General features: G+C 65.8%; 49 protein-coding genes and 1 tRNA gene (1 of these 50 cut by a window edge). 22 read left to right on the forward strand and 28 right to left on the reverse strand.

Features of this window, described 5'->3' with window-relative positions:
- Positions 1–68: 68 nt before the first annotated feature.
- On the reverse strand, positions 69–2,171 hold the full coding sequence (recG, locus tag HL666_RS18280) for an ATP-dependent DNA helicase RecG (RefSeq protein WP_172182834.1): 2,103 nt from the start codon (positions 2,169–2,171) through the stop codon (positions 69–71).
- A 198-nt stretch (positions 2,172–2,369) separates the two neighbouring features.
- Between recG and HL666_RS18285 the strand changes: the two genes are divergently transcribed.
- The 3 genes from HL666_RS18285 to HL666_RS18295 all read left to right on the forward strand — a co-directional run bounded on the left by HL666_RS18285 (position 2,370) and on the right by HL666_RS18295 (position 7,382).
- Entirely contained in the window at positions 2,370–2,657 is a 288-nt protein-coding gene (locus HL666_RS18285; RefSeq protein ID WP_172108982.1) for a succinate dehydrogenase assembly factor 2, read from the forward strand.
- Entirely contained in the window at positions 2,657–6,172 is a 3,516-nt protein-coding gene (gene mfd, locus HL666_RS18290; RefSeq protein ID WP_172182836.1) for a transcription-repair coupling factor, read from the forward strand. The genes HL666_RS18285 and mfd overlap by 1 nt, the downstream gene beginning before the upstream one ends.
- A 499-nt stretch (positions 6,173–6,671) precedes the next feature.
- Positions 6,672–7,382, forward strand: a complete 711-nt coding sequence (locus HL666_RS18295) for a hypothetical protein (RefSeq protein ID WP_172182838.1) — start codon at positions 6,672–6,674, stop codon at positions 7,380–7,382.
- Between the two features lie 42 nt (positions 7,383–7,424).
- Here the strand turns inward: HL666_RS18295 and HL666_RS18300 are convergent, their stop codons facing one another.
- From HL666_RS18300 to HL666_RS18310, 3 genes are all read right to left on the reverse strand, one after another.
- Positions 7,425–8,657: a GGDEF domain-containing protein gene (locus HL666_RS18300; protein ID WP_172182840.1), complete on the reverse strand. Its 1,233-nt coding sequence runs from the start codon at positions 8,655–8,657 to the stop codon at positions 7,425–7,427.
- Positions 8,658–8,770: 113 nt separating this feature from the next.
- Positions 8,771–10,279 carry an AMP-binding protein gene (locus HL666_RS18305; RefSeq protein WP_172182842.1) on the reverse strand — a complete coding sequence of 503 codons (1,509 nt, stop codon included), beginning with the start codon at positions 10,277–10,279 and terminating at the stop codon, positions 8,771–8,773.
- A gap of 51 nt (positions 10,280–10,330) precedes the next feature.
- Complete coding sequence (locus HL666_RS18310) at positions 10,331–12,157, reverse strand: extracellular solute-binding protein (protein ID WP_172183244.1); 1,827 nt, start codon at positions 12,155–12,157, stop codon at positions 10,331–10,333.
- Positions 12,158–12,418: 261 nt separating this feature from the next.
- On the opposite strand from HL666_RS18310, the gene HL666_RS18315 reads away from it, so the two are divergent.
- Positions 12,419–13,198: an invasion associated locus B family protein gene (locus HL666_RS18315; protein ID WP_172108972.1), complete on the forward strand. Its 780-nt coding sequence runs from the start codon at positions 12,419–12,421 to the stop codon at positions 13,196–13,198.
- Between the two features lie 143 nt (positions 13,199–13,341).
- On the opposite strand, the gene hspQ is transcribed toward HL666_RS18315, so the two are convergent.
- Complete coding sequence (gene hspQ, locus HL666_RS18320) at positions 13,342–13,674, reverse strand: heat shock protein HspQ (protein WP_172108970.1); 333 nt, start codon at positions 13,672–13,674, stop codon at positions 13,342–13,344.
- A gap of 130 nt (positions 13,675–13,804) precedes the next feature.
- Between hspQ and HL666_RS18325 the strand changes: the two genes are divergently transcribed.
- Positions 13,805–14,758 carry an AEC family transporter gene (locus HL666_RS18325; protein ID WP_172108968.1) on the forward strand — a complete coding sequence of 318 codons (954 nt, stop codon included), beginning with the start codon at positions 13,805–13,807 and terminating at the stop codon, positions 14,756–14,758.
- A gap of 7 nt (positions 14,759–14,765) precedes the next feature.
- Here HL666_RS18325 and HL666_RS18330 read toward each other — a convergent pair whose 3' ends face one another.
- Positions 14,766–15,965 carry a UbiH/UbiF family hydroxylase gene (locus HL666_RS18330; protein ID WP_172182844.1) on the reverse strand — a complete coding sequence of 400 codons (1,200 nt, stop codon included), beginning with the start codon at positions 15,963–15,965 and terminating at the stop codon, positions 14,766–14,768.
- A gap of 117 nt (positions 15,966–16,082) precedes the next feature.
- On the opposite strand from HL666_RS18330, the gene pcsA reads away from it, so the two are divergent.
- The 3 genes from pcsA (at position 16,083) to HL666_RS18345 (ending at position 18,686) form a co-directional block, all read left to right on the forward strand.
- Positions 16,083–16,817, forward strand: coding sequence for a phosphatidylcholine synthase (gene pcsA, locus HL666_RS18335; RefSeq protein WP_172108964.1), 735 nt, complete (start codon positions 16,083–16,085; stop codon positions 16,815–16,817).
- Complete coding sequence (locus tag HL666_RS18340; RefSeq protein ID WP_172108962.1) at positions 16,814–17,542, forward strand: TerC family protein; 729 nt, start codon at positions 16,814–16,816, stop codon at positions 17,540–17,542. Before pcsA ends, HL666_RS18340 begins: the two co-directional genes overlap by 4 nt.
- A gap of 169 nt (positions 17,543–17,711) precedes the next feature.
- A complete protein-coding gene (locus HL666_RS18345) occupies positions 17,712–18,686 on the forward strand; it encodes a quinone oxidoreductase family protein (protein ID WP_172182847.1) in 975 nt (324 codons plus the stop codon).
- Positions 18,687–18,693: 7 nt separating this feature from the next.
- Here the strand turns inward: HL666_RS18345 and HL666_RS18350 are convergent, their stop codons facing one another.
- Both HL666_RS18350 and HL666_RS18355 read right to left on the reverse strand, forming a co-directional pair.
- Positions 18,694–19,446 carry a YkgJ family cysteine cluster protein gene (locus HL666_RS18350; RefSeq protein WP_172182849.1) on the reverse strand — a complete coding sequence of 251 codons (753 nt, stop codon included), beginning with the start codon at positions 19,444–19,446 and terminating at the stop codon, positions 18,694–18,696.
- A 119-nt stretch (positions 19,447–19,565) separates the two neighbouring features.
- Complete coding sequence (locus HL666_RS18355; RefSeq protein WP_172182851.1) at positions 19,566–19,847, reverse strand: hypothetical protein; 282 nt, start codon at positions 19,845–19,847, stop codon at positions 19,566–19,568.
- Positions 19,848–20,092: 245 nt separating this feature from the next.
- Here HL666_RS18355 and HL666_RS18360 point away from each other — a divergent pair, with 245 nt between their 5' ends.
- Complete coding sequence (locus tag HL666_RS18360; protein WP_172182853.1) at positions 20,093–21,079, forward strand: LLM class flavin-dependent oxidoreductase; 987 nt, start codon at positions 20,093–20,095, stop codon at positions 21,077–21,079.
- A gap of 32 nt (positions 21,080–21,111) precedes the next feature.
- Here the strand turns inward: HL666_RS18360 and HL666_RS18365 are convergent, their stop codons facing one another.
- A complete protein-coding gene (locus HL666_RS18365; RefSeq protein ID WP_172108947.1) occupies positions 21,112–22,308 on the reverse strand; it encodes an acetylornithine transaminase in 1,197 nt (398 codons plus the stop codon).
- Between the two features lie 393 nt (positions 22,309–22,701).
- On the opposite strand from HL666_RS18365, the gene HL666_RS18370 reads away from it, so the two are divergent.
- The gene (locus HL666_RS18370; RefSeq protein ID WP_172132107.1) at positions 22,702–23,823 is read left to right on the forward strand and encodes a DUF2336 domain-containing protein; all 1,122 of its coding nucleotides are present in this window, start codon (positions 22,702–22,704) and stop codon (positions 23,821–23,823) included.
- A 13-nt stretch (positions 23,824–23,836) separates the two neighbouring features.
- Here HL666_RS18370 and rimO read toward each other — a convergent pair whose 3' ends face one another.
- Entirely contained in the window at positions 23,837–25,162 is a 1,326-nt protein-coding gene (gene rimO / locus HL666_RS18375) for a 30S ribosomal protein S12 methylthiotransferase RimO (RefSeq protein WP_172182855.1), read from the reverse strand.
- A gap of 113 nt (positions 25,163–25,275) precedes the next feature.
- Here rimO and HL666_RS18380 point away from each other — a divergent pair, with 113 nt between their 5' ends.
- The 5 genes from HL666_RS18380 to HL666_RS18400 all read left to right on the forward strand — a co-directional run bounded on the left by HL666_RS18380 (position 25,276) and on the right by HL666_RS18400 (position 31,087).
- Positions 25,276–25,866: an ANTAR domain-containing response regulator gene (locus HL666_RS18380; protein ID WP_008965342.1), complete on the forward strand. Its 591-nt coding sequence runs from the start codon at positions 25,276–25,278 to the stop codon at positions 25,864–25,866.
- Positions 25,863–27,017 (forward strand): CmpA/NrtA family ABC transporter substrate-binding protein, encoded by a 1,155-nt coding sequence (locus tag HL666_RS18385; protein ID WP_172108943.1) that lies wholly within the window; start codon positions 25,863–25,865, stop codon positions 27,015–27,017. Before HL666_RS18380 ends, HL666_RS18385 begins: the two co-directional genes overlap by 4 nt.
- Positions 27,018–27,364: 347 nt before the next feature.
- Positions 27,365–29,155 carry a NirA family protein gene (locus tag HL666_RS18390; protein WP_172182857.1) on the forward strand — a complete coding sequence of 597 codons (1,791 nt, stop codon included), beginning with the start codon at positions 27,365–27,367 and terminating at the stop codon, positions 29,153–29,155.
- Positions 29,152–30,765 carry a sulfite reductase subunit alpha gene (locus HL666_RS18395; RefSeq protein ID WP_172182859.1) on the forward strand — a complete coding sequence of 538 codons (1,614 nt, stop codon included), beginning with the start codon at positions 29,152–29,154 and terminating at the stop codon, positions 30,763–30,765. The genes HL666_RS18390 and HL666_RS18395 overlap by 4 nt, the downstream gene beginning before the upstream one ends.
- A gap of 172 nt (positions 30,766–30,937) precedes the next feature.
- Positions 30,938–31,087 carry a hypothetical protein gene (locus HL666_RS18400; RefSeq protein WP_172108937.1) on the forward strand — a complete coding sequence of 50 codons (150 nt, stop codon included), beginning with the start codon at positions 30,938–30,940 and terminating at the stop codon, positions 31,085–31,087.
- A gap of 14 nt (positions 31,088–31,101) precedes the next feature.
- Here the strand turns inward: HL666_RS18400 and HL666_RS18405 are convergent, their stop codons facing one another.
- From HL666_RS18405 to pxpB, 3 genes are read right to left on the reverse strand one after another with little or no spacing between them, the layout of a single operon-like run.
- Positions 31,102–31,875, reverse strand: a complete 774-nt coding sequence (locus HL666_RS18405; RefSeq protein ID WP_172182861.1) for a LamB/YcsF family protein — start codon at positions 31,873–31,875, stop codon at positions 31,102–31,104.
- A gap of 32 nt (positions 31,876–31,907) precedes the next feature.
- Entirely contained in the window at positions 31,908–32,942 is a 1,035-nt protein-coding gene (locus HL666_RS18410; RefSeq protein WP_172182863.1) for a 5-oxoprolinase subunit C family protein, read from the reverse strand.
- Positions 32,939–33,670, reverse strand: coding sequence for a 5-oxoprolinase subunit PxpB (gene pxpB, locus HL666_RS18415; RefSeq protein ID WP_172108931.1), 732 nt, complete (start codon positions 33,668–33,670; stop codon positions 32,939–32,941). The genes HL666_RS18410 and pxpB overlap by 4 nt, the downstream gene beginning before the upstream one ends.
- 245 nt (positions 33,671–33,915) lie before the next feature.
- Between pxpB and HL666_RS18420 the strand changes: the two genes are divergently transcribed.
- Together HL666_RS18420 and HL666_RS18425 are read left to right on the forward strand one after the other, a co-directional pair.
- Entirely contained in the window at positions 33,916–34,614 is a 699-nt protein-coding gene (locus tag HL666_RS18420) for a ribonuclease activity regulator RraA (RefSeq protein WP_172182865.1), read from the forward strand.
- Positions 34,615–34,650: 36 nt separating this feature from the next.
- Positions 34,651–35,055, forward strand: a complete 405-nt coding sequence (locus HL666_RS18425) for a (R)-mandelonitrile lyase (protein ID WP_172131836.1) — start codon at positions 34,651–34,653, stop codon at positions 35,053–35,055.
- A 68-nt stretch (positions 35,056–35,123) separates the two neighbouring features.
- Here the strand turns inward: HL666_RS18425 and HL666_RS18430 are convergent, their stop codons facing one another.
- Positions 35,124–35,999, reverse strand: a complete 876-nt coding sequence (locus HL666_RS18430) for a DUF2147 domain-containing protein (RefSeq protein ID WP_172182867.1) — start codon at positions 35,997–35,999, stop codon at positions 35,124–35,126.
- Between the two features lie 91 nt (positions 36,000–36,090).
- Entirely contained in the window at positions 36,091–36,567 is a 477-nt protein-coding gene (locus tag HL666_RS18435) for an Lrp/AsnC family transcriptional regulator (RefSeq protein ID WP_172131834.1), read from the reverse strand.
- Positions 36,568–36,713: 146 nt separating this feature from the next.
- Between HL666_RS18435 and HL666_RS18440 the strand changes: the two genes are divergently transcribed.
- Entirely contained in the window at positions 36,714–37,733 is a 1,020-nt protein-coding gene (locus tag HL666_RS18440) for a 1-aminocyclopropane-1-carboxylate deaminase (RefSeq protein ID WP_172108925.1), read from the forward strand.
- 919 nt (positions 37,734–38,652) lie between these two features.
- Here HL666_RS18440 and HL666_RS18445 read toward each other — a convergent pair.
- The 10 genes from HL666_RS18445 to HL666_RS18490 form a co-directional block, all read right to left on the reverse strand.
- Complete coding sequence (locus HL666_RS18445; protein ID WP_172108923.1) at positions 38,653–39,003, reverse strand: hypothetical protein; 351 nt, start codon at positions 39,001–39,003, stop codon at positions 38,653–38,655.
- Between the two features lie 138 nt (positions 39,004–39,141).
- Entirely contained in the window at positions 39,142–39,639 is a 498-nt protein-coding gene (locus HL666_RS18450; protein ID WP_172108921.1) for a GNAT family N-acetyltransferase, read from the reverse strand.
- A 50-nt stretch (positions 39,640–39,689) separates the two neighbouring features.
- Positions 39,690–40,460 carry a hypothetical protein gene (locus tag HL666_RS18455; protein ID WP_172108919.1) on the reverse strand — a complete coding sequence of 257 codons (771 nt, stop codon included), beginning with the start codon at positions 40,458–40,460 and terminating at the stop codon, positions 39,690–39,692.
- Between the two features lie 230 nt (positions 40,461–40,690).
- Entirely contained in the window at positions 40,691–41,482 is a 792-nt protein-coding gene (locus HL666_RS18460) for a transporter substrate-binding domain-containing protein (RefSeq protein ID WP_172182869.1), read from the reverse strand.
- A gap of 255 nt (positions 41,483–41,737) precedes the next feature.
- On the reverse strand, positions 41,738–42,133 hold the full coding sequence (locus HL666_RS18465; RefSeq protein WP_172109793.1) for a hypothetical protein: 396 nt from the start codon (positions 42,131–42,133) through the stop codon (positions 41,738–41,740).
- A gap of 194 nt (positions 42,134–42,327) precedes the next feature.
- On the reverse strand, positions 42,328–43,326 hold the full coding sequence (locus HL666_RS18470; protein ID WP_172108915.1) for a hydroxyacid dehydrogenase: 999 nt from the start codon (positions 43,324–43,326) through the stop codon (positions 42,328–42,330).
- Between the two features lie 35 nt (positions 43,327–43,361).
- Positions 43,362–44,462: an ABC transporter ATP-binding protein gene (locus HL666_RS18475; RefSeq protein WP_172108913.1), complete on the reverse strand. Its 1,101-nt coding sequence runs from the start codon at positions 44,460–44,462 to the stop codon at positions 43,362–43,364.
- 18 nt (positions 44,463–44,480) lie between these two features.
- A complete protein-coding gene (locus HL666_RS18480; protein ID WP_172108912.1) occupies positions 44,481–45,392 on the reverse strand; it encodes a carbohydrate ABC transporter permease in 912 nt (303 codons plus the stop codon).
- Positions 45,392–46,330 (reverse strand): carbohydrate ABC transporter permease, encoded by a 939-nt coding sequence (locus HL666_RS18485; protein WP_172182871.1) that lies wholly within the window; start codon positions 46,328–46,330, stop codon positions 45,392–45,394. Before HL666_RS18485 ends, HL666_RS18480 begins: the two co-directional genes overlap by 1 nt.
- 118 nt (positions 46,331–46,448) lie before the next feature.
- Positions 46,449–47,789 (reverse strand): ABC transporter substrate-binding protein, encoded by a 1,341-nt coding sequence (locus tag HL666_RS18490; protein ID WP_172108908.1) that lies wholly within the window; start codon positions 47,787–47,789, stop codon positions 46,449–46,451.
- 483 nt (positions 47,790–48,272) lie between these two features.
- Here HL666_RS18490 and HL666_RS18495 point away from each other — a divergent pair, with 483 nt between their 5' ends.
- Entirely contained in the window at positions 48,273–48,917 is a 645-nt protein-coding gene (locus tag HL666_RS18495) for a Spy/CpxP family protein refolding chaperone (RefSeq protein WP_246739066.1), read from the forward strand.
- Between the two features lie 35 nt (positions 48,918–48,952).
- Here the strand turns inward: HL666_RS18495 and HL666_RS18500 are convergent, their stop codons facing one another.
- Positions 48,953–49,543 (reverse strand): LmrA/YxaF family transcription factor, encoded by a 591-nt coding sequence (locus HL666_RS18500; RefSeq protein WP_311975911.1) that lies wholly within the window; start codon positions 49,541–49,543, stop codon positions 48,953–48,955.
- A 120-nt stretch (positions 49,544–49,663) separates the two neighbouring features.
- Between HL666_RS18500 and HL666_RS18505 the strand changes: the two genes are divergently transcribed.
- Both HL666_RS18505 and HL666_RS18510 read left to right on the forward strand, forming a co-directional pair.
- A complete protein-coding gene (locus tag HL666_RS18505) occupies positions 49,664–50,395 on the forward strand; it encodes an NIPSNAP family protein (protein ID WP_172182875.1) in 732 nt (243 codons plus the stop codon).
- A 352-nt stretch (positions 50,396–50,747) separates the two neighbouring features.
- Positions 50,748–52,034 carry a hypothetical protein gene (locus HL666_RS18510; RefSeq protein ID WP_246741566.1) on the forward strand — a complete coding sequence of 429 codons (1,287 nt, stop codon included), beginning with the start codon at positions 50,748–50,750 and terminating at the stop codon, positions 52,032–52,034.
- 373 nt (positions 52,035–52,407) lie between these two features.
- Here HL666_RS18510 and HL666_RS18515 read toward each other — a convergent pair.
- A tRNA-Ser gene (locus HL666_RS18515) sits at positions 52,408–52,497 on the reverse strand.
- 857 nt (positions 52,498–53,354) lie between these two features.
- On the opposite strand from HL666_RS18515, the gene HL666_RS18520 reads away from it, so the two are divergent.
- Complete coding sequence (locus HL666_RS18520; protein ID WP_172182877.1) at positions 53,355–54,284, forward strand: septal ring lytic transglycosylase RlpA family protein; 930 nt, start codon at positions 53,355–53,357, stop codon at positions 54,282–54,284.
- 97 nt (positions 54,285–54,381) lie between these two features.
- On the opposite strand, the gene HL666_RS18525 is transcribed toward HL666_RS18520, so the two are convergent.
- Positions 54,382–57,094, reverse strand: the 3' portion of a protein-coding gene (locus HL666_RS18525) for a putative Ig domain-containing protein (RefSeq protein WP_246741567.1). Its footprint extends 1,412 nt past the window's final position; only the last 2,713 of its 4,125 coding nucleotides appear in the window; its start codon lies off the right edge, out of view — the gene reads right to left on this strand; it ends in the stop codon at positions 54,382–54,384.

Raw genomic sequence — 57,094 nt, forward strand, 5'->3', positions numbered from 1 at the left:
ACTTTCTCGCGGCAGTCGCACTCGGCTCAACCCGCCTCTGGGCCAAGGCTTATGAGTCCACGCCCTAATCATCCCGCCGTCAGCAGCGGGATCGCCTCGTCGCGTTCGTAGAGATACAGCAGGCAGCGCAGCGCGTCGCTGCGCGGGCCCTTCAGCTTGGGATCTTCTTTCAGGATGCGCAGCGCCTCGTCGCGGGCCTGGGTGATCAACTGGGCATGCACCTCGGGGCGGGCGATCCGATAGCCGGGCAGGCCGCTCTGGCGGATGCCGAGCACGTCGCCTTCGCCGCGCAGCTTGAGGTCCTCCTCGGCGATGCGGAAGCCGTCGGTGGTCTCGCGGATGACGGCGAGCCGCGCCTTCGACATCGGCCCCAGCGGCTCGTGATAGAGCAGGATGCAGGTCGAGGCCTCCGCGCCGCGGCCGATGCGGCCGCGCAGCTGGTGCAGCTGGGCCAGGCCGAAGCGCTCGGCGTTCTCGATCACCATGATGCTCGCCGCGGGCACGTCGACGCCGACCTCGACGACCGTCGTGGCCACGAGCAGCCGCAGCTCATGCGCCGCGAAGCGGTTCATGACCTCGTCCTTCTCGCTGCCTTTCATCTTGCCGTGGACCAGGCCGACGCGCTCGCCGAAGCGCTCGCGCAGGCTCTCGTAGCGGTCGGTGGCGTTGGTCAGATGATCAATGCCCTCGGCCTCGGATTCCTCGACCAGCGGGCAGATCCAGTACACCAGCTTGCCGGCGTCGAGCGCGCGGCCGACGGCGTCGATGACCTCTGTGCGGCGAGTGTCGGCGACGGCGCGGGTGTCGATCGGCTGGCGGCCGGCAGGCTTCTCGCGCAGCTCGGAAATGTCCATGTCGCCGAAATAGGTCAGCACCAGCGTCCGCGGGATCGGCGTTGCCGACAGCACCAGCACGTCGACGGCCTCGCCTTTCGACGTCAGCGCCAGCCGTTCGCGCACGCCGAAGCGGTGCTGCTCGTCGACGATGGCAAGCGCCAGCGACGTGAAGACGACGTCGTCCTGGATCAGCGCGTGCGTGCCGATCAGCAGGTCGATCTCGCGGGCTTCGAGCCGGGCGAGGATGTCGCGGCGTTCCTTGCCCTTCTCGCGTCCCGTGAGAATGGCGATGGTCATGCCGGCGCGCTCGGCCAGCGGCGTGATGGTCTTGGCGTGCTGGCGCGCCAAAATCTCGGTCGGCGCCATCAGCGCGGCCTGCTTGCCGGCTTCGGCCACGGCGGCCGCCGCGAGCAGCGCCACGACCGTCTTGCCGGAGCCGACGTCGCCCTGCAGCAGCCTGAGCATGCGCACCGGCTTTTCGAGATCGGCCGCAATGGCGTCCATCGCCAGGCCTTGCGAGTTCGTCAACGCATAGGGCAGGGCGTCGATGATCCTGCGGCGCAGGTGGCCGTCCCCGGCATGGCGGTTGCCCGCGGGGCGGCGCAATTGCGCCCGCACCAGCGCCAGCGCCAATTGGCCGGCGAGCAGCTCGTCGAAGGCGAGCCGCGACCAGAACGGATTTTCGGGCAGGATGTCCGTCAGCTCCTGCGGAACATGCACCCGATGCAGCGCGTCCTTCAGCGACGGGAAGCGGCAGCGCCGGAGCACCTCGGGGCTGATCCATTCCGGCAAATCGGGCAGCTTCGTCAGCGCCAATGCGATCGCGCGCCGCAGGGAGCCCAGGGCGAGGCCTTCGGTCAGCGGATAGACCGGGTCGATCCCGGACAGCTTGGCAAACCCCGCTTCATCGAGGATGCGGTCGGGATGCACGATCTGCGGAATGCCGTCATACAGCTGCACCGTGCCGGAGACGTAGCGCTTGGCGCCCACCGGCAGGATCTTCTCGATGTAGTCGCCCTTGGGACGGAAGAAGGTGAGGACGACGTCGCCGGTCTCGTCGCTGGCATAGACCAGATAGGGCGCGCGGGCGTTGCGCGACGGGCGGTGGCGGTCGACCGTCACCTCCAGCGTCACCACGGTTCCGACCTCGGCGTCGCGCACCTTCGGCCGGTTGCGGCGGTCGATGACGCTGGCCGGCAGGTGCAGCAAGAGGTCGACGACGCGCGGCGTCTCGCTGCAGCTGAGCAGATAGCGCAGCAGCTTGTCCTGCTTCGGCCCGACTCCCGACAGGGTGGTGACCGGCGCGAACAGGGGATTGAGGACGCTTGGGCGCATGGACCGAACACTTAAAGCCGTTTGACGGTCGGAATAGCCGTGAATTCCGAGACATCCACCTCTTTTTTCGCCGGTTTCCGGCGAAGCCGGCATGCCGGTTCTGCGGCGGGGAGGGCTGACATAAGCCCCGCGCACCGCTATATCGAGCCGCGCCCGGCACAGTCCGGGCTTTCGGCGTTGTACTGCAGGGATACCGCGATGACAGGGACCACCCGATCGAGCCAAGGCCTCGACGACCGCCGCAAGCGGCTCTTGTTCCGTTGCTGGCATCGCGGCACCCGTGAGATGGATCTGATCCTCGGGCGCTTTGCGGACGCCGAGATCGGCACGCTCAGCGAGAGCGAACTGGCCGAACTGGAGCAGCTCCTGGAGGTCCCAGACCCGGATTTCTATGCTGCCATCACCGGCGCCCGGCCGTTGCCGCCGGAGCAGACGCCGGCACTGTTCGCGCGCATCAAGGCGTTCCGCGCGGTGGACGCCGACTGATGAAGAGCCCGGTCAAGTCGCCTGCCGAGCACCTCGCGCCGGGGCGCGCGCTTACGCTCGCCAATGTCGCCGAGGGCGCCGAAGGCCTCGTCGTCTCCGATCTGGCGCGTGCGATCGCCGCCCGGCCGAAGCCGCCGGCGGTCAGCCTTGCCGTGGTCTGCCGCGACGGCAATCGGATGCAGCAGCTGGCGCGGGCGCTCGATTTCTTCGCGCCGGATCTGCCGGTGATGCAGTTCCCAGCTTGGGACTGCCAGCCCTATGACCGCGTCTCGCCGCATGGCGGCATCCTGGCCCAGCGCGTGACCACGCTCGCCCGGCTGTCGCGCCTCGCCGGCAGCGACAAGCCGCTGATCGTGCTGACCACGGTCAATGCCATCGTTCAGCGCGTGCCGTCGCGTGACACCATGGCGGGGCAGGCGCTGTCAGTCGCGCCGGGCCATGTCGTGCCGATGGATTCCGTCGTCGCGTGGCTGGAGCACAATGGCTATGTCCGGGCCTCCACCGTGCGCGAGAGCGGCGAATATGCCGTGCGCGGCGGCATCCTCGATCTGTTTCCCGCCGGGCTCGATCAGCCCGTCCGGTTCGACTATTTCGGCGACAGCCTGGAATCGATCCGCACCTTCGACGCCGAGACGCAGCGCACCCTGCTCGACATGCGTTCGCTCGATCTCGTGCCGGTCTCGGAATTCCAGCTGGTCACCGACACCATCCGCCGTTTCCGCATGGGCTATGTCGCCGAGTTCGGCGCGCCGGAACGTGACGACGCGCTGTATGAGGCGGTCAGCGAAGGCCGCCGCTATCCCGGCATGGAGCACTGGCTGCCGCTGTTCCACGACAGGATGGAGACATTGTTCGACTATCTGCCGAACACGCCCATCGTGATCGAGCCGCAGGGCGAGGACGCCGCGCGCGAGCGCTTCAAGCAGATCATCGACTATTACGACGCGCGCCGCGAGGCGATGGAGCATCCCGGCGGCGGCGCGATCTACAAGCCGCTGACGGTCGACCGTCTCTATCTGACGTCGACGGAGTGGGCTGAGAGGCTCGCCGCCGTGCCACTGGCGCGGGTGACGCCGTTCGCCGTGCCCGAGGGCGCCGGTGTCGTCGACATCGGCGCGCGGGCCGGCCGCAACTTCGCGCCCGAGCGCAACGACGCCTCGGTCAACGTGTTCGAGGCCGTGGTCGCGCATGTGCAGGCGCTGCAATCGGTGCGCAAGAAGGTGGTGATCGCGCTGTGGAGCGAAGGCTCGCGCGATCGCATGGCCAGCATGCTGAAGGATCACAAGCTGATCCACGTCACCAGCGTCAACACCTGGCGCGTCGTGCAGGCGACGCCGCGCAACGAGACCATGCTTGCGCTGCTCGGGCTGGAATCCGGCTTCGAGACTGACCAGATCGCGGTGATCTCCGAGCAGGACATTCTCGGCGACCGCCTGGTGCGGCCGCGCCGGGCCAGCCGCAAGCTCGACAATTTCATCTCGGAGGTGACGAGCCTCGCCATCGGCGACATCGTCGTGCACGTCGATCACGGCATCGGCCGCTTCGTGGGCCTGCAGACGCTGGAGGTCGCCGGCGCGCCGCATGACTGTCTCGAGCTGCGTTATGCCGGCGAGACCAAGCTGTATCTGCCGGTCGAGAACATCGAGCTGTTGTCGCGCTACGGCTCCGATCAGACGAATGTCGAGCTCGACAAGCTCGGCGGCTCGGGCTGGCAGACCCGCAAGGCCAAGCTGAAGAACCGGATCCGCGAGATGGCCGGCGAGCTGATCAAGATCGCCGCCGAGCGCATGCTGCACGAGGCGCCGAAACTGCCGGTGCAGGCCGGCCTCTATGACGAGTTCTGCGCCCGCTTCCCCTATGACGAGACCGAGGATCAGCTCGCTGCGATCCAGGCGACGCTCGCCGATCTCGAAGCGGGCCGGCCGATGGACCGGCTGGTCTGCGGCGACGTCGGCTTCGGCAAGACCGAGGTGGCGCTACGCGCCGCCTTTGCCGTCGCGCTCGACGGCAAGCAGGTCGCCGTCGTCGTGCCGACCACCTTGCTCGCGCGCCAGCATGCAAAGACGTTTGCTGAGCGCTTCAAGGGCTTTCCGGTCAACGTCGCGCAGGCCTCGCGCCTCGTCTCGACCAAGGAGCTCAATCAGGTCAAGAAGGGCCTCGCCGACGGCTCGGTCGACATCGTCGTCGGCACCCACGCGCTGCTCGGCAAGGCGATCAAGTTCCGCGATCTCGGCCTCGTCATCGTCGACGAGGAGCAGCATTTCGGCGTCAGCCACAAGGAGCGGCTGAAGCAGCTGCGCGCCGAGGTGCATGTGCTGACCCTGTCGGCAACGCCGATCCCGCGCACCTTGCAGCTCGCTCTCACCGGCGTGCGCGAGTTGTCGATCATCGCCTCGCCGCCAGTCGATCGGCTCGCCGTTCGCACCTTCGTCGCGCCGCACGACCCCGTGATGATCCGCGAGGCCCTGCTGCGTGAACGCTATCGCGGCGGTCAGGCGTTCTACGTCGTGCCGCGTATCGACGATCTCGCCGAGGTCAAGGAGTTCCTCGACAAGACCGTGCCGGAGATGAAGGTCGCCGTCGCGCACGGCCAGATGGCGCCGACCGTGATCGAGGACATCATCGGGGCGTTCTACGACGGCAAGTTCGACATCCTGCTGTCGACCACGATCGTCGAATCCGGCCTCGACATTCCCCGCGCCAACACGCTGATCGTGCACCGCGCCGACATGTTCGGCCTCGCCCAGCTCTATCAGCTGCGCGGCCGCGTCGGCCGCTCCAAGCTGCGCGCTTATGCGCTGTTCACCCTGCCGTCGACGCACAAGATCAGCCCACTGGCCGAAAAGCGCCTGGGCGTGCTGCAGTCGCTGGAGACGCTGGGGGCCGGCTTCCAGCTCGCCAGCCACGACCTCGACATCCGCGGTGCCGGCAATCTGCTGGGCGACGAACAGTCCGGCCACATCAGGGAGGTCGGCTTCGAGCTCTATCAGTCGATGCTGGAGGAGGCGATCGAGAACCTCAAGGCGGGGATCACCGAGCCGACAGTCGACCGCTGGTCGCCGCAGATCACCATCGGCATGCCCGTGCTGATCCCCGAAGACTACGTCTCCGACCTCTCCGTGCGGCTGTCGCTGTACCGAAGGCTTGCCGATCTCGAGACCGACGAGGAGATCGAGAATTTTGCGGCCGAGCTGCGCGACCGCTTCGGCAAGCTGCCGGACGAGACGCGCTATCTGTTCAAGGTCGCCGCGATCAAGAACTACTGCCGCCGCGCCAATGTCGAGAAGGTCGACGCCGGCCCGAAGGGCGCCGTCATCGCCTTCCGCGACAACAGCTTCGCCTATCCCGAGCGCCTGGTGGCCTTCATCAAGCGCCACGGCCAGGCCGCCAAGGTGCGCCCCGACATGAAGGTGGTGTTCCTGCAGGTCTGGGAGACGCCGGAGGAGCGGCTGGCAGGGACCACGGATATCCTGAAGGAGCTGGCTGAGCTCGCGGAGAAGAAGAAGGCGGCATGAGGCGCCGCCGGGTGAGCATCATCGAAGTTGCCAGCCGAAATGTAGCGCGAAGCTCGCGATGAGAAACACCGAGACGATTGCAACGACGCTGACCCAATCGGTCTCGTCGCGGGATTGCCGGTTGTGCATGATGCCTGCTCCGCCTCGTCAGATGCCCTGAGCGATTGGCGGATTTCAGCAGACGAGTGGGGCGAATGCGCGCTCTCAAGATGTACGCGGTTGGCTGAGACCGTGATCAATTCAACCAACGTCATTGCGGGCGCAGCCATCAATGAGCTGCGGTACGGGGGGCAAAGCGGCCGCCGTCAGGCGGCAGCGTGCCCACCGTCGCGCGTCGCGTCGTGCCGTCAGATGGCGGGCACGGCGCCATCTGATGGCTCGCATGCGGCAAGACCTTGCATGCGCCTTTGCCCGCCCTACGCAGCACAACGGCTCGACAATTCGGATCAACCTTGTCTATCGTGAACCTGGGTAATCCCTGCACAGCTTGAGCGATGAGATGCTGTCTCTCGTCAAAGAACTCATGGCGTTCCTTGTGAGCACGGTCGAACAGCAGGACCTCGCGGTGAGAGGGACCGTCGTGGAAGGCAGAAGGACACGCCGCCTCATCATCGAACTTTGCCGTGGCCCCGAGATCAGGCTAGAGGCGGAGTTCGGCTTTCACATCCAAAAACGCGGCGCGCTGCTCGTGACGTGGACGACGTGGTTTCGCTGGCCGAAGCCTGAGGAGATGCTTCGCGACCTCCGGCCGCCGTCGCCCTATGATGGTCCCGACGTGCCCGAGATCCGCAAGGCGCGAACCCAGCTGTATCCGATCGCTGTGCTACGGGTCGTAAATGATCACAAATCCAATCATGTATATTTTTTTCCTCCGGAGGCTGACGCCATCCGTTGTCATCTCGTAGACGTCGTCGATACCCTGCTGCAAAAGGTCTTGCCGGACTTTCAGCCATACTGCGACGTCGACATATTCAGCCGGGCGGCAACGGAGCCCATGGCAAAATCCCGGCTTGAAATGAGGGAGATCGTTGTCGCAGCAATCCTGGCTGCAGCTGGCAAGCGCCGCGAGTTTGAAGCTTGGCGCGAGGCCTGCAGAAACGGCTTTGTCGGACCGGGTCGGCGAAACGCGACAGGAACCCAGGCCTCTGCCGTCGCATATCAGGAGAAATACATGCTGGCGCTGGAAAACCGTCTGCTTGACTCGGACTAACGCGAGATCACCGCCGGGAATTCATCCGGCGGCTGCCCCGCCTCACGACGCCGCGCGCTGCGCCTCGCCATAGGCGCGGGCCAGCAGCGTGCGCGCCGTGTCATTGGGCTGCAACGCGGCGACGGTGATCGACGGCTCAGTGCGGGTGTCACGCTTGCCGTGCGAGGTGTGGCGCATCACGCTGGAGAGGCGGCGGGCGATGGCGTGGGCCGAGCGCAGGTCGGTCTCGGCGAACACGACGACGACGGAGCCGTTGTCCTCGTGGGTGCCGAAATCCATCCGCCGCATCAGGCGGCTGATGATGCGGGCGCCGTCATATTGCGCGCGCGGATTGACCGGATCGAAGGCGAAGCGGGCGACCGCCAGGCTGCCGCCGCTCTTCTGGGTCTGGCTGACGGCGGTGGCGAAGTCGCGGGCAAAGGCATTACGGGTGAGCAGGCCGGTCTGAGGATCGAGCATGCCGCCGGCTTCGATCGCGCGCAGCGTGCGGTTGAGGCGGGCTTCGAAGGCGTGCTGCCGGATCAGCGGCAGAGCGTGGGCCGCAATGCGCTGCGGGTCGCCGGCGATGATCTCGAGATTGGCGAGTTCCTGCAGCGGCGCCGGCTGGTTGGCGGTGACGACGACGCCGAGATTGCGGAAGCGGGTGTCCTCGGCGAGCACGGCAAGGAACGCATCGACCACGCGCGGCGAAAAGCCTTCGCCGAGCACGATGCCGTCGATGTCGCGGCTCGACAGGTGCTTGGCGGCGGCCTCGATGCTGAGCGCGCCGACCACGGCCATGCGCTCGCCGAGCGCGACCGACAGCCCGGGAAGCGATCCGCCGCGGCCGAGCAGCAGCACGGTCGCGTCATTGAGCGGATCGGTGTCGGGCAGCGTCGCTTCCGGCGTCCTCTTTTCGTCGAGGCGGCGCAGCACCGTGGTGTGCAGGGTGCGGACGCGCAGCGCGGCGCGCAGCCGCGCCAGCAGCCGCTCATGATTGTCGCTGCCGTGCAGGGGAATGGCATTGTCGGGCAGGGCGGTGTCGCCCGGCTCGATCGCGATCATCGGGATGTAGGGTTTGCGTGCGTTCACATGGCGCGACAGCGCGGCGATGTCAGACGCGTCAGAGCCCTCCATCACGGCGAGAACGGCGGCAGGTTGAACCCGCGCAATCGCGCTAGTCGCATCGGCCCAGCGGGCTTCCGTCGTCGGGAGAATTTGCGCCGCCGCGAGGGCCGCCGTCAGCGAAGGCCGCGTGGACTTGGAGACGATGAGAAGCGGGCCTTGTTGGGACATCCAGGGAACTCAGGATACGCTGACGACACTGTCGCGATCCTAGGTCTCTCCCGTTAACGCGGCGTCAACACTGTTCCGAACACGTGCGCTCCGCATTCGCCCGGACGGCAGCTTCAGCCGCCCGAACTTGCACGGTCGCGAAACGCCTCGACCATCAGCGGATTGAGTCCGAGTTCCGCGAGCGCTTCCCGTGCGCGCGCATTGTCCATCGCGCGGCCCGCGAGACGGTGACCGCTGAGACGGTCGGGCAGAGCGGTCAGCAGCGCGCCCTGGCCGAGCCGCCGCGACCATTCGTGCAGGTCCTGCGCAAGGAAGCGGTAGCCGCCAACGGCCATCACGCCGGCCGGCGGCGCCGTGATCGAGATCGTGTCCTGGGCGCGGTCGAGGCGCACGGCGTATTCGGTGTCGACGTAGTCGCGCGGCGCTGCCGGCATCAGCGAGTCGCTCGGCGGCGGCGGTGGCGCGTAGGCCGCGAGCACGACCATCGGCCCCCGCAGTCCGAGCGTGCCCTTCGGCGTCACCAGGACCTCGCCGGCGATCGACGAGCCCGGCTGTTCGCGCGGCGCGCCCTGGCGGCCCGGCTTGACCGGCCCGGGACTGCCATCGGCCGCGGTGCGGCGCACGGCGAACAACCCGGCTTCGCCGAACAGATAGACGTCGGTCATCTCGATGTCGCGCGTCTTCCACGATGCGCTCGACGCGACCTGCTCGGGCGCGCGCCACATGCCGAGCACGTAACGCAGGTTCGGCAGCCGCGAGGCGAGGTCGCCCTCGTCGAGACGCAACGCGAGTTGGGCCGGCGCGATCAGCGTATCGCAGGCGAACTCCGCGAGCTGCTGTTCCAGCGCGTCGGCGTCGAACGGGTGGTGCAGCGCAAGGGTGCCGCCGGACAACAGCCATGTCACGACCGTGGCGGCAAGGCCGGCGAATGACGACGGCAGGAAGGCCGACATCATGTTCACGCCCTGCGGTAGATCGCTCTCGAGCGAGATGGCGAGTCCGCCGGCGATCAGGCTCAGATGGGTGCGCGGGACGGCGCGGAAGCCGTCGGCGGTCACGTCGAACGAGACGATCGCGGCCTTGCGGCCGTCCGGCATGAGCCCGCGCGTCGAGCGCGAGGGTTTTGCGATCGACTGGTCCAGCGAATACATCCCCTCGGGCAGGTCGGAGCCGAAGCCGCAGACGTGGCGGATCGAGAATGCCTCCGCCGCCGCGTTCATCGCGAGATCGGAATGGATCACGCCGTCGATCTTCGACATCGTGACGATGGCGCGGGCGCTGGTGCGGTTCAGCGCCGCCACGAGCTCCGACTGACGCCACAGCAGTGGGAACACCGCGACGACGAGGCCGGCGCGATGCGCCGCCAGCACCGTCAGCACGAATTCGATCGTGTTGGGCAGTTGGACCGCGATCACCGAATGAGCGGGCAGGCCGGCGTCGATGAAGTGCGCCGCCAACGCCGAGATCACGCGATCGGCTTCGGCATAGGTCAGGCGCATCGGCGGCCGCCCGGTGACGCGCTGCTTGTTGATCGGATCGACCAGCGCAACCGCATCCGGCTTGCGCGCCAGGATGCGTTGAAACAACGCGTCGAGCGTCGGCGACGTATTGGCCTGATTCACCTGTTGCCCCGTACTTTCACGGACCCGGTCACGACCAACTGCCCCGGTTGGTCATTTCGATGCCGGCTCCGGCCGCTGCCACCAGCTCTCCGGGAGCGCTCCCGTCAAAGCTGTCCTCTTGGGCCGTTCTATACGATTCCACCGAGCGATCCATTCCTCGGCGGCATTGAGCACTGGAATAGCGTAGAACCCGGCCATCAGGGTACGGTCCAATGCGCGAACGGTCGAGATAAATTCCGTCCTGTCGCGGGCCCGCAACAGCGCGGCGATCATGGCATCGATGGCGGGATCCTTGGCACCCATGTAGTTCCGGGTTCCGGTCCGGTCCGCCGCCTCGCTGCCCCAGTAGAAGGCCTGCTCGTTGCCCGGCGACAGCGACTGGTCCCAGCGGTTCTGGATCATGTCGAACTCGAAGCTCAGGCGACGCTGGTCGAACTGCACGGGATCGACCACCCGGATCGATGCGTCGATGCCGGCGCGCTTGAGACTGCCGGCATAGGCCAGCGCGATGCGCTCCTGATCGCGCGTCGTGACCAGGATTTCGAACGCGAGTGGTGCCTGCGTGGTCCGGTGCCGCAGCACCGTCCCGTCGAGATGGTAGCCGGCCTCGGCAAGCAGATCGAGCGCGGCCTTCAGCGCATTGCGATCGCGCCCCGAGCCGTCGGTCACCGGCAGGCGATAGCTGCCATCCATGATGTCGACAGGGATTTGCGCCGTGAACGGCCTCAGCAGCGCGCGCTCGGTCGCATCCGCTGCGCGGCCATAGGCCGACAGCTCGGAGCCTGCAAAATAGCCGCCGCTGCGACGGTACAGGCCGAAGAAGTAGTTGCGGTTGATCCATTCGAAATCGAACAGCAAGGTCAGGGCACGGCGCACCCTGATGTCGGCGAACACCGCGCGCCTGGTGTTGAACACCAGGAACTGCGACGGCTGCGGCATGCCCGAGGTGAAGCTGTCGCGGACGACCTCGCCATTGCGTGCCGCCGGGAAGTCGTAGCCGTCGTGCCAGCGCAGCGGTTCGGTCTCGACGCGGAAGTCGTAGAGCCCGCGTTTGAAAGCTTCGAACTGGCCATTGGCCTCGCGATAATAATCGAGCCTGATCTCGTCGAAGTTCCACAATCCGCGGTTGACCGGCAGGTCGCGGCCCCAATAGTCGGGATTGCGGGTCAGGGTGACGCTCGCTCCCGGCCGCACCGCGGTGACACGGTAGGGTCCGGACCCCAGCGGCGGCGCCATCGTGGTGTCCTCGAAGGTCGCGACGTCGACGGCATGCTTCGGCAGGATCGGCATCAGCCCGAGGATCAGCGGCAGCTCGCGATCCTCCATGCCGCCGAAATCGAACCGGATCGTCAGCGGATCGAGCACCTCGGTCCTGGCGACCTTGCCGTAGAACTGCCGGTGGTTGGGACGGCCATGGTCGCGCAACAGCGCCAAGGAGAACGCCACGTCTTCGGCCAGCACCGGGCGGCCGTCCGAGAACCGCGCGCGGGAGTCGAGATGGAACGTGACATAGGTCCGGCGGTCGTCGGTCTCGACACTACGAGCCAGCAGCCCATACAGCGTGAAAGCCTCGTCATTTCCGCGGGTGAGCAGACTTTCCACTACATGGCCGCGGATTTGCTGCACCGCAGCGCCGCGAACGATGAACGGATTCAGGCTGTCGAACGTGCCGAGCAGGCCCCACACGAGGCGGCCGCCTTTGGGGGCGGCCGGATTCACGTAGGGCATATGGTCGAAATCGGCCGGCAGGGCCGGATCGCCGTGCATCGCGATTGCGGCGGTATCGGCGGCGTTTGCGCGGCCAGTGTAGATCGGCTGCAACAGCGCCAGGATCACGCCGCTCCATCCCGCCGCGGCGCGCAACATGCGCTGCAGCATCAGCATCGGGGTGCAAGCATTTGATTCGGAACGGGCCACGAAGGGCTTTTACCACAGGCTCGCCCGCGCTAGACCGCGGCTTCGACATGGTCTCGCGGCATTGATTCTTCCGCGCACCGCGTTATGAAAGCGGGCGATTAAGCAGGGGCGGCAACGCCTGTCACTTAACCGCCTCATTTCCTGAGGAGACAGCCGCTTCAACGGCTTGGTGTGGCGCCTTTGGCGGTCTCGGGCGCTGCCGTTCAGAAAGGGTTTTCCGCAATGAATTTCCGTGACTTGGCCTCGTCGGTTGGGCCGCGTGGGCGGCTCGTCGCCCTGCTGGCGGTCACCGCGCTGGCCGTTTCCTTTGCTTCTGCTGCGCAAGCTCAGGCGCCTGCTGCACCGAAGGCGAAGGCTCCGGCTGCCGCTCCCAAAGCTCCCGCTCCTGCCGCCCAGGCCCCTGCCAGTCCCCCGGCCGGCGGCCAGCCGCAGCAGGCCCAGCAGGAGATGCCGCAGCTGATCTACGCGCCCTGGACCAAGTTCTGCCTCAAGGGGCAGGACGCCAACGCCAAGCAGGTCTGCTTCATCGGCAAGGACGGCCGCATCGAGTCCGGTCAACCGGTGGTGGCGGCCGTGATCATCGAGCCGGAAGGCGAGCCGAAGAAGATCCTGCGCGTGACCCTGCCGCTCGGCATGCAACTGCAGCCCGGCACCCGCATCGTGGTCGACAACAACCAGCCGCTGCAGAGCGGCTACGTCATCTGCTTCCAGAACGGCTGCATGTCGGACTACGAAGCGACCCCGGATTTTGTGGCCAGCCTGAAGAAGGGCCAGAACCTGTTCGTCCAGGCCATCAACTCCAACGGCACCGCGCTGACGCTGCCCTTGCCGCTGCAGGAAGGCGGCAGCAGCTTCGCCAAGGCCTATGACGGCCCGCCGACCGATCCGAAGGAGTTCGAAAAGACCCAGCAGAAGCTGCAGGAAGAGCTGCAAAAGCGCGCCGAGGAGCAGCGCAAGAAGCTGGAGCAGACCCAAGGCGGTCAGCCGCAGGCGAAGCAATAGCGCCGGCAACGCCCGAGACATTCACGAAGCAAAAGGCGCCCCGAAAGGAGCGCCTTTTTTGTCAGTCGCTGTGTTGTTGGCGATCAGATCAAGCCCGCCTCAGGTACGGCTGGCGGCAAGCGCGAGACGGGCGGCAGCCGCCGTCAGTTCAATAGCGGGTTGCGCGGACGGTAGCCGCCGGACTTGTCCTTGATGAAGATCTCTGCAACCTGGGAGTGCCGGATCGGTTCACCCGTGTCGTCGGGAACGAGGTTCTGCTCGGAGACGTAGGCGACGTATTCGGACTCGGCGTTCTCGGCCAGCAGATGGTAGAACGGCTGGTCCTTGTGCGGCCGGACTTCCTCGGGGATCGAGAGCCACCATTCCTCGGTGTTGTTGAACTCGGGGTCGATGTCGAAGATCACGCCCCGGAACGAGAACACTCGATGCCGGACGATCTGGCCGATCTGAAACTTGGCAGTTCGCGCTTTGATCATTCTAGTCGAATAGACCAGGATTGAGGCCGATGCTAGTGCCCCGGCCGCGGATTTAATCTAGACATCGGCGATTCGCGCCGTGCCGCGACCTCCTGCATTCCGGGCCCGCTTCGGGTCATCTGCAAAACCGATGTTCGACATTCTCAACCTGGCCCTGCCGTATTTCGGGGTCGTTTTCATAGGCTTCGCCTGCGGTAAATGGAAAGGGCTGCCCGAGGCCGGGCTGTCCTGGATGAACTTCTTCCTGCTCTACGTGTCGCTGCCGGCCCTGATGTTCAACCTCATCGCCCGCACGCCGTTTGCGGAGCTGAGCAACCCTCCCTTCCTGGTTGCAACGACGCTTGCGACGATGCTCACCTTCACCCTGGCGCTGCTGCTCGGCAAGGTGATCGGGCGCCTGTCCCTGCGCGAAGCGACCATGGCCGGGCTCGCGGGCGGCTATGGCAACATCGGCTACATGGGGCCGGGCCTTGCGCTGTCGGTGCTCGGGGCCAAGGCGGCGGCGCCGACGGCGCTGATCTTCTGCTGCGACAGCATCTTCCTCTTTTCGATCGTGCCGCTGCTGGTGGAACTCACCGAGCGCGATCACGCCTCGCTGGCGCATGCCTTGCGCACCGTGTTGCGTCAGATCGTGCAGAACCCGTTGATCATGGCGACCGCGGCCGGCATCCTGGCGGCTGCGCTCCAGCTCCATCCCCCGACCGTCGTCGATCGCACCCTGCAGTTCCTGCAGAACGCCGCAGCGCCAACCGCTTTGTTCGCGCTCGGCGTCACCGTGGCGCTGCGGCCGTTCGAGCGGCTGCCCTGGGAGGTGCCGGTCCTGACCGTGGTGAAGCTCGTGATCCACCCGCTGATCTCGTTCGGACTGATGCTGCTGTTCGGACCGTTCGCGCAGCCCTGGGCGGCGACGGCGGTGCTGATGGCGGCGCTGCCGCCAGCGCTCAACGTGTTCGTGATCGCGCGTCAGCACGACAGCTGGATCGAGCCGGCCTCATCAGCGGTGCTGATCGGCACCTTCGCGTCCGTGGTCACACTCACCAGCGTGATGTGGCTGATCCAGAGTGGCCGGCTCGTGTTCCCGTGACATCCGGTCAGCCCGCCTTGCGCGTCATACGCCAGGAGGGCGCCAGGCCTTCACGCATCGCCAGCCGCCGCAGGGGGCCGAAGCCGCCGATCAGGTGCATGCCGACGGCGCGCAGCGATTGCATCGGCAGGAGGTCGCTGAGCAGCGAGCGATTGGCCATGTCGATCGCGAAGGTGCGGCTGAGAATGTCGGCGCGACGGGCCGCGCCGTAGCGGGCGATGACCTGGGAAGCGCCGAGATCCTCGCCGGCGGCCTTGGCCTTCTGCACGACGGCAGCAATGTCGATGCCGTCGCGCAGGCCGAGATTCAGTCCCTGCGCGCCGATCGGCGGCACCACGTGCGCTGCCTCGCCGATCAGGGCGACGCGGTTCTGGGCGTAGCGCTGCGGCCGCTCGATCGCGAGCGGGAACACGTGGCGGCCGGGCTCGACACGGACGCGGCCGAAGATCGAATGCGATTGCCGCTCGGCGGCGGCGGACAGCGCGTCATCATCGAGAGCGAACAGCCGCTCGGCTTCCTTCGGCGCGGCGACCCAGACGACGCTGCAGCGGTCGCCGGGCAGCGGCACGAACACGCATGGTCCCTGCGGCGTATGGAATTCCGTCGACACGCCGTGATGGGGACGCGCGTGGGTGATGTTGAACGTCAGCGCCGATTGCTGCAGCGTCCGGCGGCTGACACCGATGCCGGCGGCCTCGCGGCACAACGAATGCCGGCCATCGGCGCCGACGACGAGCTGGGCGGTCAGCACCCGGCCGGATGCGCTGGTGACCGTGACGGCATCGGCGCCGCTGTGGACGCTCTCCGCATCCTCGGCGATCCGCACCAATCCCTCGATCTCGCCGGCGCGCTTCTCCAGCGCCTCGACCAGCACGGCATTGGCGACGTTGTAGCCGAACAGTTCGAGCCCGATCTCGTCGGCGTCGAAGCGCACCTCGGGAGCCCGGATCAACCGGCCGGTGTCGTCGACCAGGCGCATCGTCTTCAGGCCGGCGGCGCGGTCGCGGCAGGCTGCCCAAACGCCAAGCTGATCGAGGAAGTCGACCGAGCCGCCGAGCAGGGCCGTGGTGCGATTATCGGCATACGGCGCCTTGCGAGCCACGAGCGCCGTCCGGGCGCCGGTCTGCGACAGGGCGATGGCGGCGGCGAGCCCCGCGGGGCCGCCGCCGACGACGATGACATCGAAGCTGGTGTCTGCGTGGGTCATGCCGGAACATTTGACGTTCCTTCCGGCATTTTCAAGTGTGATCCGCACGCCTGCGCGGCGCATCGTCGCAATCGCCGATATGCAATTCACTTCGATTCCTGATAGCACTGGACCGGAATGGATCAGCTCAGACCAGACAGCATCGCATCTGCCACGCCGCTGCGCCGCGCCGCTGCGTTCTCGGTGCACGTCTTCACGGCGCTCGGCGCCGGGGTCGCGCTGCTGGCGATGCTCGAGGCGGTGCGCGAGCATTGGGCCGCGATGTTCTGGTGGCTCGGGGTCGCACTGGTCATCGACGGCATCGACGGGCCGCTGGCGCGCTGGCTCGACGTCCTCAACGTGCAGCCGGACTGGTCCGGCGACGTGCTCGATCTCGTGGTGGACTTCACGACCTACGTCTTCGTGCCGGCCTATGCGATCACCGCGAGCGGCATGTTGTTGCCGCTGGCCGCGCCGGTGATCGGCATCGGCATCGCCGTGACCGGCGCGCTGTACTTCGCCGACCGCCGCATGAAGAGCGACGACAACCACTTCCGCGGCTTTCCCGGCCTGTGGAACATTGCAGCGTTCTATCTGTTCATGCTGCACCCGACGCCGCTGCTGGCGACGCTCGGCCTCGCGATCCTGATCGCGCTGACCTTCGTCCCGTTTCACGTCATCCATCCAGTCCGTGTCCAGCGGCTGCGCTGGCTGACGCTGCCGCTCGTCGCGCTCTGGGGTGTGCTCGTCATTCACGTGCTCCGCCAGAATTTTGCCGTGGGCCCGATCGTCACAGCGCTGCTGTGCGCCATCGGCCTCTACATCGTCGCGAGCGACTCCGCGATCCGCCTGTTGAGATCCTTGAAATCATGATCGACCTTCTGACAAGTCCCGAAGCCTGGGCCGCGCTGCTGACCCTGACGGCGCTCGAAATCGTTCTCGGCATCGACAACGTCATCTTCCTGTCGGTGATCACCTCGCGCATCCCCGAGCCGCAGTCGACGCGCGCCCGGCAGATCGGACTGGCGCTGGCGCTGATCTTCCGCATCATGCTGCTCAGCGTGCTGGTCTGGTTGATCGGGCTGACCCAGCCGGTGTTCTCGGTCGGCAAGCTCGGCTTCTCCTGGCGCGACATCATCCTGATCGCCGGCGGCCTGTTCCTGATCGCCAAGGCGACGCATGAGATTCACGCCGAGGTCGAGGCCCGCGAGGAGGATGGGCCGCAGGCCGGCGGCGGCGGCAGCAGCTTCTTCTGGGTGATCCTGCAGATCATCGTCATCGATCTCGTGTTCTCGCTGGACTCCATCATCACCGCGATCGGCATGGCGCAGGATCTGGAGATCATGATCGCCGCCGTGATCATTGCCGTGATCATCATGTACGTCTCATCCGGGCCGGTCGCGCGCTTCGTCGCCAACCATCCGACCACCAAGATGCTGGCACTCGCCTTCTTGGTGCTGATCGGTGTCGCGCTGGTGGCGGACGGTTTCGAGTTCCACATTCCGCGCGGCTACATCTACTTCGCAATCGTGTTTGCGCTGGCGGTCGAAGCCTTCAACGTGATGGCCTCGCGCAACCGCAGGAAGCGCGCGGGCTGAATTGTTGACAAGACCGTCGTGATCGCCTTGGCTTTTGCCAGGCCGCGCTTGCGGGAGTGACCCGCTCGTCCGGCGAAACCGGATGTCTGCCGAGAATCAGATAAGCGTCCGGATGTGTTGGATCGGATCGTCCGATCCGGTCACACAGGTTCTGCAGGGAGGGGCCCCGATGGCCAAGGCGGTGCGCGTGCACAAGGTGGGAGGGCCGGAGGCGCTCGTCTATGAGCCGGTCGAAATCGCCGCGCCCGGACCCGGCGAGGTCCGTATCCGCCAGCACGCGATCGGCCTGAACTTCATCGACGTGTACTATCGCACCGGCCTGTACAAGGCGCCGGGGCTGCCGTTCATCGCCGGCAACGAGGCTGCCGGCGAGGTGATCGCGGTCGGGCCTGGCGTCACCCATTTTCATCCCGGCGACCGCGTGGCCTACTACGAGAATCTCGGTGGCTACGCTACCGAGCGCAACATCGGCTGGCAGCGCCTCGTCAAGCTGCCCGACCACATCACCTATGAGCAGGGCGCCGTGCTGATGCTCAAGGGGCTGACGGTGTGGTACCTGCTGCACAAGACGTTCAAGGTCGAGGCGCATCACCGCGTGTTGATTCACGCGGCCGCCGGCGGCATCGGCCTGCTGGCCTGCCAGTGGGCGCGGGCGCTCGGGGCGCATGTCATCGGCACCGTCGGCTCGAAGGCCAAGGCCGACCTCGCGCTCGCCAATGGCTGCGACCACGTCATCATCTACAGCGAAGAGGACTTCGTCGCGCGTGTGAAGCAGATCAGTCGCGGCGAGCTGTGCGACGTGGTTTATGACGGCGTCGGCAAGTCGACCTTCCCAGGCTCGCTGTCATGCCTGAAGCCGCGCGGCCTGTTCGTGAGCTTCGGCAACGCCTCGGGCCCGGTGCCGCCGTTCTCGATCGCCGAGTTGAACAGTCACGGCTCGCTGTTTGCGACCCGGCCGAAGCTCAACGACTATGTCGGCAAGCGCTCGGAACTGCTCGAAGGCGCCGACACGCTGTTCTCGGCCGTGATCAGCGGCAAGCTGCATGTTCCGATCAATCACGCCTATGCGCTGAAGGATGCGGGCCGGGCGCACGCCGATCTCGAAAGCCGCGCCACCACCGGAGCCTCGATCCTCAAGCCGTGACGGTTCGCTAGCTTTGATCGTCGGCTTTTGCCGCGCGATCGGCGGCGCGACTCCACAGCATCGCGTTGCTCTGGCCCGTCTTGGCTTGCTCGATCCTGGCAGGCGCCAGACTGTCCTGCCCCTCGAGCCAGGCACGCTCGCGCTGCGGATCATCCAGCGCCAGCGCGAGCCCCTGGTTCAACTCGTACAGGTCGGCGGCGAGACCGGACTCCGCGAGCGCCGACATCAGCGCGTCCTGGATCAGTCCCCGCAGTGCGACATGAGGCCCAGAGATCGGGACCTCGACATCGCGTCCAGCCACCGCCTGGGTGCAGGCGCGCCGATCGAAGGATGCGTGCCCGCGGCAGGCAAGGGGACGGGCAGGATGGATGATGCAGGCGCCGCGCACCACGAAGGGGCAGGGCTGGCGCAGCTTCATCCGCTCGGTCTCGCCCATGCCACGCGTCGCCCGGTTGGCGAGCTTGACCCGGCGCGACAGCAGGCCGAGCGCCGTCGACGGCATCCGCTGGTCGATCTGGCGGATGTAGCGGGCGAGCAGAAATATCTCGGGTGCAGTTGCCGTGACACGGAGCGCGCAGCACGAGGGACAGCCCTTCTCGCAGGCGAGCGCCGGCAGATGCGCCGACTGGGCGCCGATATTGGCCTCGAACAAATCGAAGGCCTGATCGGTGAGGCTCTCGACGGTCGCGCTTGAGCCGGGCCAGTCGGCGAGCAGGGCGCGGAAACTCTGTTGCAACTCTCTGAACACCGATTGCGCCACTGCCGTTCTCCTGCGCAGCCCGTGACATCACGATCGACCGCGGCGGACCCGGCCCACCGCGGTCGACGGGGATGAGGCAGAGAGGACGCTCACGGCCTCATCCAAACGGAGGCGAGATGTCAGGCTGCGACATCCTTCAGGATCGCGTCGAAGCAGGGGCGCGGGATGCGGAAGAAGCCACGGCCGCCCGCGAAGGTCTGGTAGTGCGGACGAGCCATATCGAGCAGCCGCTCGTACCATTGGTCGGCGGTCAGGCCGGCCGGCTTCTCGCCAATGGAGTTGATGGCCGAGTTCGGGAAGAAGCGGACATGGATCAACACCTCTTCCGTCGCGGCCGCGGCGGCGATGTGGCTCCTGGTGTCTTCCACGGGCAGCACCCGAGCCAGATTGTCTTTCGCCATTCGTGCGTCTCCTTGTGTCGTGCCGACCTCGTTGTCGGCGGAATGAACATCAGCTTGGTTCCGGCAAGCCTTGCCCCCTCCGAGCTGATCACATCCCGTGCAACGCTATATCCATACAAATATAGCGTATGTCATCGGATCGCAGGCGTCTGGCCCCGACAGCATCGTTGCTCACGGGACGCGTTGTCTTTGATCCAGGTCAATCGACTGGAAAGGGCGGGGCAATGCCGATAGATTTCGACATCATGACCACCCATCTCCGCATCGGCATCTTCTGCCCCTACGACAATCACGGTGACAGCCATCACGCGGCTATTCAGGCTGAAACCGACCTGGTGCTCAAAGCCGAGGCACTCGGGTTCGACGAGGCCTGGATCTCCGAACATCATTTCGATGCCGGCAGTTCGAGTCCCTCGATCTTCGCGCTGCTCGGCTTTCTCGCGGCCCGCACGACGCGCATTCGTCTCGGCACTGCAGCCGTGCTGCTGCCGTTTCGCCCTCCGATCGAAGTCGCCGAGGACATTGCCACCATCGACATTCTCAGCGGCGGCCGGCTCGATTTCGGCATCGCACGAGGCGGACCGTTCCCGGAGCAGAACCGGAATTTCGCTGTCTCGTCCGATGAAGCGCGGCCGCGGATGCTGGAGGCGCTGCATCTGATCCAGCGTCTCCTGACGGAGGATGAGGTGTCGCATCGGGGCAGTTACTACCACGTCGATCGCCTGTGGCTGACGCCACGGCCGCTGCAGCGGCCGATCCCGACCTGGATTGCATCGGCCAGCGAAGCCGCGCTCGACGACGCAGCCACGCATGGCCACGGACTGATGGCCGGCCTGACCTCGACGCTCGACGACATCAAGCGGATGCTGCGGAGCTATCGGGAGCGCAACACGGGGGCAGACGCGCGGCTCGTGGTATCGCGGTTCTATTGCAGCGCGCCGACCCGGGAGGCCGCGATCGCCGAGGCGGCGCCGTTCCTGCAGCAGTTCTTCGATCGTAGGCGGCAGGTGTCCGCGGGGCCTCGTGCATGGGTGTCGCCGACCAGCATCGAGGGCTTCCTCGCACGGTCCCTGATCGGCAGCCATGACGAGGTCCGGTCCAAGCTGGCAGAGCTCGCGAACGCCGGGCCGCGCAGCGTGCTGCTGCTCCCGACCAGCATCGACGCCGGCCGGCGCTGTGACCTGCTTGCAACGTTCCGGACGCACATCTTGGCCGGCCGGCCCGGCGCATAGACATCGCGCCGGCCCTGGCACGACCTCAGCCGCTACGCAACGCAGCGCGCGGCGCCAACCTTGGTAAGGAGGCCATCCAGCACGTCGATCATCGCTGCGATCTCGTCCCGGGTCACGTTGAGTGCCGGCATGAAGCGCAGCGTGTCGGGCCGAGGCGCATTCAAGAGCAGGCCTAGCTCGAAGGCGTGCGCCACCAGCGCTGGTGCGATCGGTCTGACGACATCGAGTGCGAGCAGGAGCCCGCGTCCGCGCACATCGCCGAGCCCGTGCCGCGCCGAGATGCGTTGCAGCTCGCTCTCGAGATAGATCCCGTTGTCCACGACGGCTTTGAGAAACTCCGGCTTCTCGACGAGATCGAGCACCGCAAGCCCGGCCGCACACATCAGCGGATTGCCGTTGAACGTGCCGCCCTGATCGCCATGTTCGAAGCACGCAGCCTCGTCCGTTGCCAGCAGGGCCGCGAGCGGCACACCGCCGCCGATGCCCTTGCCGAGCGTCATGATATCGGGGAGGACGTCGGCATGCTCATAGCCGAACAGCTTTCCAGTCCGTCCCATGCCGGTCTGGATCTCGTCGACGATCAGCAGCAGTCCGTGCCTGGTCGTCAGCGCCTGCAATTGCTGCAGGAACTTGTCCGTCGCGGGCCATACGCCAGCCTCGCCCTGGATCGGCTCCAGCATGATCGCAACCGTGTTGCCCGAGATCAGCGCCTCGACCGAGGCGATGTCGTTCAGCCGCGCCTTGGGAAAGCCCTGCACCTTGGGCTCGAACAAGGGCTCGAACGCTTTCTTGCCGGAAGCCGACATCGTCGCCAGCGTGCGGCCGTGGAAGCCGCCTTCGAAGGTGATGATCTCGTAGGCGCCGTTCTTGCGCAGTGTGCCGTATTTGCGCGCCAGTTTGATGGCGCCTTCATTGGCTTCGGCTCCGGAGTTGGTGAAGAACACCTGGTCGAAGCAGGAGCGATCGACCAGCGCCTTGGCGAGCTTCAGGCTGGTGTCGTTGAAATAGGCCGGGCTCGGCGTGATCAGCCGCGTAGCCTGGTCGGCGAGCGCTTGGGCCAGTTCGGGCGGCGCATGGCCGAGCGAGTTCACGGCCCAGCCCTGGATGAAATCCAGATAGCGCTTGCCGCTGTCGTCCCACAGCCAGGAGCCCTTGCCCTGGACGAAGACCGTGCGCGGACGCGCCGTGATGTCCATCAGAGCCTCATAAGGATGGGGGGCGGTCAGCATGTTCAATCTCCTATGCTCAGGGGGGAAACCACGGGCCGAAAAGCGAGAAGGCCGCTCCTTTGCGGGAGCGGCCTTCTCGAAAACCTGAAGCTGATGAGTTGGTCGATCAGCAACGTCTTCGGACATGGCGCGCCCCGGCATCGTCACGGCGGTGACGACGGCAAACGACGGCGCGGCGGTTGGTCCGGTTGAAGATCATGCGCGGGCCATACAGGCAAATTGCGAGAAGTGTCAAGGGCTCCGGCGAACTCCGGGGATCGCACTGGCGCAGCAAAACGGGGGGCGACCGCAGGTCCTGTTCGCGCGGAACTGTTTAGTTCAATTTTTACCAAACATTTAGCGGCAGGATTTACCGTGTTGCCCAGCTCGCAACTCAAGCGCTCAGGACGAGCGATGTCGAACCCCCACAACACCATCGTCGAAGACGTGCAGGCGGCGATTGCCACCGGCTCGGCGGAACGCTGCTCCAGCGTGGCGGAGCGCGTTGCCTCGCTGTTCATTGCCTCGGCAGGCAATCTGGATATCGAGCAGCACGCCCTGTTCGCCGACGTCTTCGAGCGCCTCGTCAACACGATCGAGCTGCGTGCGCTGGCCGATGTCGGCGCCCGGATCGCGCTCGCCGAGCTCAGCGCCCAGCTCGCTCCCGTCCCTCAGACCCCCATCGCTGTGATCCGGCGGCTCGCGCATCACGACGACATCGCCGTGGCCGGGCCGGTGCTCTCGGAGTCGCCACGGCTGAACGCCGAGGATCTGATCGAGATCGCCAATACCCGCAGCGAGAAGCACCTGATTGCCATCGCGGGGCGCTGGTGGCTGCAGGAGATCGTCACCGACGCGCTTCTGATCCGACGTTTTCCCAGCGTCAGCCGGAAGCTGATGAAGAATCCCGGTGCACGGATTTCGGCGGCCGGCTTCTCGATCATCCTGGCGCAGGCGATCGCCGACCCGGAACTGGCCATTGCCACGGGCATTCGCGCCGATCTGCCGTCCGCGTTGCGCAGGACGTTGCTGCAGAATGCAACCGAAGCGGTGAAGGCCAGGCTGCTCGCGTCGGCGCCGCCGCATCTCTACGAGGAAATCCGCAGCGCGATCGCAGCCGCGACGGCGGACGCCGAGCAGGGCATGTCGCGTTGTCGCGACTTCGGTGGCGCCAAGCTGACGGTCGGGCAGTTGAAGCAGGCCGGCAAGCTGAACGAGGCCGCGCTGCTCGATTTCGCGCGTCAGCGCCGCTATACCGAAACCATCGCGGCCATCGCGGAGCTGGCAAAATGCAGCATCGAGCTGGTGCGGCCGCTGATGCAGAGCCTGCGCAGCGACGGCATTCTCGTGCCGTGCAAGGCCGCGGGTCTGAGCTGGACCACGGTTGCAGCGATCCTCGACAGCCGGTTCGTGTCAGGCGCGACCAAGCCCGATGAGCTCACCAAGCTGAAGAACAGGTATCTCGAGCTGACGCTGGATGAGGCGCAGCGCCTGCTCAAGCTCTGGAACGTGAGGGCTGGCGCGTCAGCGAACTGAGCCGACGTCCGGCTCAGAACCCCGAGACGATGCCGTGCAGGTCGTATTCGTCGGCGCGCTCGATCTTGGCCGTGACGATCTCGCCGACCCGCAGCGGACGGCGGCTGGAAAGGTAGACGGCGCCATCGATCTCCGGCGCATCCGCCTTGGAACGGCCCTTGGCAACCGTCGGGCCGACCTCGTCGATGATGATCTGCTGACGGGTTCCCACCTTTCGCTTCAACCGGCGAGCCGAAATCTTCTGCTGGCGCGCCATCAGCGCGTTCCAGCGCTCCTGCTTGACCTCGTCCGGCACCTGGTCGGGCAGGGCGTTGGAGGTCGCGCCGGCCACCGGCTCGTATTTGAAGCAGCCGAGCCGGTCGATCTCGGCCTCGTCCAGCCAGTCCAGCAGATAAGCGAAGTCTTCGTCGGTTTCTCCGGGGAAACCGACGATGAAGGTCGAGCGCAGCGCCAGGTCGGGGCAGGCCGCCCGCCATCGCTTGATCCGGTCCAGCGTCCTGTCCTGCGCGGCCGGCCGTCGCATCGCCTTGAGCACGTTCGGGCTGGCATGCTGGAACGGGATGTCGAGGTAGGGCAGCACCTTGCCTTCGGACATGAGGCCGATGACATCGTCGACATGGGGGTAGGGGTAGACGTAATGCAGCCGGACCCAGGCGCCGAGATCGCCGAGCTCCCGGGCGAGGTCGAGGAAGCGGGCCCTGACGCTGCGGTCCTTCCAAGAGCTCTCGGCGTATTTCAGGTCGAGCCCGTAGGCGGACGTATCCTGGGAGATGACCAGGAGTTCCTTGACGCCGGCCGCGACCAGCCGCTCGGCCTCGCGCAGCACGTCGGCCGCCGGCCGCGACACCAGATCGCCGCGGAGCTTCGGAATGATGCAAAAGCTGCACCTGTTATTGCAGCCCTCGGAGATCTTCAGATAGGCGTAGTGTCGGGGCGTCAGCTTGATGCCCTGGGGAGGGACGAGATCCAGATGCGGGTTGTGCACCGGCGGCGACGCCCGATGGACGGCGTCCAGCACGCTTTCATATTGCTGGGGCCCCGTAATCGACAGCACGCCGGGATAGGCCTGCTCGATCTGCTCGGGCTCGGCGCCCATGCAGCCGGTCACGATCACCTTGCCGTTCTCGGCCATCGCCGAGCCGATCGCCGACAGCGATTCCTGCTTGGCGCTGTCGAGGAAGCCGCAGGTATTGACGATGACGAGGTCGGCGCCGTCATGCTGGCGGGCGAGCTCATAGCCCTCGGCGCGCAGCCGCGTGATGATGCGCTCGGAATCGACCAGCGCCTTCGGACATCCGAGCGAAACAAAGCTGATCTTGGGCGCGGAACCCTGCTGCATCTTGGAACTGCCTGATGGGATAAGCGTCAGCTAGTCCGAATTACTCAGAAAGACAAGGCTTTAAGGCGGTCGCGTCCATGCTATGGATGACCGCCCGGACACCCTGGTGATCGATGAGCGCCGAGCAATCGCCCAAAATCGTGATCGTCGACGAAAGCCCGATCCGCGCGGCCATCCTGGAGGAAGGCCTGCGGGAAGCGGGTTTTACCGGCGTGGTGCATGTCAGCGAGATGCAGGGCCTGCTGGCGCGAATCTATGCCCTGGACCCCGACGTCATCGTCATCGACCTGGAGAACCCGAGTCGCGACGTGCTCGAGCAGATGTTCCAGGTCAGCCGCGCCGTTCGCCGGCCGATTGCCATGTTCGTCGACCAGAGCGATGCGGCCTCGATCCAGGCTTCGGTCGAAGCCGGCGTGTCGGCCTATATCGTCGACGGTCTGAAGAAAGAGCGGATCAAGCCGATCCTCGACCTCTGCATCTCCCGCTTCAATGCGTTCTCCAAGCTGCAGGACGAGCTCGAGCGCACCAAATCGGCGCTGGAGGATCGCAAGGTGATCGACCGCGCCAAGGGAATTCTGATGAAGATGAAGGGCTTCACCGAAGAAGAAGCCTACGTGCTGTTGCGATCCACGGCGATGCGCGAAAAGAAGAAGATCGGCGAGATCGCTCAGTCGATCCTGACCGCCTCGGAGATGCTGAAATGAGCGGGCCGCTTCGCATTGGCTTCATTCCGCTGGTCGATGCTGCGGCGCTGATCGTCGCGGTCGACAAGGGCTTCACCGCCGCGGAGGGGCTCGACGTCACCCTGGTCCGCGAGGTCTCCTGGTCGAATGTGCGCGACAAGCTGAACATCGGGTTGTTCGATGCCGCGCATCTGCTGGCGCCGGTCGCGATCGCCTCCAGTCTCGGCATCGGCCATGTGAAGGTCCCGATCGTCGCGCCGTTCAATCTCGGCGTGAACGGCAATGCCATCACGGTCACGCCGGCCCTGCATGCCGAGCTCATGGCGAATCTCGAGGGCGACCGTTTCGACCCGATGGCGACGGCGCTGGCCTTGTCGCGCGTCGTCGCCGCCCGCCGCAAGGCTGGCGTCGAGCCGCTGACCTTCGGCATGACGTTTCCGTTCTCCACCCACAATTATCAACTCCGGTTCTGGATGGCCGCTGGCGGCGTCGATCCCGATGAGGATGTTCGTCTCGTGGTGCTGCCGCCGCCTTATATGGTCGAGAGCATCGCGAGCGGTCATGTCGACGCCTTCTGCGTGGGCGCTCCCTGGAACTCGATCGCTGTCGATCTGGGCATCGGCCACATCCTGCACTTCGTGTCGGACGTCCTGGTGCGGGCGGCCGAGAAGGTGCTCGCGGTCCGGCAGAGCTGGGCCGACAAGCATCCGGATGCGCTGGCGGCGCTAGTCAGGGCCTGCGGCCGGGGCGCCGATTTCATCGAGCAGAACCATGCCGAGGCGTCGCTGATCCTGGCGCAGCCCGAGCGGATCGGCGTCGATGCCGAAGTGCTCCAGCGCACGCTTGATGGGCGGCTCAAGATCTCGCCTGACGGCACGTTCCGCGAAAGCCCGCGCTATTTATTGGTGGGGCGCGAAGGGGCGGCTCGTCCCGAGCCGATCCAGGCGGCCTGGCTTTATGCGCAGATGGTGCGCTGGGGTCAGACGGCGCTGAGCGACGACGCGCTGCGTACGGCAATCGGCGTGTTCAGGCCGGACATCTACGACGCCGCGCTCGGTGTGGCCGGGCAGGTCCAGGACGCCGCCATCGGCGCATTCGCTGGTCCGCCATTCGCGGCCGACGACGTCATGGGTCACCTCAAGGCCTTCAAGATCGGCCGCTGGACCGCCTGATCCACCTCTCCCGATCATGCCATGAGCATCTCGGCCGCCCGACCATTTTTTGGGCGGAGTGCGCCTATTTCAGGGCTTGAGCCTACGATCGCGCCTTCGCCAATTCGCACAGCCTCTTGTTTTGTCCTGCATTTCTTCGCGTTCGAAGCTGGCACGCAACTTGAATGTTGCAGTGCAGTCAGCCGCCGCAGATGCCGCTGACTGCAATCCGTGCAGGATTTCCGCAGCAACGAAGCTGGTCGGACCGCTGATCTGAACGACGCCAAAGCCGGCCGTTCGGACCACGCGATCCTCATCCCATCCCCCGAAAGCCAATCGCCGTGGCCGCTGGAGCTTCGTCCGCCATCATGAAAATCGAAACTTTGTCAGTCGACTTCAACGACGAGCAGAAGCGCTACCTGGAAGGATTGGCTGCCGGCCTCAAGGTCAATCTGGGCGGCCGCGTCCAGGCCGCAGCCGTCACGGCCTCCGAGCCGACCGGGCCGGACGCCATCCATATCAAGGCGCAGGACAAAGTCATCGCGGCAGGCCGCAAACTCGCCGACCAGGAGAAGGTCAAGCGCGAGTTGCATCCGTTCGACGCCTACGAGCGGCTGAAGCAGCAGGCCCGCAGCAACGCGGCGCCCTCGGCCGCCGACAATTTCCGCTGGCGCTATTTCGGCCTGTTCCATGTTGCGCCGGCGCAGGACTCCTACATGTGCCGGCTGCGCATTCCCAACGGCATCATGAAGCATTGGCAGCTGACCGGCCTGGCCGATCTCGCCGATCAACTCTGCGGTCCCTACAGCCACGTCACAACGCGCGCCAATCTGCAGCTGCGCGAGATCCCGCCCAGGCATGCCGTGCTGCTGCTGGAGGGACTTTCGGATCTCGGCCTGACCGCGCGCGGCTCCGGCGCCGACAACATCCGCAACGTGACGGGCACGCCGACCGCCGGCATCGATCCGCAGGAGCTCTTGGATACGCGACCCTATGCGCGCGAATGGCACTTCCACATCCTCAACGACCGCTCGCTATATGGCCTGCCGCGCAAGTTCAACGTCGCCTTCGACGGCGCCGGCAGGATCGCGGCGCTGGAGGACACCAATGATATCGCTTTCTCGGCGGTCGAGGTGAAGGACGGCTTCGGCGTGACGCCGGGCGTGTGGTTCAGACTCGGCCTCGGCGGCATCACCGGCCACAAGGATTTCGCAAAGCCGACGGGAATCATCGTCGAGCCGGAGCGCGCCACCGAAGTGGCGGACGCCATCGTGCGGCTGTTCATCGAGACCGGCGATCGCACCAATCGGCTGAAGTCGCGGCTCAAATACGTGCTCGACAGCATGGGCCATGACAAGTTCATGGAAGCCGTCGAGGCAAGGCTCGGCCGCAAGCTCGCGCGCGTGCCGGACGAGGCGCTTGCGCCGCGGCCGGAGTCCGATCGCATGGCGCATGTCGGGGTGCACCCGCAGAAGCAGCCGGGGCTGAACTGGATCGGCGTGGTGCTGCCGCTGGGCAAGCTGACGACCGATCAGATGCGGGCGCTCGCCAAGATCGCGGCCGATCTCGGCGACGGCGAGATCCGGCTGACCGTGTGGCAGAACTTGTTGTTGTCGGGTGTGAGCGACGACAAGGTCGCATTGGCCTGCGCGGCGATCGAGCAGATCGGGCTCTCGACGAAGGCTTCGCACATCCGCGCGGGCTTGATCGCGTGCACCGGCAATGCCGGGTGCAAGTTCGCGGCAGCGAACACCAAGAAGCATGCGGCGGAGATTGGCGATTGGTGCGAGAGCAGAGTCGACATCGACACGCCCCTCAACATCCATCTCACCGGCTGCCATCACTCCTGCGCCCAGCACTACATCAGCGACATCGGCATGATCGCAGCGAAGGTGCCCGTCGGCGAAGGCGACGACACTGTCGAGGGCTATCATCTGTTCGCCGGCGGAGGCTTCGGCCCGCAGGCCGATATCGGCCGCGAGGTCTATCGCGACCTCAAGGCGGCGGACGCGCCGCGCTTCGTCGAGAAACTGCTCAAGGCCTATCTCGCCCACCGCGCTTCGCCCGAAGAGACCTTCCTGTCCTTCGCCCGTCGCCACGATGGCGACGCGCTGCGCCAGCTCGCCGAAGCCCAGACGACGTCCGAGGTGTCAGCATGAACCAGATCACCCCCATGTCGAAGATCGAGCCGAAGATCGAGATCATTCCCGCGACGGCGCCGTTCTCCGAGGCCCAGCGTTCCTGGCTCAACGGCTTCCTCGCCGGTGCCCTCGGTCTTGATGGATCGACGGCATTGCCGCCTGCGCAGAACGGCGCGGTGCTGGCGCCCGCAGGCGATGCCGATGACGGCGAGGCGCCATGGCACGACCAGACCATGCCGATCGCCGAACGCATGAAGCTCGCCGAGGGACGTCCGCTGCGCCGCCGCCTGATGGCAGCGATGGCGCAGCAGGACTGCGGCCAATGTGGCTACAATTGCAGCGACTATTCGGATGCGATCGCCAATCGCAGCGAAGCGCGTCTCAATCTCTGCGTCCCCGGCGGCAAGGAAACCGCGCGGATGGTCAAGGCGCTGTATGAGGAGATCGACAAAGCGCCAGCGGCGGCCAAGCCCGTTGCCGCGACACCGGCCACCGTCTCCGTCGTCGTCAGCGCGCCCGGCCGCTCGCGCGACAATCCGGTGGCGGCGACGTTCCTGTCGCGGCGCCTGCTCAACAAGCCCGGCTCGGAGAAGGAGACCTGGCACATCGAGTTCGACCTCGGCGAGTCCGGGCTCGACTATGTCGTCGGCGATTCCTTCGGCATCTTCGCCAAGAACGATCTTGGCCTCGTCGATCAGATCATCGCGCTGCTGGGCGCCTCGCATATGACCGAGGTCAACGGCAAGCCGCTGCGGCAGTGCCTGCTCGAGGACGTCTCGCTGGCGCCGGCGCCGGATTCGCTGTTCGAACTGATCTCCTTCATCACCGGCGGCGCGACCCGCGAGAAGGCACGGCAGCTGGCGCAGGGCGAGGATCCCGATGGCGACGCGGCGACGCTCGATGTGATGGCGGTGCTGCAGAAGTTCTCCGGCGTGCGGCCGCATCCCGAGGCTTTCGTCGAGGCGCTGGAGCCGCTGCAGCCGCGGCTGTACTCGATCTCCTCGTCGCACAACGCGACGCCCGGAAAACTGTCGCTGACCGTCGACTGCGTCCGCTACGTCGTCGGCAAGCGCAAGCGCCTCGGTCTCGCCTCGACGTTCCTGGCGGAACGGATCAATCCCGGCGACAAGCTCCGCGTCTACGTCCAGAAGGCGCATGGCTTCGCGCTGCCGGCCGACCCGAAGACGCCGATCATCATGGTCGGCCCCGGCACCGGCATCGCGCCGTTCCGCGCCTTCCTGCACGATCGCAGGGCGACCGGCGCGCCGGGCAAGAACTGGCTGTTCTTCGGCCATCAACGCAGCGACTGCGACTTCTTCTACGCCGACGAGCTCAACGCGATGAAGACCGCTGGCCTGCTGACCCGGTTGTCGCTGGCGTGGTCGCGCGACGGCGACAAGAAGTTCTACGTCCAGGACCGCATGCGCGAGGTCGGCCGCGAGGTGTGGACATGGCTCGCCGACGGCGCGCATCTCTACATCTGTGGCGACGCCAAGCGCATGGCCAAGGACGTCGAGCGCGCCCTGGTGGACATCGTCGCCCAGTTCGGCGCGCGATCGACCGACGAGGCCGTCAGCTTCGTCGCCGACCTCAAGAAGAAGGGCCGGTTCCAGCTCGACGTTTATTAACGCATTCACCGGGGCTGGAACCCCGCGGATAAAATTCTCGGCCGGGGCAGCGGCCGAGAATTTTTTGGTTCCAAGCGGACCCGAAACGGGGGGCTTGTCGTTATTTGCGCGGTTGCCTTGCATCGGCCTGTGAGAGCGCTTTTCTCCTGGCCGGAACTTCAGGAGACCGGCCATGCGGACGCTTTCGACGCCCCTGCGACAGATGCCTCAGGCTCGCGCCATTCGCGAGCGCGGCGCCACGGTGGCACTGGTCGCCCTCTACGGCGCACTCGCGCTGATCGGGGCCATCACGCTGGGCATGCCCTTCACCCATCCGTTCTGATCAGACTCCTTCGTTCACGGCGCCGTCTTGAACGGCGCCACCCTGATGCCGGCCGCGTCGAGCGCCTTGCGCACCTCGCGGGCGATCTCGACGGCGCCAGCGGTGTCGCCGTGAATGCAGACGGTGTCGGTGCGCATCTTCATCACCTTGCCCGTCACTGAGACGACCGCTCCGTCTTGCACCATGCGCACGACGCGATCGGCAATCACCTTGGGATCGTGCAGCACCGCGCCCGGCTTGCTGCGCGACACCAGGAGGCCGTTGTCGTCATAGGCGCGGTCGGCGAACACCTCGTGCGCCATCGACAGATTGGCTTTTTCTCCAGCGGTCACCAGCTTCGAGTTCGCGAGCACCACGAAGATCAGGCTGGGATCGACGGCCTTGATTGCCTTGGCGATCGCGTTGGCCGTCATGTCGTCCTCGCAGGCGACGTTGGACAGCGCGCCATGCGCCTTGACATGCGTGACCTTGTGGCCGGCCGCGGTGGCGATCGCCTGCAACGCACCGATCTGATAGGCGACGAGGTTCTCGACCTCCGATGATGTCAGCCCCGGCACCGGGCGTCGGCCAAAGCCGTGGAGGTCGCGATAACCGGGATGCGCGCCGACGCTAACGCCTTTCGCTTTCGCCATCTCCACCGTCCGGCGCATGATGTCGGCATCGCCGGCGTGAAAGCCGCAGGCGACGTTCACGGAGGTCGCCAGCTCGATCATCGCGGCGTCATTACCCATCTCCCACGGGCCAAAGCTTTCTCCGAGGTCGCAGTTCAGGTCGACGGTGCTGGTCATGTGATGGTCCGCTCGTTGATGAGGTACGATCGTTAGTCGGGCGTCGCTCCGGGCCAGGTCGTGACGTCGGTCGCACTGACGGCATGCCCCGCCACATTGGCGGTGAACAGCGCATCGATGTTGAAATCACTGCTCACAAGCTCGGTGACGCGGCCGGGCAGGCTGCGCATCAGGTCCTTGTAGCGGCGCAGCTCGGCCTGCGCCTCGGCCATGCCGACCGCCTTGAAGCGGAACGGCGTGCCGGCCGGCGTCTGCGCCAAGCGACCGAAATCAGCCGTGATGACGGTCGCAATCTTCGGATAGCCGCCGCTGGTGCCGCGATCCGACATCAGCACGATCGGCGAACCGTTGCCGGGCACCTGGATGCTGCCCTCGACGGTGCCGTCCGAGACGATGTTGTGGCCGTGCAGATGGCTGATGACGGGGCCCTCGAGCCGATAACCCATGCGGTCGCTGGTCGCCGAGACCATCCAGTTGCTGCGGAGGAACAGCGCCTTCATCTCGTCGCTGAACTCGTCGTCCTGTGGACCCATCACCACCCTGATCGGGCCGCTCAGCTTCGGCACATCGATCTGCATCTCCGGCGTCTGGCCGGCTGGCGCGACGTCGAACACGTCGCCGGCCTGCAGCGGCCGCGGGTAGGGGCTGCCAAGGCCGGCGCGGGCATTGACCGAGAGGCTGTTGAACATCGGCTCGCCCGGTATGCCGCCTTCGATCGCGAGATAGCTGAACGAGCCGCCGCGCGCAAAACCGAGCGCGAGCTTCTCGCCCTCGTTCAGCGTCACCGATGTGTTCATGTCGACCTGGCGCTTGGCGACCTCAACCGGCCGCGGCGCGCCGCACAACGCGACGCGCACCGCGCCGCCCTTCGCCGTGAACGTCGCGCCGAACGGCCCGATCTCGATCGCAGCCGCCATCAGCGCATTGCCGACCAGGCTGTTCGCCGCGGCCAGCGACAGCTTGTCCATCGCGCCCGACGGCGTCAGCCCATAGCGTTGCGCACCGAAGCGTCCGCCATCCTGGACGGAACTTGCCGGGCCGATCTGCGAGACGATGAGCGTGCTCATGCGGCGATCCGCTCGGCGATCAGCTCGCCGTGTTCCGCCGCACGCTCCTGCTCGGCAAACGTCTTCTCATCCACGGCGTAGAAGCTGACCTCGTCGCCGGGCTCGAGCAGAAAGGTCGGTTCGCGGTGCAGCTGGAAGGTCCGCATCGCGGTGCGGCCGAGCAGGTGCCAGCCGCAGGGACCGGCGAGGCACTGGATGCCGGTCTGGATGCCGCCGATCGCGACGATGCCCGCCGGGGTCGCCAGACGCGGGTTTTGCCGGCGCGACATCTGCAGCGACGGATCGAGGCCGGAGAGATAGGACCAGCCCGGCGTGAAGCCGATCATCGCGACGCGATAGGTGCCGGCGACGTGGCGCGCGACGACCTCGTCCGGCGTGATGCCGAGCGCCCTGGCGACGTCCTCGAGGTCGATGCCATTCTCGCCGCCATAGCAGACCGGAACCCGCCAGCGCCTGACCTCGGTGTCCGGTGCGAGCGACCCGGCCGAGAGCGCAAGCAGCCTTGCGCTGAGCGTCTCGTGGTCGATGACGCCGGGATCGTAATGCACCAGCAGCGAGCGATAGGTCGGCACGGTCTCGGTGATGCCGTCGATCGCAGCCGCCGCCAGTGCGTGATCGAGCGCGAGGACGCGCCGGTTCGCGGTCTCGTCGATGGTCCGGCTGAACTCGACGGTCAGAGCGCTGTCGCCGCTGGGCAGCAGGCGAGGAGGGAGAAAAGGGTCGGCCATTGGTCCGAAGTGATCCGCGTTGCTGGTCCCTGATCTAGCCGTTTTCAGTTGCGAGTGGAATTGGGTGAAAGGCAAAAAGTCTCGAAAATTCAATAAATTAATCGGATGTTCTGCGATAAGAGAACTTTATCGGGCCGCGCAACCCCGCATGCAGCGGGCGCACGCCGCGAGGCCTTGACGCGGCGACCGCCGCTCGCAAGATGCGCCTGCCTTTTTAGCCAGCCTGTTGGAGCGCCAGTCTCAAGATGTCCCTCACTCCCGAAGCCATCGCCACCCTCTCTCAAGTCACCACCGCGACCATCACCACGGTCCTGCTGAAGAAGGGGTTGCGCAATGTCTGGCTGCGCGGCGCGAAGCCGCTGCGCCCGGGACAGAAGCGGCTGGTCGGTCCCGCCTTCACCTTGCGCTTCGTGCCGGCGCGCGAGGATCTGGCGACGCCGGAATCCTGGTCGTCGCCGATCTCCACCCGCACCGCGATCGAGGCCATGCCCGAGGGCTGCATCGCGGTGGTCGATGCGATGGGCGTCAAGGATGCCGGCATCTTCGGCGACATCCTGTGCGCCCGCATGGTCAAGCGCGGCGTGACCGCGCTGATCACCGACGGCGTGGTGCGTGACCTCGAAGGGGTGATGGGCACCGGGCTTCCGGTGTGGTGCGACGGCTATGCCGCGCCGCCGTCGGTCGCGGGCCTGACCTTCGTCGGCTGGGGCGAGGCGATCGGCTGCGGCGGCGTCGCCGTGTTCCCGAACGACGTCATCGTGGCCGACCAGGACGGCGCCGTGCTGATCCCGCAGGCGATGCTCGATCACGTGCTGGCCGAAGGTCCCGAGCAGGAGCGCATGGAGGCCTGGATCGTCGACGAGGTGAACAAGGGAGCCGTGCTGCCGGGCCTCTATCCGATGAATGCCGAGACCAAGGCGCGCTACGTGGCGTCGAAGAAGTAAGCTCACACGCGAGCGACAGCTCCAGAAAGGCACATCATGGACTTCCATCCCGCCGGCTCGCGCGCCACGCGCAAGGCCCCCGCCGAGTACTTCACCGGCAACGTGCTGCAGGACCCGCTGATCATGGCGCCGGCGCCTGCGCGCCTCAACGCCTCGCGCGTCTCGTTCGCGCCGGGCGCGCGCACCGCCTGGCACACCCATCCGCTGGGGCAAACGCTCTATGTGGTCTCCGGCATCGGCCGCATCCAGGCCAAGGGCGGCCCGGTGCGCGAGATCCGGCCGGGCGACGTCATCTTCATCCCGCCGGGCGAGAAGCACTGGCACGGCGCTTCGCCCGACAACGAGATGACGCACATCGCCATGCAGGAGGCGCTCGACGGCGTCTACTCCAACTGGATGGAGCACGTCACCGACGAGGAATACGCGACGCCGGTCGGCTGATCCTCGACTGATGAAACGTGCAGCGCGCGGTCGAGAGGCCGCGCGCTTTTGTCTTGAAGCCGCAACGCTCAGTTCACCCGCGTCCAGGTCTGGCCGCCGCAGAACATGCCGCCGAAGGCGCAGCCCTGCACGCGCAAACTGTCCGATCCCTTCAGCGCGATGGTCGAGTCGTAGGTGCTGCCGCTGTTCGGATCGAAGATGCGGCCACTCCACTTCTTCTCCTGCGTCTTGTCGCTCGGACGCATGTTGATCAGGATCTGCTCGCCGTTCTGGTTGGTCTTGGCGTCGACGGCGTAGCCGCAAAGATTGCTCCCGCACGGCTCGATGCGGATCTTGCCTTCCTTCTCCTCGGTCAGCCAGATCCCGACGGGAGAGTTCGGATCGCGCATAGCGGGTGGTGCTGCCGTCGGCGGCGCTGCGGCGGTCGTCACGGCGGGCGTGGCCTGGGCCGGTCGCGGTGAGACCGCGACAGGTGCTGGAGCCGCTGCAGGAGCGGCAGCGGTCGACGCAGCCGCAGGAGGCGCAGCGGGAGCTGCCGTCTTGGCGGCTTGTTCGGCTGGTGCGACGGGGGCCGCTGGCGGCGGCGCAGCCGCTTGGACGGGGGCAGGCGCAACCGGAGCAGGAGCAGGTGGCGGGCTCGCAGGGGCGACGGCCGTCGGGGCAGGGGCCACCATCGCCGGAGCCTGCGCGGGCGGAGCCGGCGTGACGGCCGCTTCGGCTGGCGCCTGCTTGTCCGAACCCGGCTGCGGTTTGGCCGCGCTGTCCTGATCGCGCTTGGTGCGCTTGGTCTTCTTCTGCTCGGTATTGTCGTAGACGCCCGGGATCTGCACGGTGCCGCGGTCGGGATCGATGCGGATCGTCTTGCCGCCGTACTCGATGACGTATTGCGCATGGGCGGCACTGCTGGCCAGAACCACGGCAGCAACGGCCAACAGCCTCTTCATCAGGATCTCCGCGATTCCGGTTGCTGATGTGAGCGAGCTCACGCGCAGTTAAGTCGCTGATGCCGCGACCTCGGTTCAATGCAGCACCTGCTCAGAAATCGAGCGGCGCATTGTCGACAACCTCCTTCATCACGAAGAAAGTGCGCGTCTGTCGCACGCCGGGCAGCGAGATCAACTGGTCGCCATGCATGCGGTTGAAGTCCTGCATGTCTCTGACGCGGATCTTGAGGAAGAAGTCGAAATCGCCCGCGACGAGATGGCAATCGAGCACGAATTTCAGCTTGCGGATCGCGGCCTCGAAGGTGCGGAAGCTCTCAGGCGTGGAGCGATCGAGTACGACGCCGACCAGCACCAGCGCGCTGCGCTCGACCTTCTCGGGCGCGATCTGCGCGCGCACGCTCTTGATGTAGCCCGCCTCGAACAGCCGCTGGGTGCGGCGATGGCAGGTCGCAGGGCTGACATGGACGGCTGCGGCCAGCTCGGCATTGCTCATGCGGCCGTCCTTCTGCAGCAGCTGCAGAATGCGACGGTCGACGCGGTCGAGATCGGCTTCGGAAGTTTCTTTCATCAATTACTGATCCATTGATGGAATATACCGCAATATCGGCTCGTCCTCGACGTAAGCACGAAAGAACGGACCAATAAAGAGAGCACCTTTCGTCGGCTTTCTCGTATGTTTCGCTTGATCCATTTCACCATCCACGGAGAGATCCCGTGCTTCGGCTCGACAAGTTCAAGAAGTATCCGCTGACCTTCGGTGCCACGCCCATCGAGCATCTGCCGCGCCTGACCGCAGCGCTCGGCGGCAAGGTGCAGATCTATGCCAAGCGCGACGATTGCAATTCCGGCCTCGCGATGGGCGGCAACAAGCTGCGCAAGCTCGAATACATCGTGCCCGACGCGATCGAATCCAATGCCGACACGCTGGTCTCGATCGGCGGCGTGCAGTCGAATCACACCCGCATGGTAGCGGCGACCGCGGCCAAGATCGGCATGAAGTGCGTCGTGGTGCAGGAGAGCTGGGTGCCGCACGAGGACGCCGTCTATGACCGCGTCGGCAACATCCTGATGACCCGCCTGATGGGCGCCGACAGCCGCATCGTCGAGGACGGCTTCGACATCGGCATCCGCAAGAGCTGGGAGAACGCGATCCAGTCGGTGAAGGATGCCGGCGGCAAGCCCTACGGCATTCCGGCCGGCGCCTCCGTGCACAAGTTCGGCGGTCTCGGCTATGTCGGCTTCGCCGAGGAGGTGAGGGCGCAGGAAGCCGAGATGGGCATCAAGTTCGACTACATCATCGTCTGCGTCGTCACCGGCTCGACCCAGGCCGGCATGATCGTCGGCTTCGCCGCCGACGGCCGCGCCGACCGCGTCATCGGCATCGACGCCTCCGGCACGCCGGAGCAGACCCGCAGCCAGGTGCGGCAGATCGTCGACAACACCGCGGAGCTGGTCGAGCTCGGCCGCAAGGTGCGCGACGACGAGATCGTCATCCTCAACGACTACGCCTATCCGGCCTATGGCGTGCCGAGCGCCGAAACCAACGAGGCCATCCGCTTGGCCGCCCGCACCGAGGCGATGATCACCGACCCGGTCTACGAGGGCAAGTCGATGCAGGGCATGATCGACCTCGTCAAGAAGGGCTACTTCCCGGAAGGGTCGAAGGTGCTCTACGCCCATCTCGGCGGTGCTCCGGCGATCAACGGCTACAGCTACACGTATCGCAACGGCTGAGGGCGGCGCAGGCTGCCGCTGCCTCGTCGCGATGAGCCGAGGTGCAGCAACACACACAACTGTCGTCCTGGCCTTCGAGCCGGGACCCATCGCCACCGGCGGCGCTGCTCTGCTCCGCTGCATCTCCGCCCTACCACAAACTTCGGCCTGTGAGTCTGGGTCCCGGCTCGGAGGCCGGGACGACACTGAATCTGTTGCGCGAGCGATCCATACAGCGCCGTCATTCCGGGGCGCGCGCAGCGCGAGCCTGCAATCCATAGCCACGAGCGCTCGTGTTGGGCACGCTGGTCTCTCCATCGCGTTCCCAAGGCTTCGTCACGGAGTATGGATTCCGGGCTCGCGCTGCGCGCGCCCCGGAATGACGGCGGGTGTGTTGAGAGAGCGACCAAAACAAGACACCGCGTTCTCGCGACGCATGACGTCCGAGTGATCCATCAGTCGGCTCCCTCTGTAGAAGAAGAGGGCGCAGGGAATGCCGGGTGAGGGCCTCACCCATGGCCCGCCTGCGTAAAAAATGCAGGCGGCAGGTACCACAGGTGCTGCCGATCAACCGGCATTCCCTGCGCGACGGTCTTAACGCTTATACGCAGTCTCCCTGGTGCGCCGGGCTTGTTGGCCACCATGCCGCGACAATGCTTGCGCATTGCGCGGGTGATACCAGCGTCGGGGTATCAGGACCCTGCGACTTCACGTCCGCAAGCTGCCGTCCGTCCGCGTGCAAGCACGCTTTCGGCATCTCGCGGCCATCGCCTCCCCACCTCGCGTGTCGTGACGATCGCGCGCAACGCCCCTCTCGTTGAGGCGGGATGCGCGCAGTGAACTATGTATTTCGGAAAAACGCAACAAAAATATTTGCTTACCTGACCTGACGATGGTCTTCCCGTTGGAATGGCTCAGAAATATTCGGTCTTAGCGTAGATCAGGTCGGCGGCTTTTCGAGCCGCGTCCGGTGCCTGGCAAGAATGGCACGAACGAACGGCGTAGCCCAGAACTGCTGCTCCGGGTCGCTGAAGTCCGCGGCGTCGAGCAGGGACCAATACCAGACCGTATGGGCATGGAGATCGATGTTGCGGTCGAGAATGACGAGGACACGTTGCCACCGTTGATCAGGATCAGGATGCTTCTCGAGCCTTTGCAGGTCCTCGAACGACTGAATGATCGTTTCCATCAAGACGAAGCGCTCGTCTTCGCTCAATTCGCCGCTCTCATATGCGGAGAGAAACTCATCGATCCTGGTGGGATCTGCTACTTCCCACTCCCAGTCCTGCATACCCGGCTCGTTGGGAAAGCCAAACCGGCGGCATAGCGAATGCATGGCTTCCCGCGTTGAATATCGCCAGAGATGCCCTGGTACATCAGACATGCCCCTGCCTCATTCAGCAACCTTGCGCTTCCAAGACCATCGCTGTCACGCGCTCACGAACGCCATCGAGACGACGTTCCCATAGCGGCCGTCGATACGTACGGCGTTGCGGTGAAGCCCTTCGGTTTCGAAGCCGACGCTCTTGTACAAGGCGATCGCATTTGCGTTCTGCTCGCGCACGGTCAGCTCGATGCGAGTGAGCCCGAAAGCGAGTGCTGCATCCATCGCTCTTCGGATCAGAGCACGGCCAAGTCCGCGGCCGCGATATGGCGGCAGGACGCCCATGCCGAGCGTGCCACAATGGGCTTGCACCGTGCGGCGCGTGTTGGTCAGGATGTCGCACCAGCCCACCATCTGTGCGCCGTCGAGCGCGACGAACTCTGGCAGGCCATCTTCGATATTCTTCAGGACAAAGGTCCTGATCTGATCGAGCGGCGGCGCCTCGAGGAAGGAGAGAAATCGCCGTTCGCGCGCCACGCTGTCCAGCACGGCGTGGAATGCGGCGATGTCGCGCTCTGCTATAGCCCTGATCTCGAAGGACATGATCTGTTGTCTCTGCCCGGGAGGTACCTCGGTCTCGTGCTGTCGGCCGCTCAGCCGCTGGTTTCGTCACCAGGAGCTACGATGCGCCCGGACAGCCAGAATGAACCGGATATCACGCCTCCGACACGGGGGACATCGGGCAACAGGTTCTCGTCCATGACGACGTCATATGTGCCTCCATAGGTCTCAACCAGAGCCCAATAGAAGGCGCCTCGCGTCAGCGAGTTGACCTTCTTGTCCGCCGCAATCACGTGACCCACGAACATTGCGCGGGCTTGCGGCGGAACGGCAGACTCCCCTGACGGAGTAAAGAGACCAGAAGGGATGAACGATCGCGACGCAAACTTCACATCGTCGGTCTCGCTTGCGTCGTATGCAGCAACCGTCTCGAAGAAGCGGACGTCGTGAGCGAAAGCCGCGACCTGCACCGTCAGGCAAATGGGTAACTTCAGACCGTCGTGACAGCGAAAGTCGGGCGCATCGAACATGAACGGATAGCAGCCCATATCGGCCTCGCCGCCTGAGGGGTCGGCCCACCCTTGGAAAGCCCCGTCGAGGCTGCTTGGCGCCGCGGCCGGAAGCCGGGCCGTGAGCCCGACGTTGATGTTCGAGAGGCCAGCGTAATGGGGGCTAAACCCGGTGAGTTCGTTGCCTCCGTCGACCTGAATCCAGAGCTCCGCGCCGCTCGGGTCTGACCAGCGAAGATATGCACCGGCCGGGGTAGGCAGTCGCTCGGCGAGGGGGGTGACCCGTTTCAGGAGCGCCTCCATGTCCTTCATGGAGTCGATGGCCAAGCCGATCGTCGAGAAGTTCGAGGCCATTGCGGGCTCCTCAAGACGTCCGATCCGTTGCACTGGGTTTCAGACCGACGGTGTACCGCAGCACGAGTGCCAGGAGAGTTCTTTCCGATCTCAATCACGACGCGTGTCGGCCCGAAGGCCACGGTATCGCCGGCCCGATCGGGAATGTCGGGATGTGTCTTTTTTGACCTCTTCCATACAAGGGCCAGCCCACAGGGCTGGCCCGAGGGCGCGCCGGATCAGGTCATCCCTCAATCGAACCAGGCCTTGTAGATCGCCTGATAGCTGCCGTTCTCGGTCGAGATGTGCAGCCACTGGTCCACGAACGCCTTGAGCGCCACGTCGCGCTGCAGCCAGTAGGCTTTCTCCGAAAAGTCGAACGGCTTCTCCGGGTGCACGGCGCAGAGCACGCCGGGATGCAGCTTCTGCTGGTAGCGGGTCTCGGAGGCGTCGGTCATCATCAAATCGGCGTCGCCCTTGGCGATCTCCTCGAAGATCGTGGTGTTGTCGGGGTGGACGCGGACGTCGGCGGCCTTGATGTTGGCGCGGGCGAAGCGCTCGTTGGTGCCGCCGGGGTTGACGACGACGCGGGTGCCGGGCTTGTCGATATCGGCGAGCGTCTGGTACTTCGAGGTGTCGCTGCAGCGGGTGATCGGGGTCTTGCCCTCGCGCATGATCGGCGTCGAGAAGTAGCCCTTCTTCTGGCGGTCGAGCGTGATCGACACGCCGCCCATGGCGACGTCGAACTTGTCGGCCTCGAAATCCTTCATCAGCTGCGGCCAACTCGTCGGCACGAACTCGACCTTGACGCCCAGCGCCTTGCCGAGCGACTCGGCCATGTCGACGTCGAAGCCGGAGAACTTGGCCGTGGCCTTGTCGAGATAGGTGAAGGGCTTGTAGTCGCCGGTCATGCCGACCCGCAGGCTGCCGCGCTGCACGATCTCGTCGAGGCGCGAGGCCTGGTCCGCGGCCGCGGGAGCGGCGAGGCTGCAGACGAGAACGAGCCCGGTCAGGACGGATAGCGGACGATCGAAGAACCCCATGATGCGACACCTCGGCTTGGATTGGACGAGGCTATTCTTATACGAGGCGATATCGCCGGACGAGGGGAGAGAGCGTCGACCGCAGCCGGGCCACATGGCGCGATCGCCATGGTCCATACCTGCACGTGGAAAGCGATGGAGACGCCCGGCTTCCACTGCACCGAGGCAGCTTCAGCCGCTGGGGCAGCCTGAATCCAGCCGTGACGACAAAGGGGCCGGCGATCACCGGGCCGGTCGATATCTGGGGAGCCGCGGCTAGCGCTCGCCGGGGCCCGTCGGCGCGGTCGGGCCTTTGCCGGTCATCTCGTTCTTCAGGGCCTCGAAACGCTCGATCGCCTCACGCGCACGGGTATCGACGGTCTTGACGGCGGCCTCGGCGCTCATCGGACCGCTGCTTACAGCGATCGAGGTGGGCCCCACCGTCTCATCGACGTAGTAGCCATCTTCGCCGCGCCTCGCCGTCCAGCGGAAACGGATCGCCGAGATCGGGCCCGGTCCGATCTTGGTATAGCCATCAGCCTGATCGAAGGACACGACCGTCGCGGCCGCCTTCTTCGAAGGCGAGCCCGCTCTGTCCGCGGGCTTCGCGGCTTCAGGCTGATCCAGAATGCTCGCTATCGTTGCGAGCGCGTGCTCGGTCGCAACACTCATGGCCGCCCCTGTTCCTACCGGCGCGCGCAAACATCCGCACCGATAGTTACAGTTGTAGCGAGATTTGGCCGGGTTGCAAGATTGCGTTGAAAATTGGGCAACAAAGCGGTGGAGAAAGATCCTGACATTCACGTGATGCAGCCCGGCTCCTGCCTCATTGCCGATGAGGCAGGGCCATTGCCTGAGCCGGACGACTACAGCACGTCCTGGTTGATCACGTTCTGGCGAATCGGCGCGCCGTCCAGCACGCTGAGAATGTTGCGCGCGGTCTGCTCGCTCATGCGGTCCACGGCCTCGCGGGTCACGCCGGCGACGTGGGGAGCCATGATCACGTTGGGCAGCGCATGCAGCGCATGGCCGACCGGTGGCGGCTCCTGCTCGAACACGTCGAGGCCGGCGCCGGCCAGCCGGCCTGATACCAGTGCATCATAGAGCGCAGCCTCGTCGATCAGGCCACCGCGGGCGGTGTTGATCAGATACGCGGTCGGCTTCATCAGCCGCAGACGCGCGGCGTTAAACAGGCCGATGGTCTCGGGCGTCTTCGGGCAGTGGATGCTGACGAAGTCGGCGCGCGGCAGTGCGGCATCGAGGTCGGCGACCGGCTCGCAGCCGGCGGCGGTGATCTCGGCGGCGGGCTTGTAGGGGTCATAGACCAGCACCTGCATCTCCATCGCGAGGCAGCGCTTGGCGGTGCGGGTGCCGATGCGGCCGAAGCCGATGATCAGCACGGTCTTGCCGTAGAGGTCGAACGGAAGCACGCCGAGGCGCGAGCCCCAGGTGCCGTCCCTGACCATCGCATGCATCTCGTTGGCGCGCTTGGCGAGCGTCAGCATCATGAACAGCGCCTGCTCGGCGACCGACGGCGAGTTCGCGGTGCCCGCGACCATCAGCGGCACCTTGTGCTTGCTCAGCGCAGGCACATCGACGGCGTCGAAGCCGACGCCGATCCGGGTCACCACCTTCATGTCGCCGGCGGCGACGAGCTCCGGCTCGCCGAAACGGGTGGCGCCGAGGGCCACGCCATGCACGGGCGCGTGGGAGGTGAGCAGCGCAGAAAAGTCGGCCGCCGAGATCATGTTGGGGAACTCGATCATCTCGACGTCGTCGCGCGCCGCGAGCAGCGCGCGTCCCTTGGCCGAGAACGATTCCGTGACGAGGATCTTGTTCTTGTTGGTTGCCGTCCTGGTGCTCATGTCCTGCCCTTGAACCACGTTTCTTGGTGGCCTCGTCAGATGACGAGGCCCGTGGTCTCGTTTAGCAGGTGCATGTTGTTGAGGTCCATTGCCATGCGCAGGGGGCTGCCATCCCGCGCGCCCGCATTGGGACTGACCCGACCGCAGACCGGCGTCTCGTTGAGGGTGAAGTAGACCAGGGTCTCCATCCCCATCGGCTCGGTGACCTCGAGCAGCGCTTCGAACGGCTCGATTCCGGGCTCGGCATGCGGCTTGGTTTCGGTGATGTGCTCCGGCCTGATGCCCAGCTGCAGCGGTTCATTCCGCGACACGGATTGATAGCGCGCCGCCCGCGCCGGCGGCAACGGAAACGAGATCCGGTCCGTGAGACGCAGATGGAGCCGGCCCTCGGCCTCCTCGAGGCGGCACGGCACGAAGTTCATCGCGGGTGAGCCGATGAAGCCGGCGACGAAGCGCGTCGCAGGATTATGATACAGCTCGTTCGGCGTGCCGATCTGCTCGATGCGGCCCTTGTTCATGACCACGACGCGGTCGGCCAGGGTCATCGCCTCGACCTGGTCGTGGGTGACGTACACCGTCGTGGTGCGGACCTTCTGATGCACCTTCTTGATCTCGATGCGCATCTGCACGCGCAGCTTGGCGTCGAGGTTGGACAGCGGTTCGTCGAACAGGAACACCTTGGGATTGCGCACGATGGCGCGGCCCATCGCCACGCGCTGCCGCTGGCCGCCGGACAGCTGCTTCGGCTTGCGGTCGACGAGGTCGGCGATGTCCAGCATGCGCGCGGCCTCCGCCACCCGGCTCTTGATCTCGGCCTTCGGATAGTGCTTCAGGCGCAGCCCGAACGACATGTTCTCCGCGACCGTCATGTGCGGATAGAGGGCGTAGTTCTGGAACACCATCGCGATGTCGCGATCCTTGGGCGGCACGTCGTTGACGACGTCGCCGCCGATCGAGATGTCGCCGTCGGAGATGTCCTCGAGCCCCGCGATCATCCGCAAGGTCGTCGACTTGCCGCAGCCGGACGGGCCGACCAGGACCACGAACTCGTGGTCGGCGATGTCGAGGTCGATCCCCCGGACGGCCTCGACGTCGTCGTAACGCTTCACGACCTTGCGCAAGTTCACTTCAGCCATGTCAGATCAACCCCTGTCTCAGCCTTTGGTCGCGCCGGCGGTCAATCCGGCAATGTAGTAGTCCATCAGGAACGCATAGATGATCAGCGGTGGTGCCGCGCCGAGCAGCGCGCCGGTCATGATCTGTCCCCAGTTGAAGACGTCGCCCTTGATCAGGGTGGTGACGATGCCGACCGGCAGCACCAATTGGTCGGCCGATGTCGTGAACACCAGGGGATACAGGAACTGCGCCCAGGAGACGGTGAAGGCGAAGATCGTCGCCGCGATCAGGCCGGGCAGGGCGACGGGAATGAAGATCCGCGTCAGCGTCTGCAGCCAGGACGCGCCATCGATGATCGCGGCCTCGTCGAGCTCCTTCGGGATCGAGGCGAAATAGCCGATCATGATCCAGGTGCAGAACGGCACCGTCAGCGTCGGATAAATGAACAGCAGCACATACCAGCGGTTGATGAGCTGGATTCCCGTGACGTCGCCGATCAGGGCGAACATCTTGAACAGCGGGATGAACAGGAGGCTGTCCGGAATGAGGTAGGTGAGGAACACGCCGGTGGCGAGCGTCGCCGATCCCCAGAACTTCATCCGCGACAACGCGAAGGCGGCGGGAATGCTGATCAGCATGGTGATGATCACGACCACGATCGAGACCATGGCGGAGTTGAAGAAGAAGCGCTGGAACTGATTCGAGGTCAGCAACCCGACATAGTTCTCCAGCGTCGGGTGGAACACCCACCACGGATTGGTCGCCGCCGAGATCTCGGCGCTGCCCTTCAGCGAGGTGATCAGCATGTAGAGGGGCGGCACCAGCGAGAAGATCGCGAACAGGGTCAGGAAGAAATACGACCAGCGCAGCGCCCAGGCGCGGTCGCGGCTCATCGAGCCGTATTTGACGTTGCGGGTCGGGCCGGCCTTGTCGACGGTGAGCGTGCTCATCAGGATTCGTTCCCCCGCTTGTTGACGTCGCGCAGGATGAAGATCGCGGCGACCGCCAGGATCGGCACCATGAACAGCGAGACGCTGGCGCCGAGCGGAATGTCGCTGCCCTCGATGCCGACGCGGAACGCCCAGGTCGCGAAGATGTGCGTCTTGTCGAGCGGGCCGCCGGCGGTGAGGATGCGGACGATGTCGAAATTGGCGAAGGTGACGATCAGCGAGAACAGCGTCGTGATCGCGATGATGTTGCGCATCATCGGCAAGGTCACGTACCAGATCCGCTGCCACCAATTGGCGCCGTCGATGGCGGCCGCTTCGTAGAGCTGGTCGGGCACCGATTTCAGCGACGCCAGATACATGATCATGAAGAACGGCGCGCCGTACCAGATGTTGACCAGGATCACGGAGAAACGCGCCCAGCCCGCATCGCCGGTCCACGGGATCGGGCCGATGCCGAAGAATGCGAGCGTGTAATTGAAGGCGCTATAGGACGGATCGAACAGCCACAGCCAGGCGAGCGTGCTCATCGCCGGCGGGATGACCCACGGCACCAACAGCATGCCGCGCCATTTGCGTTGGCCCTTGGCCGGGATGTTGTGGACGAAATGCGCGACGATGAAGCCGATCAGCGCCTTGAACACGACGGCCGTGATCGCGAAGATGCAGGACTGCTTGACGACCAGCCAGAACGTGTCGCGCTTGGACAGGAACTCGAAATTGCCGAAGCCGACGAAGCGCTGCATCGACTTGTTCAGCGTCGCCAGATGCACCGAATAGATGGCGGGATAGACCACCAGCAACGTGATCAGCAGGATCAGTGGCAGCGTCAGAAGAAAAGCGACGGTCGACTTGCGCTTCAGCGCATGGCGCAGGCCCTTGCGGCCGGCGGCCCTGCGCGGGCGGACGACGGAATCTTCGCCGATGGCGGCATCAACCATGAGAAAGAGCTCCTCGTGATGGTCCCGGCTGCGGCCGGGTTTCACTGGGCGGGCAAGGAGACGGCGCAGAGAGGACGGCCCGCGGGATGCGGACCGTCCATGTGCGAACGAAGCCGGCTCAGCTGCGCATGAAGCCTTCGCACTCGCCCTCGGCCCAGGCCAAGGTTGCGTCCATCTTCTCGCCCTGGGCGTAGCGCAGGCACATCTTGGTCATGGTCGCCTGCGCGTAGATCTGCTGCGCGATCTTCGGCGGAGCAGGGGATGCCGCGATCGACAGCGTCTGGTGATTATAGGGATTGGGATAGTGATAGAGCGTGCCCTTGGGCGGTCCCTGCTCCTGCCAGACCTTGAGCGTGGTCAGCTTTTCGTAGGCGGGCAGGTCATAGCCGCCGCTCGCCACCACCATCTTCTCGATCGAGGCCGGCTTCGACAGATGCACGATCAGGCTCTTGGCCGCCTCCTTGTTCTTGGAGAACGACCAGATGCTCCAGAAATAGGGCAGGAACGGTGCGAAGCGGCCCTTCGGCCCGGCCGGGAAGCCGTGGGTCCAGCACTGCTCGGCGATCTGCGGCGCGTCGCGCTTGGCCACCGCCCAGGCGCTCGGCGGATTCATGATCATCGCGCCCTTGCCGGACACCAGCCATTTGTTGTTCGACGCGTCGTCCCACGAGGCGACATCCGGCGGCAGCGCCGCGATCAGCCGCTTGTAGAACTCCAGCGCCTGGCGCACCGCGTCGGTCTTCACCGTGACGTCGCCCTTGGCATTCACGAGCTCGGCGCCGAACGCCTGGAAGAAGGCGCCGGCGGAGTCGACGCTGTCGGTGGTCTCACCGAGGCCGATGCCGAAGGGAACGCCGGCCTTCTGGCAGGCTTCCGCCGCCTTCAGGAACGTCTCCGTCGTCCAGCCGTCCGCCTTCGGCGGGCCGCCGGCGGGATACAGTTCTTGCACGTCGATCCCGGCATGCTTCTTCATCAGGTCGATGCGGGTGCACGGGCCCTTGATCTGGCTGCCGACGCAAGCGGGCACCGCGAGCCACTTCCCGCCGGATTGTCCGAGATATTTGACGGTGCCGTTGACCTCGCCGTTCTCCTTGATGATCGGCTCCATGATGTCGTTGACCGGCTCCAGCAGCTCGGCATTCGCATGCGGCCACCAGGTCGGCATCGCCATCAGGTCATGTCCGGATTTTGCGGCTCCTTCGGCGGCGATCGTCAGCTCGATCTTCTTGCCCTGGCTGGTGATGTAGTCGATCTGGACTTCGACCTTCTCCTTGGCGGCCCATTCGTTGACGAGATCGGTCGAAGCCTGATTGGCGCCGGGAACCCAATGGTCCCAGAACCCCATCGAGAGCTTGCCGGCGGCATAGGCGCCGCGCACATAGGGCGCGGCGATCATGACCGCCGAAGTGGCAGCGGTCGCGGCAACGAATTGTCGGCGGTTCAGCTTCCTCCGTGACATGGCGTTCCCTCCCTGGTGAGCCAAGCATTCTGTTGATGCGAATCCAGCTTGTTAGTTATTGCGTCGCGTCATGCGCGCATGGATTTCGCTTGAGTGCAATCAGAGCAGAATTGCGCGCGGCTGTCGAGAAAGCAGGTGAGGAGAAACTTAGAACTAATGGCGTGCACAATTCGTCGCAGAGGGCGCAACTGATTGCATCGCAACGATGGACGCTGCGCTGCAAAGCGAGACCTGATCGAAGCAGGATTCAAATGGAGCTGGGCGGCGGTCGATACGTCACACTCCATACGGCAGATGGACTTGCGCGTTGCGGCAACGATAGAATTCGGTGGAATCATGGCCGTCGCGACGGCAGCGCCGCGAGACGGTTGGACGTGTTGCATGGAGCCTGAACGGATGATGGCGAGCCTCGCCGGCAGTTGGCGCCGGTCTTTCGGATGCATTGCAATAGGAGCGGCGGTCGGCCTCATCGTGCTCGCGGGCCTGCCGCGTCAGCTTGACGCGCAGGGCCTGTTCAAGGGAGTCGAGCAGGGCGCGCGCGAAGGCAACAGGGCGGCGGGCCCGGTCGGCGGCGTGCTCGGCGGCGCGATCGGCGGCGTCGTCGGCGTGGTCACCGGCGTCACGGGAGCATTCACCGGCAACAGCGAGCAGCAGAATGCGCAGCCCGCGGCACCGCCGGCCGACGGCAGGAAGGCGAAGCCTTCCAAGGCGGCGAAGACGAGCAAGGTGGCCAGGGCGACGCCGATGCTGACGCAGCCGGGCGCGCCGGAGCTCACAGCCGAGCAGATCGTCGCCAACAGCGACGCCAATGTCGAGCGTCTGAAGACCGGACTGAATCTGACCGAGGAGCAGGCGAAGAGCTGGGGTCCGTTCGCCGACGCCATGCACGCACTCGGCCGCAACGGCGCCGACCGGCTCAATCTGCGCATCGCACGGGCGAAGCGCGATCCGCCTGACGACATCGTCGAGCAGATGCGCAACGAGGCGCAGTTCCTGGTCGACCGTGCGGCCGACCAGCGCGCGGTGGCGGACGCCTCCGAGCCGCTCTTCACCAGCCTCGACGACAGGCAGAAGCAGATCTTCATCGACGAGATGGTGCGCCTCAGCCGCGAACGCGGGCTGGATTAGTTCAGCGCGCCGCGCCCTGGCCTGCTGCGACTGCGTCAACCAGCCAGCATCGCGCCGCGGTATTTGGCGGCGAGCAACGCCGCCAGCTCGACTCTCGCATCGGCCAGCGGAATGGCGTCCTGGCGGGCCTTGGCCATCGCCATCGCCCCGGAATAGGCGGCGATCACCAGCGTCGCGAGGCTGTCGGGATGCAGGTCGCGGGCACGGCCGGCGAGCACGTCGGCATAGAGCTTCGCGCGCAGGGCGTCGTGCCAGGCCGCGAAGATGGCATTGAGCGCGCGGCGCATGTCGGCGTCATGCGCCGAAATTTCCATCGCCATGTTGTTCAGCGGGCAGCCGGACACCGCGCGCTTGCCGGTCAGCTCGGTGATGATGGCCGCGAAGATGGCGTCGATGGCGGAGGGCGCGTCGGCATGAGCCTCCAGTGGCGCGATCCAGGTCTGCGCGACCGCCTGCGCCACGCGATCCTGAATCACCGCCAGGCCGAGATCGCGCTTGGCCGGGAAATGGTGCGCCATGGCGCCGCCCGACACGGACGCCTTCTCGCGGATCTCGAGCATCCCCGTGGCGAGATAGCCGTGGCGGACGAACGTGTCGTAGGCGACGTCGACGATGCGCCGCCGCACGCCCTCGGGATCGTTGGTTCGCCGGGATGCCTTCATTTCGGCCGGAGAATAGCGGCTTGACAAAACGGGTCAATCGTCCTGTTGTGCAAAACAGGACGATTGACCTGTTGGAGCACGGCCATGCAACGTCATGCGATCTTCGAGCTGCGCCGCTACCGCATGCGCCCTGGCGGGCGGGACACACTGATCGACCTGTTCGACACCGCGTTCGTCGAGCCTCAGGAGGCGCTGGGGATGCGCATCGAGGGGGAGTTCAGGGATTGCGACGATCCCAATGCCTTCGTCTGGGTGCGCTCCTTTGCCGACATGGACGCGAGAGCGCAGGCGCTGCAGTCGTTCTATGGCGGCAATGTCTGGGCCGCGCATCGCGCCGCGGCGAATGCGACGATGCTCAATTCCGACAACGTGCTGCTGCTGAAGCCGGCCGGGGCCGAGCCGCCGTTCGCGCGCAATCTGCGGCGCGCCGAGGAAGGAAACCGCTCGTTGCCGGCCAGCGGCATCGTGGTCGTGAGCACCTGCTCACTGGCGCCGGGCAAGGAGACCGCTCTGGCCGGCTTCTTCTCCGAGCACGCCCGGCCGATCCTGCGCGAGGCGGGCGCGCGCATCGAGGCCATGCTCATCAGCGAGCACAGTCCAAACAGCTTTCCGAGGCTGCCGGTCCGGGAGGGAGAGACGGTGTTCGTGTGGCTCGAATGTCACCAGGACGAGGCAAGCCTGTTGCGCTGTCGCGAGCGCCTTTCGCGCAATTCCGACTGGACGGATCATGTCCAGCCCTCCATCGACGCCCAGTGCTGGCGGCCGATCGAGGTGTCATACCTGACCCCAAGCTCACGATCGCTCTGCGCCTGGTGATCCCGGCGGCGCGAGGTTCCGTCTCCAGCGTCCGTTGTCCCTGCGTCCATTTGGTCGCGTTGACCGGGCGGCCCGCGGCGGCTATGCCGCGTCATGACGTGCGCGCCGCGAGTTGCACAACTTTCACAATAGCACCATCACAGCCGCTGAGCTGAAATATATGTTAACGTGCGTTGCAAGCAATTCGCATATATAGAGTTGAGACGCAGACGCCCTGCGGCGGCGTCTGGATTGCACTGAGGTCATTGATGAGCCCGTGCCCGAAGCCTTACCGCCGGCGGGCGGCTTCCGGCTGGTGTGGAGAGCCATTTTGTTGTCGAGAGTGCGCGTGCGCCGATGGATTGAATCTCGGTTGGGTCTTGGCAAAGCGAGCACCGCCGAGAGGCTCGATGCGGATGCGAAACGCTTCATCGAAGCTGTGCAGGCGGAGTTGAAGGCTGCGAAGGATGACTCGCAGCGCTACAAGCGCATCACCGAGGAGATGGGCGTGATCATGGGCCGGCTGCGCGATGAGCGCGACGGCTACCGGCTCGAGTGGGAAGCCGCATCCGCGGAGCTTCGCCGGCTGACCCGACCGCGCGCGACGCCGGCCTCCGGCAATGGGTCGCCGCGCCGCGCCGGCAACGGCCATGACGGGTCCGCCTTGAAGAACACCCCGCGGTCCGCGCTTCGCGTGCTGTGCGTGGGCACGGGGCGCGACGGCACGACGTCGCTCACACGGATGATGCAGGAGGTCTTCGACAACCAGGGCAACGGCGACCGTGCGGTGCACGAGTGGGCGTCGGGCGAGCTCAATGAGCTGTTCTGCCAGCTCAAGGAAACCAACGATTCCGGCTTCGAGGATCAGATCCGCCAGACGATACTCGATTGCCCCCATGCGTGCGTCGTCGGCAATGGATATGCGGCCGTGCTGCCGATCATCGCCGAACTGCTCGGCGACCAGGTCACGCTGGTGCATCTGCGCCGCCGCGACCGCGCGGCCTGCATCGCAAGCCTGGCCGAGAACGCCGAGGTTGCGCCGGAGAACCACTTCTACTACGCAAACTCGCCGGCCGCGCACCGCAAGCGGCCGACGGCTTTCCACTTCGGCGAGATGTCCAAGCAGCAATGGCTGGATCTGCCGCTGACCGACAAGTTCGGCTGGTACTACGACAAGACCCACGCTCTGATCGAGAAATCCAAGGGCCTGTTTCCGAATACGCTGTCGGTCGATACCGAGGACCTCGCTCTGGACAGCGTGCGCGCGGCGCTGGCCCATGCGGCCGGCAGCAGCGAAGCGCCGCGAGCTTTCCACGTCAACCGCTTCGTCGATCTGCGCCACGTGCCGGCCGAACGCCGCAGCTTCGTGCAGCGCCTGCTGGGCCAGCTCGACGTCCAGAAGCTCGCCCATGACGATCTCTACGGCGTGCGGCAGGTGCTGAACGAGCTCATCTATCATCTCGCGCATTTTCCGGACGAGGCGCCGGGCGCGCTGGATGAGCTGCGCTGGACGTTGAGCGAGACCTATCGGCTTCTCGACCACCGCATCAGCGACGTTCGCGAACTGATGGAGCGGGTCGGGGTCACGCCGGAGACGGCAGCGCCGCCGACTGAGCATGGCGCTCCGCGCCCGCACGAAGGGGCGCGCCTGAACAGTTGAGCGGTCTGGTCCCAGGGCCGACAAGCTCGGTCCCCCGAAGCGTCGTCGACCGGCTGCCTGCAGCAAAGGAGCGATTGGATTTGCTCGCCACTGCCTCGCGCAGCCAAGAGTCAACGAAACCGATCCAGCCGACGCTCCCATCCCCACCCGCGTGGCGCGCCCCGGCGACCACTCAACGCTGACGAGCCGAGCATTGCAGCATTGCGCGTCGGCCAAGTCTATTCGCCTCTGCCCAAGAGTTTTTCAGGCGCGGACGATGTAGCAGCGACAACCGCGATCGAATCGGCCGTCGCGAACAGACCGGCGCTGGCGCAAAGAGCGCGTGCAGCGTCCGCATGCGACGTCAAAGTGGAATCGAACATGAAAGTGGAATTGGCGGAAGGGGTGGGATTCGAACCCACGGTGCCCTTGCGGGCACGCCGGTTTTCAAGACCGGTGCCTTAAACCACTCGGCCACCCTTCCATCCGGCGCTCGTCGGAACGCCGGCGAAGCCACGCAGGCGAGGGCGTGGCAACTTCGCGACACTTGTTTAGGGTGCTGGCTTGCGGCTCGTCAACGGCGCTTTCGCGGGGCGCCGGATCTCATCGGCAAAAGGCCGGCGTTCACATGAATGCGAAAATCATCAGGCCCGAGCACAACACCACTGTGCTCACTGCTGCCAGGGCGAGAAAGCCGCCCGAAAGCAAGTCTTGATGTCGCAAGGGTCACCTGCTGCGGCTGGATTGCCCGTCCGAGCTGGCCCGGATTGGAGGCCTGCTGGTCGAAGGCCTGCTCGTCGAAACTGCAGCTTCAGGCCAATCCTGAAGTATCGCTCTCGAAGCGGACGAAAGCCGACCGGAATGCCGGCTGTCCGACTTGCCTGGAGTCAGGCCCGCGACCGGACCCCTTCAAACGCATGAGCGAGGAAGATGCCGGCGCCAACCAAGCCCATCACCGCTGTCATTGCTTCGATCATCGTGAACACACCCTTGTTGCGCCCCGTGTGAAGCAAACGACGTGCAGCCCTGCACAGTCAAAATGATTCAGGCTCCGAAAAATGAGAACCATCCTAAGTGAGGTTTTCACGCAACATATGTGTCCAAAAAGGTGCACTCGCAACGTCGCTGTGTGACGACGTGCACGCACGGGCAGCTATTGCACCCCGCGGACAACCGCTGGAAAGCTCCGGTTAACCACGGCGGGGGCCACCCCATTTCCGCCGTGTTCGGGTTGCGTTATCCTTATCCAATGAGTTGCGGGAAACGCGACTCGGGGAGGCCGGGACGTGCGAGCCGAGGGTGGGGCTCGGGCGGCGACTGGCGAACTGGTATTTGGGGTCGATGGGGATTGGTCAAACAGATCCGGTCGAGAGAGCGGTGCGGAGCGCCGTTGCCATTCTCGCCTGCCTGATGGTCGCGAACTGCGCCTCGTCGAACAAATTTGCCAGCAAGGTCGATCCGAAATACGGCGTGTCGTCGAGCCCGCGCGTGGTCGGCTTCGGTGAGCCGGTGCCGAAGGGCGGCGGGGTCTACCGAATCGGCAAGCCGTATACCGTGGCAGGCAAGACCTACGTTCCGGAAGAGGACGCGAACTATCGTGCCGAGGGCATGGCGTCCTGGTACGGCGATGATTTCCACGGCCGCCTGACCGCCAATGGCGAGGTCTTCGACATGACGTCGCTGACCGCCGCCCATCCGACCCTGCCGCTGCCGAGCTACGCCCGGGTCACCAATCTCGCCAACGGCAAATCGCTGATCGTCCGCATCAATGATCGCGGGCCGTACCACGGCAACCGGCTGATCGACGTCTCCAACAAGGCGGCCGATCTGCTCGAGTTCAAGGGCAACGGCATCGCCAAGGTCCGGGTCGAATATGTCGGCCGCGCGCCGCTCGAGGGCTCCGACGACACCCAGCTGATGGCGACCTTGCGCACCGGCATCCCTGCGCCGGCGCCGTCGCTGGTCCGTGTCGCCTCGGCCAAGCCGTTCGTACCCGACATGGGCGCGAGCCGTCCGATTCGCGGCGAGATCCCGCTGCCCGAGGGCCGTCCGTATACGCTCGGCAACAGCTCGGCCGACATGGCCTCGATCAACGCGACCTCGGAGTTGTCGGCATCGAGCCGGACGCGGGGACGCAGCCTCGATAATCCGCGCGCGGTGTCCTACGATCAAGCCGGCCGCACCGTGCCTCCCACCAGGGCAGCGGCACGCGAATCGGCGGATGGGGCTGATGAAGCGCGCGACATCATGGGCGGCCGCGGGCTGTACTGATCTCTCGGCTACGGATCTATCTACTGCGCTCAGCCCGTTGCAAGGAACCGTCCCTGATGGGGCGGCTTCGATTCCCGCGGTGAGTGTGAGCAAGGCGCTACTGGGCTGAGAACGGCACCCGCGCCTTTGCCGAGTAGGTCCAGACACGGGTGTTGCCGCCGATCCCGCCGAGCTCGGCGCCGAGCCCGACGCTGGCCCCGCCCGAGGTCCTGATGCCGAGACCGCCGGTGGCGCGCGCCGACCAGCCCTGCAGCAGCGGGGTCGAGGCCAGACCAGTGCCGGCGAGCGTGTTGGCATCCTCCTTGTTGAAGTAATAGTCGCCATACATGCCGAGGAACGGCGTGAGCACGATGCCGCTGTCGAACCAGGCCACGGGGTAGGCGGCCCGCAGACCGCCGGAGGCGCGCCCGCTGGCGAAGTCATTGGTGGCCTGCCGGGTGCCCAGCGAGTCGGTATAGGCGTTCTGGTGCTCCCACAGCGCGTAGACCTTCGCCGAGGGCTCGAGCAGCAGGCCGGCCCAGTTGTAGGTGCCGGTCAGGCCGGTCGAGACCATCCAGCGCTGGCCGTTGAAGCTGCCCTGCGCGGTCCCGGCCGTGCCGTTGTAGCCGATGCCCGAATAGGCCACCGCGGCATCGAAGCGGAGCGTCGGAACGATCTTCCAGCCGAAATAGGCGCCCGTGGTCCAGCCGTCCCCCTTCAGCCGGCCATTGATGTCCTGCTGGGTGTAGCTGAACGTCTCATAGCCGCCGACGACGCCGACCAGGAAGTTTGGCGCCGCGCGGTAGGTCAGGCCCATCAGCGCATTGAGCTGCTGGCCGTAGAGCGAGGCCTGGCTGGCCTGCGCGACGCCACCGACGCTCGTGGTGCCCCAACGGTCGACGCCGGTGCCGCGGACGTCGGCCCACAGCAGCCACTCCTTCTGTTCGTGCCATTTCGGCGCGGCCTGCTTCCTGTCGCCGCGGTCGATGGCCGCGAAGGCATCGTCGATTCGGCCGGGGCTGCGGGCACGCGGCGCTGACGCACCGGGCAGCGCGGAGGAATAGGCGCGGCTGTTGCTGTCGCCGGCTCCGCTCGTGCTCTGAGAGCGACCGTCCTGATCACGCGGATCGGCCGAGAAATTGAAGCGCATGCGCCCGGCGCCCGGCGTCACGAAGCTGCCGCCGTCGTTGAAGCCGTCGGCGATGGCGTCATCCACCGCACCGGAGATCGCCTGCCCGGAGTTCTGCGCCACCAGCTTGCTGACGGTCTGCTGGAGGGAGCGCAGACGCACGCTGTCCACGGGCACGTTGACGGTCTGCGCGAGGCCGGGCGAGGTGCTCGCCAGGTAGAGAGCGTTGCCGCCATAGCTCGCCGTGATGGTGTGGCCGCCGACCGCGAGCGCCGTCGTCGAGAACGTGGCCACGCCTCCGGCCAGCGTCCCGGTGCCGATCGGCGCGCCATTGTCGTTGAACGTCACCGTGCCTGTCGCCGTCGTCGGGGTCACCGTCGCGGTGAAGGTCACGGACTGACCGAACTGGCTCGGGTTCTGCGACGAGGTCAGTCCGACGGTCGTGGCGAGCTGGCCGACGGACAGGTTGAAGGTCGCGCTCGCGGAAGCGCTGTTGGTGTCGGTCACGGTGACCGTAAAGGTGGTCGCCGCCGCTGGCACCGTCGGCGTGCCGCTGACGAGGCCATTCGTGGTGTTGAAGTTCAGGCCGGTCGGCAGCGCCGGCGAGATCGCGAAAGCCAGCACGCCGGTTCCGCCCGATCCCGTGACCGGCGTGAACGGCGTCACTGCCTGGTTGATCGGCAGCGCGCTGGACGGCACGGCCGTCGTCGCCGTCACCGCACCGTTGACGGTCAGGCTGAACGTGTTCGTGGCCGTGGCGTTGGCGGCGTCGGTCACGGTGACCGTGTAGGTCGTGGCGCCGCTGGTGGCGGTCGGCGTGCCCGTGATGCTGCCGTCCGAGGTGTTGAGCGTCAGTCCCGTCGGCAGCGCGGGTGAGACGCTGAACCCGAGCGGCGCGGTGCCGCCGCTGCCGGTCACCGGCGTGAACGCCGTCGCCGCCTGGTTGGCGGTGAGAACCTTCGAGGCGATCGCCTGCGTCGCCGAGACGGCGCCGTTCACGGTCAGACTGAACGTGGCGGTGGCGGTCGCGCTATTGGCGTCGGTGACGGTGACCGTGTAGGTCGTGGCGCCGCTCGTGGCGGTCGGCGTGCCCGTGATTGCGCCGGTCGAGGTGTTGAAGCTCAGGCCGGTCGGCAAAGCCGGCGCGACACCATAGCTGAGCGGCGATGTGCCGCCTGCACCGGTGACCGGAGTGAACGGCGTCGCTGCGACGTTGACGGTCAAGCCCTTCGACGGAATGGCCTGCGTCGCCGAGACGGCGCCGTTCACGGTCAGGCTGAACGTGTTGCTCGCGGTGGCGCTGTTGGCGTCCGTGACGGTCACCGTGTACGTCGCGGTCGCGGTGATCGCGGTCGGCGTGCCCGTGATCGCGCCGGTCGAGGTGTTGAAGCTCAGGCCGGCGGGCAGCGTCGGCGACACGCCATAGGTCAGCGGCGCGGTTCCGTTGCTGCCGGTGACGGGGGTGAACGAGGTCGCGGCGACGTTCACCGACAGCGATTTGGACGCGACCGATTGGGTGGCGGTGACGGCGCCGTTGACCGTCAGGCTGAACGTGTTGCTCGCCGTCGCAGTGTTGGAATCGGTGACGGTGACCGTGTAGGTCGTGGCGCCGCTGGTGGCGGTCGGAGTGCCCGTGATCGCTCCCGTCGAGGTGTTGAAGCTCAGACCGGTCGGGAGGCTCGGCGAAACCGCGTAGGCCAAG

The organism is Bradyrhizobium aeschynomenes, assembly GCF_013178945.1.
Taxonomy (GTDB): domain Bacteria; phylum Pseudomonadota; class Alphaproteobacteria; order Rhizobiales; family Xanthobacteraceae; genus Bradyrhizobium; species Bradyrhizobium aeschynomenes.

What these genes read in the sequence shown, in the direction of transcription:
- recG (WP_172182834.1), bottom strand. Translation starts at nt 2,171, where the DNA reads ATGCGCCCAAGCGTCCTCAATCCCCTGTTCGCGCCGGTCACCACCCTG.
- HL666_RS18285 (WP_172108982.1), top strand. Translation starts at nt 2,370, where the DNA reads ATGACAGGGACCACCCGATCGAGCCAAGGCCTCGACGACCGCCGCAAG.
- mfd (WP_172182836.1), top strand. Translation starts at nt 2,657, where the DNA reads ATGAAGAGCCCGGTCAAGTCGCCTGCCGAGCACCTCGCGCCGGGGCGC.
- HL666_RS18295 (WP_172182838.1), top strand. Translation starts at nt 6,672, where the DNA reads ATGCTGTCTCTCGTCAAAGAACTCATGGCGTTCCTTGTGAGCACGGTC.
- HL666_RS18300 (WP_172182840.1), bottom strand. Translation starts at nt 8,657, where the DNA reads ATGTCCCAACAAGGCCCGCTTCTCATCGTCTCCAAGTCCACGCGGCCT.
- HL666_RS18310 (WP_172183244.1), bottom strand. Translation starts at nt 12,157, where the DNA reads ATGCTGCAGCGCATGTTGCGCGCCGCGGCGGGATGGAGCGGCGTGATC.
- HL666_RS18315 (WP_172108972.1), top strand. Translation starts at nt 12,419, where the DNA reads ATGAATTTCCGTGACTTGGCCTCGTCGGTTGGGCCGCGTGGGCGGCTC.
- hspQ (WP_172108970.1), bottom strand. Translation starts at nt 13,674, where the DNA reads ATGATCAAAGCGCGAACTGCCAAGTTTCAGATCGGCCAGATCGTCCGG.
- HL666_RS18325 (WP_172108968.1), top strand. Translation starts at nt 13,805, where the DNA reads ATGTTCGACATTCTCAACCTGGCCCTGCCGTATTTCGGGGTCGTTTTC.
- HL666_RS18330 (WP_172182844.1), bottom strand. Translation starts at nt 15,965, where the DNA reads ATGACCCACGCAGACACCAGCTTCGATGTCATCGTCGTCGGCGGCGGC.
- pcsA (WP_172108964.1), top strand. Translation starts at nt 16,083, where the DNA reads ATGGATCAGCTCAGACCAGACAGCATCGCATCTGCCACGCCGCTGCGC.
- HL666_RS18340 (WP_172108962.1), top strand. Translation starts at nt 16,814, where the DNA reads ATGATCGACCTTCTGACAAGTCCCGAAGCCTGGGCCGCGCTGCTGACC.
- HL666_RS18345 (WP_172182847.1), top strand. Translation starts at nt 17,712, where the DNA reads ATGGCCAAGGCGGTGCGCGTGCACAAGGTGGGAGGGCCGGAGGCGCTC.
- HL666_RS18355 (WP_172182851.1), bottom strand. Translation starts at nt 19,847, where the DNA reads ATGGCGAAAGACAATCTGGCTCGGGTGCTGCCCGTGGAAGACACCAGG.
- HL666_RS18360 (WP_172182853.1), top strand. Translation starts at nt 20,093, where the DNA reads ATGACCACCCATCTCCGCATCGGCATCTTCTGCCCCTACGACAATCAC.
- HL666_RS18365 (WP_172108947.1), bottom strand. Translation starts at nt 22,308, where the DNA reads ATGCTGACCGCCCCCCATCCTTATGAGGCTCTGATGGACATCACGGCG.
- HL666_RS18370 (WP_172132107.1), top strand. Translation starts at nt 22,702, where the DNA reads ATGTCGAACCCCCACAACACCATCGTCGAAGACGTGCAGGCGGCGATT.
- rimO (WP_172182855.1), bottom strand. Translation starts at nt 25,162, where the DNA reads ATGCAGCAGGGTTCCGCGCCCAAGATCAGCTTTGTTTCGCTCGGATGT.
- HL666_RS18380 (WP_008965342.1), top strand. Translation starts at nt 25,276, where the DNA reads ATGAGCGCCGAGCAATCGCCCAAAATCGTGATCGTCGACGAAAGCCCG.
- HL666_RS18385 (WP_172108943.1), top strand. Translation starts at nt 25,863, where the DNA reads ATGAGCGGGCCGCTTCGCATTGGCTTCATTCCGCTGGTCGATGCTGCG.
- HL666_RS18390 (WP_172182857.1), top strand. Translation starts at nt 27,365, where the DNA reads ATGAAAATCGAAACTTTGTCAGTCGACTTCAACGACGAGCAGAAGCGC.
- HL666_RS18395 (WP_172182859.1), top strand. Translation starts at nt 29,152, where the DNA reads ATGAACCAGATCACCCCCATGTCGAAGATCGAGCCGAAGATCGAGATC.
- HL666_RS18400 (WP_172108937.1), top strand. Translation starts at nt 30,938, where the DNA reads ATGCGGACGCTTTCGACGCCCCTGCGACAGATGCCTCAGGCTCGCGCC.
- HL666_RS18405 (WP_172182861.1), bottom strand. Translation starts at nt 31,875, where the DNA reads ATGACCAGCACCGTCGACCTGAACTGCGACCTCGGAGAAAGCTTTGGC.
- HL666_RS18410 (WP_172182863.1), bottom strand. Translation starts at nt 32,942, where the DNA reads ATGAGCACGCTCATCGTCTCGCAGATCGGCCCGGCAAGTTCCGTCCAG.
- pxpB (WP_172108931.1), bottom strand. Translation starts at nt 33,670, where the DNA reads ATGGCCGACCCTTTTCTCCCTCCTCGCCTGCTGCCCAGCGGCGACAGC.
- HL666_RS18420 (WP_172182865.1), top strand. Translation starts at nt 33,916, where the DNA reads ATGTCCCTCACTCCCGAAGCCATCGCCACCCTCTCTCAAGTCACCACC.
- HL666_RS18425 (WP_172131836.1), top strand. Translation starts at nt 34,651, where the DNA reads ATGGACTTCCATCCCGCCGGCTCGCGCGCCACGCGCAAGGCCCCCGCC.
- HL666_RS18430 (WP_172182867.1), bottom strand. Translation starts at nt 35,999, where the DNA reads ATGAAGAGGCTGTTGGCCGTTGCTGCCGTGGTTCTGGCCAGCAGTGCC.
- HL666_RS18435 (WP_172131834.1), bottom strand. Translation starts at nt 36,567, where the DNA reads ATGAAAGAAACTTCCGAAGCCGATCTCGACCGCGTCGACCGTCGCATT.
- HL666_RS18445 (WP_172108923.1), bottom strand. Translation starts at nt 39,003, where the DNA reads ATGCAGGACTGGGAGTGGGAAGTAGCAGATCCCACCAGGATCGATGAG.
- HL666_RS18450 (WP_172108921.1), bottom strand. Translation starts at nt 39,639, where the DNA reads ATGTCCTTCGAGATCAGGGCTATAGCAGAGCGCGACATCGCCGCATTC.
- HL666_RS18455 (WP_172108919.1), bottom strand. Translation starts at nt 40,460, where the DNA reads ATGGCCTCGAACTTCTCGACGATCGGCTTGGCCATCGACTCCATGAAG.
- HL666_RS18460 (WP_172182869.1), bottom strand. Translation starts at nt 41,482, where the DNA reads ATGGGGTTCTTCGATCGTCCGCTATCCGTCCTGACCGGGCTCGTTCTC.
- HL666_RS18465 (WP_172109793.1), bottom strand. Translation starts at nt 42,133, where the DNA reads ATGAGTGTTGCGACCGAGCACGCGCTCGCAACGATAGCGAGCATTCTG.
- HL666_RS18470 (WP_172108915.1), bottom strand. Translation starts at nt 43,326, where the DNA reads ATGAGCACCAGGACGGCAACCAACAAGAACAAGATCCTCGTCACGGAA.
- HL666_RS18475 (WP_172108913.1), bottom strand. Translation starts at nt 44,462, where the DNA reads ATGGCTGAAGTGAACTTGCGCAAGGTCGTGAAGCGTTACGACGACGTC.
- HL666_RS18480 (WP_172108912.1), bottom strand. Translation starts at nt 45,392, where the DNA reads ATGAGCACGCTCACCGTCGACAAGGCCGGCCCGACCCGCAACGTCAAA.
- HL666_RS18485 (WP_172182871.1), bottom strand. Translation starts at nt 46,330, where the DNA reads ATGGTTGATGCCGCCATCGGCGAAGATTCCGTCGTCCGCCCGCGCAGG.
- HL666_RS18490 (WP_172108908.1), bottom strand. Translation starts at nt 47,789, where the DNA reads ATGTCACGGAGGAAGCTGAACCGCCGACAATTCGTTGCCGCGACCGCT.
- HL666_RS18505 (WP_172182875.1), top strand. Translation starts at nt 49,664, where the DNA reads ATGCAACGTCATGCGATCTTCGAGCTGCGCCGCTACCGCATGCGCCCT.
- HL666_RS18520 (WP_172182877.1), top strand. Translation starts at nt 53,355, where the DNA reads ATGGGGATTGGTCAAACAGATCCGGTCGAGAGAGCGGTGCGGAGCGCC.